At 71.9% G+C, this 57,671-nt stretch carries 41 protein-coding genes and 1 pseudogene (2 of these 42 running past the window's edge); 29 read left to right on the top strand and 13 right to left on the bottom strand.

What is annotated here, in order from left to right:
- On the bottom strand, positions 1–344 hold the start of the coding sequence (locus ACZ7MX_RS32795) for a L,D-transpeptidase (RefSeq protein ID WP_472137427.1). It extends 901 nt beyond the left edge of the window; 344 of the gene's 1,245 nt are visible here — the first part of the coding sequence; the start codon lies at positions 342–344; its stop codon lies off the left edge, out of view.
- A gap of 231 nt (positions 345–575) precedes the next feature.
- Here ACZ7MX_RS32795 and glgX point away from each other — a divergent pair, with 231 nt between their 5' ends.
- The 13 genes from glgX (at position 576) to glgB (ending at position 25,947) form a co-directional block, all read left to right on the top strand.
- A complete protein-coding gene (gene glgX, locus ACZ7MX_RS32800) occupies positions 576–2,828 on the top strand; it encodes a glycogen debranching protein GlgX (protein ID WP_472137429.1) in 2,253 nt (750 codons plus the stop codon).
- 105 nt (positions 2,829–2,933) lie between these two features.
- On the top strand, positions 2,934–4,757 hold the full coding sequence (locus ACZ7MX_RS32805) for an ABC transporter ATP-binding protein (protein WP_472137431.1): 1,824 nt from the start codon (positions 2,934–2,936) through the stop codon (positions 4,755–4,757).
- Entirely contained in the window at positions 4,754–6,655 is a 1,902-nt protein-coding gene (locus tag ACZ7MX_RS32810) for an ABC transporter ATP-binding protein (RefSeq protein ID WP_472137432.1), read from the top strand. The genes ACZ7MX_RS32805 and ACZ7MX_RS32810 overlap by 4 nt, the downstream gene beginning before the upstream one ends.
- A 50-nt stretch (positions 6,656–6,705) precedes the next feature.
- Positions 6,706–8,559: an ABC transporter transmembrane domain-containing protein gene (locus ACZ7MX_RS32815; protein ID WP_472137434.1), complete on the top strand. Its 1,854-nt coding sequence runs from the start codon at positions 6,706–6,708 to the stop codon at positions 8,557–8,559.
- A complete protein-coding gene (locus tag ACZ7MX_RS32820) occupies positions 8,556–10,373 on the top strand; it encodes an ABC transporter ATP-binding protein (RefSeq protein ID WP_472137436.1) in 1,818 nt (605 codons plus the stop codon). The genes ACZ7MX_RS32815 and ACZ7MX_RS32820 overlap by 4 nt, the downstream gene beginning before the upstream one ends.
- A 320-nt stretch (positions 10,374–10,693) precedes the next feature.
- Complete coding sequence (locus ACZ7MX_RS32825; protein ID WP_472137438.1) at positions 10,694–12,973, top strand: M4 family metallopeptidase; 2,280 nt, start codon at positions 10,694–10,696, stop codon at positions 12,971–12,973.
- Positions 12,974–13,260: 287 nt separating this feature from the next.
- On the top strand, positions 13,261–14,895 hold the full coding sequence (locus tag ACZ7MX_RS32830; RefSeq protein ID WP_472137440.1) for a M4 family metallopeptidase: 1,635 nt from the start codon (positions 13,261–13,263) through the stop codon (positions 14,893–14,895).
- A 136-nt stretch (positions 14,896–15,031) separates the two neighbouring features.
- Complete coding sequence (locus ACZ7MX_RS32835) at positions 15,032–15,697, top strand: response regulator transcription factor (RefSeq protein ID WP_472137442.1); 666 nt, start codon at positions 15,032–15,034, stop codon at positions 15,695–15,697.
- Positions 15,694–17,301 (top strand): sensor histidine kinase, encoded by a 1,608-nt coding sequence (locus tag ACZ7MX_RS32840; RefSeq protein ID WP_472137444.1) that lies wholly within the window; start codon positions 15,694–15,696, stop codon positions 17,299–17,301. The genes ACZ7MX_RS32835 and ACZ7MX_RS32840 overlap by 4 nt, the downstream gene beginning before the upstream one ends.
- A 568-nt stretch (positions 17,302–17,869) precedes the next feature.
- Entirely contained in the window at positions 17,870–19,873 is a 2,004-nt protein-coding gene (locus tag ACZ7MX_RS32845; RefSeq protein ID WP_472137446.1) for an alpha-1,4-glucan--maltose-1-phosphate maltosyltransferase, read from the top strand.
- The gene (treS, locus tag ACZ7MX_RS32850; protein WP_472137448.1) at positions 19,870–21,588 is read left to right on the top strand and encodes a maltose alpha-D-glucosyltransferase; all 1,719 of its coding nucleotides are present in this window, start codon (positions 19,870–19,872) and stop codon (positions 21,586–21,588) included. The genes ACZ7MX_RS32845 and treS overlap by 4 nt, the downstream gene beginning before the upstream one ends.
- 333 nt (positions 21,589–21,921) lie before the next feature.
- Positions 21,922–23,403, top strand: a complete 1,482-nt coding sequence (locus ACZ7MX_RS32855; protein ID WP_472137450.1) for a maltokinase N-terminal cap-like domain-containing protein — start codon at positions 21,922–21,924, stop codon at positions 23,401–23,403.
- Positions 23,404–23,496: 93 nt separating this feature from the next.
- Positions 23,497–25,947 (top strand): 1,4-alpha-glucan branching enzyme, encoded by a 2,451-nt coding sequence (gene glgB, locus ACZ7MX_RS32860; protein ID WP_472137452.1) that lies wholly within the window; start codon positions 23,497–23,499, stop codon positions 25,945–25,947.
- A gap of 94 nt (positions 25,948–26,041) precedes the next feature.
- Here the strand turns inward: glgB and ACZ7MX_RS32865 are convergent, their stop codons facing one another.
- Positions 26,042–27,457 (bottom strand): cation:dicarboxylate symporter family transporter, encoded by a 1,416-nt coding sequence (locus ACZ7MX_RS32865; RefSeq protein WP_472137454.1) that lies wholly within the window; start codon positions 27,455–27,457, stop codon positions 26,042–26,044.
- Between the two features lie 146 nt (positions 27,458–27,603).
- Between ACZ7MX_RS32865 and ACZ7MX_RS32870 the strand changes: the two genes are divergently transcribed.
- The 8 genes from ACZ7MX_RS32870 to ACZ7MX_RS32905 all read left to right on the top strand — a co-directional run bounded on the left by ACZ7MX_RS32870 (position 27,604) and on the right by ACZ7MX_RS32905 (position 37,754).
- Positions 27,604–29,262 (top strand): sensor histidine kinase, encoded by a 1,659-nt coding sequence (locus tag ACZ7MX_RS32870; RefSeq protein WP_472137456.1) that lies wholly within the window; start codon positions 27,604–27,606, stop codon positions 29,260–29,262.
- Between the two features lie 46 nt (positions 29,263–29,308).
- Positions 29,309–29,989 (top strand): response regulator, encoded by a 681-nt coding sequence (locus tag ACZ7MX_RS32875; protein ID WP_030811718.1) that lies wholly within the window; start codon positions 29,309–29,311, stop codon positions 29,987–29,989.
- 88 nt (positions 29,990–30,077) lie between these two features.
- Positions 30,078–31,442 carry an extracellular solute-binding protein gene (locus tag ACZ7MX_RS32880; RefSeq protein ID WP_472137458.1) on the top strand — a complete coding sequence of 455 codons (1,365 nt, stop codon included), beginning with the start codon at positions 30,078–30,080 and terminating at the stop codon, positions 31,440–31,442.
- Entirely contained in the window at positions 31,439–32,359 is a 921-nt protein-coding gene (locus ACZ7MX_RS32885) for a carbohydrate ABC transporter permease (protein ID WP_472137460.1), read from the top strand. The genes ACZ7MX_RS32880 and ACZ7MX_RS32885 overlap by 4 nt, the downstream gene beginning before the upstream one ends.
- Before the next feature lie 4 nt (positions 32,360–32,363).
- A complete protein-coding gene (locus ACZ7MX_RS32890) occupies positions 32,364–33,200 on the top strand; it encodes a carbohydrate ABC transporter permease (RefSeq protein ID WP_472137462.1) in 837 nt (278 codons plus the stop codon).
- Between the two features lie 240 nt (positions 33,201–33,440).
- Positions 33,441–34,064, top strand: coding sequence for a helix-turn-helix domain-containing protein (locus tag ACZ7MX_RS32895; protein WP_472137515.1), 624 nt, complete (start codon positions 33,441–33,443; stop codon positions 34,062–34,064).
- A 235-nt stretch (positions 34,065–34,299) separates the two neighbouring features.
- Positions 34,300–35,100 carry an ABC transporter ATP-binding protein gene (locus tag ACZ7MX_RS32900; RefSeq protein WP_472137464.1) on the top strand — a complete coding sequence of 267 codons (801 nt, stop codon included), beginning with the start codon at positions 34,300–34,302 and terminating at the stop codon, positions 35,098–35,100.
- A gap of 101 nt (positions 35,101–35,201) precedes the next feature.
- Entirely contained in the window at positions 35,202–37,754 is a 2,553-nt protein-coding gene (locus ACZ7MX_RS32905; protein WP_472137465.1) for an ABC transporter permease, read from the top strand.
- Between the two features lie 78 nt (positions 37,755–37,832).
- Here ACZ7MX_RS32905 and ACZ7MX_RS32910 read toward each other — a convergent pair whose 3' ends face one another.
- Positions 37,833–38,858, bottom strand: coding sequence for an ATP-dependent 6-phosphofructokinase (locus ACZ7MX_RS32910; protein ID WP_472137467.1), 1,026 nt, complete (start codon positions 38,856–38,858; stop codon positions 37,833–37,835).
- A 231-nt stretch (positions 38,859–39,089) separates the two neighbouring features.
- Between ACZ7MX_RS32910 and pta the strand changes: the two genes are divergently transcribed.
- The 3 genes from pta (at position 39,090) to pyk (ending at position 43,948) form a co-directional block, all read left to right on the top strand.
- A complete protein-coding gene (gene pta, locus ACZ7MX_RS32915) occupies positions 39,090–41,183 on the top strand; it encodes a phosphate acetyltransferase (RefSeq protein ID WP_472137468.1) in 2,094 nt (697 codons plus the stop codon).
- 40 nt (positions 41,184–41,223) lie between these two features.
- Complete coding sequence (locus ACZ7MX_RS32920; protein WP_472137470.1) at positions 41,224–42,459, top strand: acetate kinase; 1,236 nt, start codon at positions 41,224–41,226, stop codon at positions 42,457–42,459.
- Positions 42,460–42,520: 61 nt separating this feature from the next.
- Positions 42,521–43,948 carry a pyruvate kinase gene (gene pyk / locus ACZ7MX_RS32925; protein ID WP_030415645.1) on the top strand — a complete coding sequence of 476 codons (1,428 nt, stop codon included), beginning with the start codon at positions 42,521–42,523 and terminating at the stop codon, positions 43,946–43,948.
- 103 nt (positions 43,949–44,051) lie between these two features.
- On the opposite strand, the gene ACZ7MX_RS32930 is transcribed toward pyk, so the two are convergent.
- The 4 genes from ACZ7MX_RS32930 to ACZ7MX_RS32945 form a co-directional block, all read right to left on the bottom strand.
- Positions 44,052–45,263: a hypothetical protein gene (locus ACZ7MX_RS32930; RefSeq protein ID WP_472137472.1), complete on the bottom strand. Its 1,212-nt coding sequence runs from the start codon at positions 45,261–45,263 to the stop codon at positions 44,052–44,054.
- A gap of 88 nt (positions 45,264–45,351) precedes the next feature.
- A complete protein-coding gene (locus ACZ7MX_RS32935) occupies positions 45,352–45,903 on the bottom strand; it encodes a DUF6114 domain-containing protein (RefSeq protein ID WP_472137474.1) in 552 nt (183 codons plus the stop codon).
- A gap of 137 nt (positions 45,904–46,040) precedes the next feature.
- Positions 46,041–46,658 carry a DUF6230 family protein gene (locus tag ACZ7MX_RS32940; RefSeq protein ID WP_030415642.1) on the bottom strand — a complete coding sequence of 206 codons (618 nt, stop codon included), beginning with the start codon at positions 46,656–46,658 and terminating at the stop codon, positions 46,041–46,043.
- A 629-nt stretch (positions 46,659–47,287) separates the two neighbouring features.
- Positions 47,288–48,253 (bottom strand): tetratricopeptide repeat protein, encoded by a 966-nt coding sequence (locus tag ACZ7MX_RS32945; RefSeq protein ID WP_472137476.1) that lies wholly within the window; start codon positions 48,251–48,253, stop codon positions 47,288–47,290.
- A gap of 340 nt (positions 48,254–48,593) precedes the next feature.
- Between ACZ7MX_RS32945 and ACZ7MX_RS32950 the strand changes: the two genes are divergently transcribed.
- On the top strand, positions 48,594–49,301 hold the full coding sequence (locus tag ACZ7MX_RS32950) for a TetR/AcrR family transcriptional regulator (RefSeq protein ID WP_472137478.1): 708 nt from the start codon (positions 48,594–48,596) through the stop codon (positions 49,299–49,301).
- A 96-nt stretch (positions 49,302–49,397) separates the two neighbouring features.
- Here the strand turns inward: ACZ7MX_RS32950 and ACZ7MX_RS32955 are convergent, their stop codons facing one another.
- Entirely contained in the window at positions 49,398–50,402 is a 1,005-nt protein-coding gene (locus tag ACZ7MX_RS32955) for an SDR family NAD(P)-dependent oxidoreductase (protein ID WP_472137480.1), read from the bottom strand.
- Entirely contained in the window at positions 50,399–51,574 is a 1,176-nt protein-coding gene (locus tag ACZ7MX_RS32960) for a UDP-N-acetylglucosamine--N-acetylmuramyl-(pentapeptide) pyrophosphoryl-undecaprenol N-acetylglucosamine transferase (RefSeq protein ID WP_472137482.1), read from the bottom strand. Before ACZ7MX_RS32960 ends, ACZ7MX_RS32955 begins: the two co-directional genes overlap by 4 nt.
- A gap of 57 nt (positions 51,575–51,631) precedes the next feature.
- Here ACZ7MX_RS32960 and ACZ7MX_RS32965 point away from each other — a divergent pair, with 57 nt between their 5' ends.
- Together ACZ7MX_RS32965 and ACZ7MX_RS32970 are read left to right on the top strand one after the other, a co-directional pair.
- Positions 51,632–52,357 (top strand): response regulator transcription factor, encoded by a 726-nt coding sequence (locus ACZ7MX_RS32965; protein ID WP_472137484.1) that lies wholly within the window; start codon positions 51,632–51,634, stop codon positions 52,355–52,357.
- A gap of 86 nt (positions 52,358–52,443) precedes the next feature.
- A complete protein-coding gene (locus tag ACZ7MX_RS32970; protein ID WP_472137516.1) occupies positions 52,444–53,913 on the top strand; it encodes a sensor histidine kinase in 1,470 nt (489 codons plus the stop codon).
- A gap of 32 nt (positions 53,914–53,945) precedes the next feature.
- Here ACZ7MX_RS32970 and ACZ7MX_RS32975 read toward each other — a convergent pair whose 3' ends face one another.
- The 3 genes from ACZ7MX_RS32975 to ACZ7MX_RS32985 all read right to left on the bottom strand — a co-directional run bounded on the left by ACZ7MX_RS32975 (position 53,946) and on the right by ACZ7MX_RS32985 (position 55,914).
- Positions 53,946–54,308, bottom strand: coding sequence for a hypothetical protein (locus ACZ7MX_RS32975; protein WP_472137486.1), 363 nt, complete (start codon positions 54,306–54,308; stop codon positions 53,946–53,948).
- A 14-nt stretch (positions 54,309–54,322) separates the two neighbouring features.
- Entirely contained in the window at positions 54,323–55,501 is a 1,179-nt protein-coding gene (locus ACZ7MX_RS32980; RefSeq protein ID WP_472137488.1) for a WXG100-like domain-containing protein, read from the bottom strand.
- Between the two features lie 68 nt (positions 55,502–55,569).
- On the bottom strand, positions 55,570–55,914 hold the full coding sequence (locus ACZ7MX_RS32985; protein WP_472137490.1) for a hypothetical protein: 345 nt from the start codon (positions 55,912–55,914) through the stop codon (positions 55,570–55,572).
- Between the two features lie 474 nt (positions 55,915–56,388).
- Here ACZ7MX_RS32985 and ACZ7MX_RS32990 point away from each other — a divergent pair, with 474 nt between their 5' ends.
- The gene (locus ACZ7MX_RS32990; protein ID WP_472137492.1) at positions 56,389–56,700 is read left to right on the top strand and encodes a hypothetical protein; all 312 of its coding nucleotides are present in this window, start codon (positions 56,389–56,391) and stop codon (positions 56,698–56,700) included.
- A 55-nt stretch (positions 56,701–56,755) separates the two neighbouring features.
- On the opposite strand, the pseudogene ACZ7MX_RS32995 reads toward ACZ7MX_RS32990, so the two are convergent.
- Positions 56,756–57,025, bottom strand: a pseudogene (locus tag ACZ7MX_RS32995) (methylmalonyl-CoA mutase family protein); the annotation flags it as partial.
- A 181-nt stretch (positions 57,026–57,206) separates the two neighbouring features.
- On the opposite strand from ACZ7MX_RS32995, the gene ACZ7MX_RS33000 reads away from it, so the two are divergent.
- Positions 57,207–57,671 carry the 5' portion of a hypothetical protein gene (locus ACZ7MX_RS33000; protein WP_472137494.1) on the top strand. It continues 123 nt past the right edge of the window, so only the first 465 of its 588 coding nucleotides appear in the window; it begins with the start codon at positions 57,207–57,209; its stop codon lies off the right edge, out of view.

Genomic DNA, 57,671 nt, shown 5'->3' on the forward strand with positions numbered 1-57,671 from the left:
GTGGCGGGGCGCCAGACCATGCCGTCCGGTGAGATCCGGCCGACCACCGGCTGCCGGCCGGCTCCTGTGGTGCGGGTGACGTGCACCCGCTCCAGCCGCCCCTGGGGCACCTGGACCTCGAACCGCCCGTTGGCCCGGACGCCGCGCGCGCCGTTCTCCGGGACGATCCTGATCGCCTCCTCCGGGGAGCGCGGGGCGCCGCCGATGAGCGCCTCGGTGTCCCCGCAGCCGGCCAGTGCCACCGTCCCGGCGAGCCAGGCCGCGACGGCGCGGGCGACGCGGACGCGGACGTCCCGGTGGTTCTTCGCTCGTCCCCCTGCACGTTCCTGCTGATGGCCGGTCATATACCGAATTGTGCGGGATGGCGGGGAGTGACGGGGGTATGTCGCGTGCGGATCCATCCGTTTGTCCCGTCCCGGAGGGGCTGGGGGACGGCGCGCCGAGCCCCCGCGCGCGGAAACGTGAGGCAACGGCCGGTTGCGGGAAGAACAACGGGGAGGGCGGGACGTACGCGCGGCCGGGACTCCGTGCGGGGGCACCGCCCGACCGAGCCATGAGCCGCAGGAGGCCGGCACGTGTCGAGCGCACCCGAACAAGAGGCGGTGGCGGACGAACCCCTCGCCCCGCCCGCGGACATCCGCCCCGGCGCCCCCACCCCCCTGGGGGCGCGCCACCGCACCGGCCCCGACGGGGTCGCCGGCACCAACTTCGCCCTGTGGGCCGGTGGCGCCGAGGCCGTGGAGCTGTGCCTGTTCGACGAGGCGGAGCAGGAGACCCGCCATCCGCTGACCGAGCTGACCCACGAGATCTGGCACGGCTTCCTGCCCGGTGTGCGCCCCGGCCAGCGGTACGGCTACCGGGTGCACGGCCGCTGGGACCCCTGGTCCGGCGCCCGCTGGAATCCGGCGAAGCTGCTGCTCGACCCGTACGCCAGGGCCGTCGACGGCGATTTCGGCCACCGTACGGAGCCGGCCGGCCCCGGGGGCGCGCTGCCGGCCCAGCTCTACGGGCACGTCCGCGACTGGCCGGACCAGCACCTCGCCGACACGGTCCGCGACAACCGGGACTCCGCCCCGTTCGTCCCCAAGGGCGTCGTGGTCGGCGGGGACGCCGGCGAGGAGGGCGACGACGAGTGGCGGGACGACCGCCGCCCGAAGACCCCCTGGCCGGATTCGGTCCTCTACGAGCTGCACGTCCGCGGTTTCACGATGCGTCATCCCGGCATTCCGGAGCGGCTGCGCGGCACGTACGCGGGGCTGGCGCATCCCGCCGCGCTGGACCACCTGGTCCGGCTCGGTGTCACGGCCGTCGAGCTGCTGCCGGTCCACCAGTTCGCCCACGAGGACCACCTGGTGCGCCGGGGGCTGCGCAACTACTGGGGCTACAACTCCATCGGCTACTTCGCGCCGCACGCGGGCTACGCCGCCACCGGGACCCGCGGGCAGCAGGTCGGCGAGTTCAAGCGGATGGTGCGGGCGCTGCACGACGCGGGCATCGAGGTGATCCTCGACGTGGTCTACAACCACACCGCGGAGGCCGGCGAGCTCGGCCCGACGCTCTCCCTGCGGGGCATCGACAACCGCGGCTACTACCGGCTGGCCGGCGACCCCCGCCGCTACGCCGATTACACCGGCTGCGGCAACACCCTGCACGTCGTCCAGCCGCACGTGCTGCGGCTGATCACGGACTCCCTCCGCTACTGGGTCACCGAGATGGGCGTGGACGGCTTCCGCTTCGACCTCGCCGCCGCGCTGGCCCGTTCGATGCACGACGTCGACATGCTCTCCCCGTTCCTCGCCGTGATCGCCCAGGACCCCGTGCTGCGCCGGGTCAAGCTGATCGCCGAGCCGTGGGACGTCGGCTCCGGTGGCTATCAGGTGGGCGCCTTCCCACCGCTGTGGACGGAGTGGAACGACCGCTACCGCGACACCGTCCGCGACTTCTGGCGCGGCGCCCAGCACGACGTGCGGGACCTGGGCTACCGGCTCTCCGGCTCCAGTGACCTCTACGCCTGGGGCGGCCGCCGCCCCTACGCGTCGGTCAACTTCATCACCGCGCACGACGGCTTCACCCTGCGCGACCTGGTCACCTACGAGCACAAACGGAACGGCGACAACGGCGAGAACAACCGGGACGGCAACAACGACAACCGGTCCTGGAACTGCGGCGCCGAGGGCGAGACCGACGACCCCGAGGTCACCGCGCTGCGCCACCGCCAGCTGCGGAACTTCCTGACCACCCTGCTGCTGTCGACCGGCGTGCCGATGCTGGTGGCCGGCGACGAGATGGGCCGCACCCAGCACGGCAACAACAACGCCTACTGCCAGGACAACCCCACCGGCTGGCTCGACTGGTCGCTCCTGGACGACCCCCGCTGGCGGCCGCTCGCCGACCTCGCCGCCCGGCTGATCGCGCTGCGCCGCGCCCACCCCGTACTGCGCCGCCGGGCGTTCTTCTCCGGGCGGCCGCACGAGCAGGGCGGGCTGCGCGATCTGGCCTGGTTCACCGCGGACGGGACGGAGATGACCGAACAGGACTGGTACACCCCGGGGGCGACGCTCGGCATGTACCTCTCCGGCAACGACATCTCCCAGCGCGACGAACGGGGCGTCCGCGTCGTCGACGACAGCTTCCTCGCCGTCCTGCACGCCGCCGCCCGCCCCCGCCGGATCACCCTCCCCGGCCCGCCCTGGGCCCAGACCTACGAACTCCTCGTCGACACCGCCCGCGAGGAACAACCCACCGCCGGCGAACCGCCCTGCCCGGCGGGCGGCGCGGTCACGGTGGAGGGGCGGTCGGTGCTGCTGTTCCGGGCGGTGCCGGGCTGAGGCCGGGCGGTGCGGGGCCGGCGCGGCGCGAACTGACGGGTGCCGGCCGCGGCCCGCCGAAATCCGGCTGAGCGTTGTCAGTGGTGCGCCTTACGCTCGCGAGTGATGGCCGATACCACGTACGCGACGAACCCGACCGACCCGACGTCCTTATCCCGATCCCACTCCTCCCGACCCTCCGCGGTGCGCTCGCTGTTGCGCCTGTGGCCGTTCGTGCGCCCGGTGCGGGCACGGCTGTTCACGGCCGCGTTCGTGGCGGTGGTCGCCTCCTGCGTCAGCCTCGTCATCCCGCTGGTGCTCAAGTGGCTGGTGGACGGCCCGGTCGCGGCGGGTGACCCGGGCGGGGTGTGGCTGGGCGGCGGATATCTGCTGCTGCTCGGGCTCGCCGAGGCGCTGCTGTTCGGCTTCCGGCGCTGGCTGGTGGCGCGCCCGCTGTCCGGGGTGGAGGCGGCGATGCGCGCGGCGCTGTACCGCCGGCTGCAGCGGCTGCCGGTCGCCTTCCACGACCGCTGGCCGTCGGGCCAGCTGCTGTCGCGGGGCACCACGGATCTGCAGATGCTGCGCATGTTCCTGACCTTCCCCCTGACGTTCCTGCTGGTCAACGGTGTCACCATCCTGGTGGGCGGGGTGCTTCTGGTGGCCCAGCGCTGGTCGCTGGGGCTGGTGCTGCTGTCGCCGCTGCTGCCGCTGTTGGTGCTGTGCTCGGTCTTCGAGGTGAAGTACGGGCGGGCGGCCCGCGTCGTCCAGGACCAGATCGGCGATCTGACCACCGTCGTCGAGGAGTCGGTGCTCGGCATCCGGATCATCAAGGGCTTCGGGCGCCACCGCAGCCAGGCCCGGGCCTTCAAGGAGCTGACCCGCCGGCTGCGCGCCTCCGAGCTGCGCAAGGCGCGGCTGCTGGCCTGGATATGGGGGCTGAACACCACCCTCCCGGAATGTGCGCTCGGCGCCGCCCTGGTGCTCGGCGCGGTCCAGGTGGCCGACGGCGCGCTGTCCGCGGGCACGCTCGTCGCGTTCCTGTCGACGGCGCTGGCGCTGCGCTGGCCGGTGGAGTCGATCGGCTTCCTGCTGGCCATGAGCAACGAGGCGGCCACGGCCACCGACCGGTACTTCGAGGTGATGGACGAGCCGGAGGTGAGCGACGCGCCGGTGGCGGGCGGGCCGGAGGTGGACGACGCACCCCCCGGCGGTCTGGTCTTCTCCGGGGTCGCGTTCCGCTATCCCGATGCCCCGCCGGACGCCCCGCCCACCCTCCGGGACGTCACCCTGCACATCCGGCCCGGCGAGACGATGGCCCTGGTCGGCGCGACCGGCAGCGGGAAGACCACGCTCACGGCGCTGGTGCCGCGGCTGTACGACCCGACCGCCGGCCGGATCACCCTCGACGGCCGCGATCTGGCGACGATCGGCCGCGACGAGGTCCGTTCGCTGGTCGCGGTGGCCTTCGAGGAGCCCACGCTGTTCTCCGCGACCGCGGCGGAGAACGTCCTCATGGGCGCGGCCGACGCCCAACAGGCCGATCTGCGGCGGGCGTTGCGGATCGCTCAGGCCGACGGGTTCGTCGACGCGCTGCCGCAGGGCGGCGCCACCCCGGTCGGCGAGCAGGGCCTGAGCCTGTCCGGCGGGCAGCGGCAGCGGCTGGCGCTGGCCCGCGCGGTGGTCGGCCGGCCCCGCTTCCTGATCCTCGACGATCCGCTCTCCGCCCTCGACGTGCACACCGAGGCCCTGGTGGAGGCGGCGCTGCGCCAGGTCCTGGCGACGACCACGGCCCTGGTCGTCGCCCACCGCCCGTCCACGGTCCTGCTCGCCGACCGGGTGGCGCTGCTCTCCGGCGGCCGGATCACCGCCGTCGGCACCCACCACGAACTCCTCCGGGACCACGCCGAATACGCCGCCCTGATGTCCGGCGAGGAAGAGGCCGCCCGATGACCACCACCACGACCGGCCGTCCGTCCGACGCCCCCGAGCCCGGCCCCGGGACGGACCGGCAGCCCCCCGCCGACGCGGACCGCGCCCCGGAGCGGCCGCCGGAGGCCGACGACGCCTTCGAACGGGACCGGCTGCCCGCCCCCAGGAACGCCGCCCGGGCACTGCTCGCCTCCTTACTGGCGCCGCACCGCCGCCGCGTCGGCCTGGTCGCCGTACTGCTGCTCCTCCAGCAGGCCGCCGTGCAGGCCGGTCCGCTGCTGGTCGCCTACGCACTGGACCGGGCGGTGCCGGCGCTGCGCGCAAGCGACCACGGGCCGCTGGTCGCCGTGGCGGTCGCGGCCGGGCTGTGCGCCGCGGCGTCCGGCGGGCTGCAGTGGGGCTTCATCCGGGTGTCCGCCCTGGTCAGCCAGGACGTGCTGGTGGACCTGCGGGGCCGGATCTTCCGGCACGGCCAGGCGCTCGGCCTGGACTTCCACGAGCGCTATACGTCCGGCCGGCTGATATCCCGGGCCACCACCGACGTCGAGTCGCTGCGCGAACTCCTCGACGAGGGCATCCAGGAACTGATCACCATCGCCCTGTCGTCGGTCTACATCACCGTGACCCTGCTCTTCCTGGACCCGGGCTTCGGCGTGGCCGCGCTGGTCTCCGCCGCCCCGCTGGCGCTCCAGGTGCGCTCGTACCGCCGCCGCTCCCACCGGGTCTACAGCGCCAAGTCGACGGCGATGGCGGGCGTCATCGTGCAGTTCACCGAGACCCTCAACGGCATCCGCCCGGTGCAGGCGTTCCGCCGCGAGCGGTCCAACGACGCGGCCTTCGCCCGGCTCAACCACCGCCACGAGCGGGTCAACGGCGACGCGTTCCTGGAGATGGCCCGCTATGTGGTCCTCTCCCGCCTGGCCGCCAACGTCGCGGTCGCCGCGATCGTCCTGTGGGGCGCGTACCGCGTGGCCACGGGCGGGCTGGCGCTGGGCGTGCTGGCGGCCGCGGTGCTCTATCTGCGCCGGCTCTACGACCCCATCGACCGCCTCGGCATGTTCCTCAACGCCTATGAGAGCGCCGCCGCTTCGCTGCAGAAGATCGCCGGTCTGCTCGCCCAGCGCCCGACGGTCCCGGAACCGTCCGCCCCGGCCGGGCTGCCGGCCGTCGTGTCCGGCCGGCCGGGCCGCGAGGTGGCGTTCCGCGGGGTCCGCTTCGCCTACCGGACCGGCGGCGAGGTGCTGCCCCGCTTCGACCTGACCCTCGCGGCGGGTTCGACCGTCGCCGTGGTGGGCGCCACCGGCGCCGGCAAGTCCACCCTCGCCAAGCTGCTGGCCCGCTTCTACGACCCCACCGAGGGCCGGGTCCTGCTCGACGGCGTCGATCTGCGCGAGCTGTCCGCGGCGGAGCTGCGCCGGGCCGTCGTGATGGTCACCCAGGAGGCGTTCCTGTTCTCCGGCACGGTCGCCGACAACATCGCCCTCGGCCGGCCGGACGCCACCCGCGCGGAGATCGAGAGCGCCGCGAAGGCCATCGGCGCCCATGACTTCATCACCGCCCTGCCGGACGGCTACGACACCGACGTGCGCAAGCGCGGCGGCCGGATATCCGCCGGCCAGCGCCAGCTCGTCGGCTTCGCCCGGGCACTGCTCGCCGACCCGGCCGTGCTCGTCCTCGACGAGGCGACCAGTTCGCTGGACATCCCCGGTGAACGCGCGGTCCAGCGCGCCATGGACACTGTCCTGCAAGGCCGTACGGCCGTGGTCATCGCCCACCGCCTGTCCACCGTCGAGATCGCCGACCGGGTCCTGGTCATGGCCGACGGCCGGATCGTCGAGGACGGCCCACCGGACCGGCTCATCAAGGACCGCGGCCGGTTCGCCGCCCTGCACCAGGCGTGGCGGGACAGCGTGGGGTGAGCGGCACGGCCCGGGCGGCCGCGCGCGGACGGAACGGGGGGACGTACGGGATGAAGCAGCCGGTGGACGCGCCGCGGAGTGCCGGGCGCTATCTGTGGTGGCTGGTGGCGAGCCAGCGTGGGCGGGTGGCGGCGGGCGCGGCGTACGGGAGCCTGTGGAACGCGGGGCTGATGGTGCCGCCGTACGTGCTCTCCCGGGCGATCGACGAGGGGCTGGCGCCGGGACGGACCGCGGCGCTGGCGGGCTGGGCGGCGGTGCTGCTGGCCGTCGGCGGGCTGAACGCCTGGCTGGGCATGATGCGGCACCGCACGATGACCAGGATCCGGATGGACGCCACGTTCCGTACGGTCCGGGCGGTCATGGCGCACACCCTGCGGCTGGGCGCGGCGCTGCCCCGGCAGGTGACGGCCGGTGAGGTCGTCACCATCGGGATCGGCGACGTCGCGGTGATCAGCCAGACCCTGACGATGACCGGGCCGGGCGTCGGCGGGGTGCTGGCGTACGGCGTCGTCGCGGTGCTACTGCTGGACGTCTCGCCGCTGCTCGCCGCGGTGGTGCTGCTGGGCGTGCCGCTGCTGGCGGTGGCGGTCGGGCCACTGCTGGGACGGCTGCAGGGCGCGGAGTCCCACTACCGCGAGCGGCAGAGCGGGCTGGCGGCCCAACTGGGCGATCTGGTCGGCGGGTTGCGGGTGCTCGGCGGGCTGGGCGGCAAGGAGGTGTTCGCCGGCCGCTACCGACGCGCGTCGCAGGAGCTGTGCCGCGAGGGCTACCGGGTCGGTGCGGTGACGAGCTGGATCCAGGCGCTCGGGGTGGGTCTGCCGATCCTGTTCCTGGCCGCCGTCACCTGGCTCGCGGCCCGGATGGCGGCCCAGGGCGACCTCACCACCGGCGAGTTGGTGGCGGTCTACGGCTATACGGCGGCCCTGGTGGTGCCGGTGTCGTTCTTCATCGAGGGCGGCTACGACCTCACCCGCGGCCTGGTCGCCGCCCGCCGGGTCGTGCGGTTCCTGCAACTGCGGCCGGCCGCGGCGGATTCCGGGCACGTCACCGACGCCACCGACACCACCGGTCCCGTGGCGGCGGACGCCGGGACCGTACCGACGCCGCGATCGGCCGGGCCCGAGCGGGTGGCCGTGCTGCGGGATCCGGAGTCGGGCGTCGAGGTGGTGCCCGGGCTGCTGACCGCGCTGGTCGCCGCCCGGCCGGCCGAATCGGCGGCGGTGGTCGACCGCCTGGGCCGGTTCGCGGACTCCGCGGCGGCCTGGGGCGCGGTCCGGCTGGACGAGATCCCGCTGTCCCGGGTCCGCGCACGCATCCTGGTCGCGGACAACGAGGCGGACCTGTTCGCCGGCACCCTGCGCGAGGTGGTGAACGGACGCCGGGACCGTAGCGACGCGGCGATCGGCCGGGCCCTGCACACGGCCCTGGCCGAGGACATCGTCCGGGCGCTGCCGGACGGGCTGGACTCGCCGGTCGCGGCGCAGGGCCGCAACCTCTCCGGCGGGCAGCGGCAGCGGCTGCGCCTGGTACGGGCCCTGCTGGCCGACCCGGAGGTGCTGCTCGCGGTCGAGCCGACCTCGGCCGTGGACGCCCATACCGAGGCGGCGGTCGCGGCCCGGCTGCACACCGCCCGCACGGGCCGTACGACGGTCGTCACCACCACCTCCCCGCTGCTGCTCGACCACGCCGACGTGGTGTGCTTCCTCGTCGACGGCAAGGTCGGCGCGGTCGGCCGGCACCGCCAACTCCTCGACGACGTACCGGCATACCGCCGCCTGGTGGCCCGCGACGAGGACATGGACGAAAACGAGGACGAGGGCGAGGACGAGGACGAGGGAGCGTACGGGGGAGAGGAAGACGGCGGGGACGCGCGCGAGTACCGGAACGGAGGGGCCGCGTCATGACGTCACCGGCGGCACGGACCACCTCACCCGGCTCGCACGGGCTTCCCGTGGCCGGGCCGGCCGCGACCCGGCGGGCCGCGCTGCGGCTGGTGCGCCGGGACGGCCGGGCGTTCGCGCTGATGCTGGTGCTGAACGCGCTGGCGGCCGGTGCCGGGCTGGCCGGTCCGTGGTTGCTGGGCCGGATCGTGGACACGGTCCGGGACGGCGGCGGGGTGGCGGCGGTGGACCGGCTGGCGCTGGTCATCCTGGTGTGCGCGGTGGCCCAGTTGCTGCTGGCACGGCAGGCCCGGTACGTCGCCCACCGCTTCGGGGAGCGCGCCGCGGCGCGGATCCGGGAGGGTTATGTCGACCGGGCGCTGGCGCTGCCGGCCGCGGTCGTGGAGCGGGCCGGGACCGGCGATCTGACGGCCCGCGGCACGACGGACGTCAGCTCGGTCGGGCGGACGCTGCGGGACGCCGCGCCGGAGGTCTCGGTCGCGGCCGTGCAGGCGCTGTTCCTGCTCGGTGCCGTGGTGGTGGTCGCCCCGCTGCTCGGGCTGTGTGCGCTGGGGCTGCTCGGCGGACTGCTGGCGGTCCGCTGGTATCTGCGCCGGGCGCACCGGGCGTATCTCGCGGAGGGCGCGGCGACCTCGGAACTGGCCGAGTTGCTGGCCGCCACCGCCGCGGGCGCCCGGACGGTGGAGGCGCTGGGCCTGCAGGAGCGCCGGTGGGCGGCGAGCGAGCGAGCGGTCGCGGAGTGCCGTCGCACGCGGCTGCGGACGCTGTTCCTGCGCAGTGTGCTGCTGCCCGCCGTGGACGTCGGCCATGTCCTGCCGGTGGCCGGTGTGCTGCTGGCCGGCGGGGTGCTGATGGGGCGGGACGGTGTCGGTCTGGGCGCGGTGGTCGCCGCGGCGCTGTATCTGCGGCAGCTGTCCGAGCCGCTGGACACGGTCCTGCTGTGGATGGAGCAACTGCAGAGCAGCGGCGCGGCGTTCGCCCGCGTCGAGGGGCTGGGGTCGGTCCCGCAGACCCGGGAGGCGGTCGCCGGCACCGGTCCGGTCCCGGCCGGTGACCGGATCGAGGTCCGTGGCGTGCACTACGCCTACCCCACCGGCGGTGACGGGCCGGCCGGGGCGGCGGACGGGGGTGCCGGGGACGTCCTGCACGGCGTCACCCTCACCGTCCGCCCCGGTGAGCGGCTGGCGCTGGTGGGTCCCTCCGGGGCCGGGAAGTCCACGCTGGGGCGGCTGCTGGCCGGCATCGAGGCGCCGCGCCGCGGGTCGGTGACGGTCGGCGGGGTGCCGGTCGCCGGGCTGGATCCGGAGGTGCTGCGGCGGCATGTGGTCCTGGTCACCCAGGAGCATCACGTGTTCCTGGGCAGCGTCCGCGACAACCTCCGCCTGGCCGCGCCCGGTGCCGGGGACGGCGAGCTGCGGGCCGCGTTGGCGGCCGTCGGGGCCGGCTGGGCCGGGGAGCTGCCGGCCGGTCTGGACACCGAGCTGGGCCCGGGCGGCCACCGCCTCGACGGCGCGCAGGCCCAGCAACTCGCGCTGGCCCGGGTGGTGTTGGCCGACCCGCACACGGTGGTCCTGGACGAGGCGACGGCGCTGCTCGATCCGCGTACCGCGCGGCACACCGAGCGGGCGCTGGCCGCCGTGCTCGCGGGCCGTACGGTCATCGCCGTCGCGCACCGGCTGCACACCGCGCACGACGCGGACCGGGTCGCCGTCATGGAGGCCGGCCGGCTGGCCGAACTCGGCACCCACGACGAGCTGGTGGCGGCCGGCGGTGCGTACGCGGCGCTCTGGCGGTCCTGGCACGGGGGGCGGCCGTGACGGCGATCACTCCTCGTCCGGATTCCGGACGTCGATTTCGCGCAACGGACGTTTTCCGGCCAATTACTTGAACGGACCCTGACAACCAGCCAGCCGCGGTGGGACTCTTCCCCGCAGCCGCCGCACGGTCCCCACAGCACCACGCCCTGCGGCAGCGGGCTTCCCCTGCACGATCCGTTCCACCAGTACGTCGCACCTCTTGCGTACGTCTCCCCCCACACGCTCCAAGTGTTCTGCCTCGATCTGCCCGGACGACCGCTGGGTCGCCCGGTCCCCCTCGGCCGCGCCGTCACGTAGCGGCCACCGCAGAAGGAGTCAGTGTGAGACGCACCCCCCATGGACGCGCCGTCGCGACCGGCGCAATGGTCGCCGTCACCGCGATGCTGGCCGTCGGAGTCCAGGCCGGCACCGGCACGGCGGCCGCCCCGCGGCCCGGCACCGCGCACGCCGTACCCGATCCCGGCGCACTGCCGGCCAAGCTGTCCCCGTCCCAGCGTGCGGAGCTGATACGGGCGGCCGGCGCCACCACCGCGCAGACGGCCCGCGAGCTCAAGCTCGGCGCCAAGGAGAAGCTGGTCGTCAAGGACGTCTCGAAGGACGCCAACGGCACGGTCCACACCCGCTACGAGCGGACCTACGCCGGACTGCCGGTGCTCGGCGGCGACCTCGTCGTGCACGAGAGCAAGGGCGGCACGCTCAAGGGCGTCACCAAGGCCGTCCGTTCGCAGCTCAAGGTCGCGAGCACCACCGCCAGGATCACCCCGGCCGCGGCCGCCGCGAAGGCCGTCTCCGCGGCGAAGACCCTCGGGTCGAAGAAGACCGCCCCGGCGAAGGCGCCCCGCAAGGTGATCTGGGTCGCCGACGGCAAGCCGCGGCTGGCCTACGAGACCGTGGTCGGCGGGCTGCAGGACGACGGCACGCCCAACCAGCTGCACGTCGTCACCGACGCCACCACCGGCGCCGAGATCTACCGCTACCAGGGCATCGAGACCGGTGTCGGCAACAGCGAGTACAGCGGCAAGGTCACCATCGGCACCTCGGGTTCGGCGCCGAACTTCTCGATGACCGACGGCACCCGCGGCAACCACAAGACCTACGACCTCAAGCACGGGTCGTCCGGCACGGGTTCGCTGTTCACCGACGCGGACGACACCTGGGGCGACGGTACGCCGCAGAACGCCCAGACCGCGGGCGTGGACGCCGCCTACGGCGCCCAGGAGACCTGGGACTACTACAAGAACGTGCACGGCCGCAGCGGCATCAAGGGCGACGGCGTGGGTGCCTACTCCCGCGTCCACTACGGCAACAGCTACGTCAACGCGTTCTGGGACGACGGCTGCTTCTGCATGACGTACGGCGACGGCAGCGGCAACACGGACCCGCTGACCTCCCTGGACGTGGCAGGCCACGAGATGTCGCACGGTGTCACCGCGAACACCGCGGGCCTCAACTACAGCGGCGAGTCCGGCGGTCTGAACGAGGCCACCTCGGACATCTTCGGCACGGCCGTGGAGTTCTACGCCAACAACCCGTCCGACCCCGGTGACTACCTCATCGGCGAGAAGATCAACATCAACGGCGACGGCACCCCGCTGCGCTACATGGACAAGCCCAGCAAGGACGGCGCCTCCGCGGACTACTGGTCGAGCGGCGTCGGCAACAAGGACGTGCACTACTCGTCCGGTGTCGCCAACCACTTCTTCTACCTGCTGTCCGAGGGCAGCGGCGCGAAGGACATCAACGGCGTCCACTACGACAGCCCGACCTTCGACAACCTGCCGGTGCCGGGCATCGGCCGGGCCAACGCCGAGAAGGTGTGGTTCAAGGCGCTCAGCCAGTACATGACCGCCACCACCAACTACGCCGACGCCCGCACCGCCACGCTGAAGGCGGCGGCGGACCTGTTCGGCCAGGGCAGCGCGTCGTACAACACGGTCGCCAACACCTGGGCGGCGGTCAACGTCGGCTCCCGCGTCCCGGACGGCGGCGGGGTCACCGTCACCAACCCGGGCAACCAGACCAGCACCGTCGGCCAGGCCGCGAGCCTGCAGATCAAGGCCACCAGCGGCACCGCGGGCGCGCTGTCGTACGCGGCGAGCGGGCTGCCCTCCGGGCTGTCCATCAACGCGAGCACCGGTCTGATCTCCGGGACGCCGACCACGGCCGGCACGTCCAACGTGACGGTGACGGTCACCGACTCCGCGAAGAAGACCGGAACCACCTCGTTCACCTGGACGGTCAACGCGACCGGCGGCGGCAGCGTCTTCGAGAACTCCGACGACGTGCCGATCCCGGACGCGGGCGCGGCGGTCACCTCGCCGATCAGCGTCAGCCGCAGCGGCAACGCCTCCAGCACGCTGAAGGTCGGCGTGGACATCGTCCACACCTACCGCGGTGACCTGGTCATCGACCTGATCGCCCCGGACGGCACGGCCTACCGGCTGAAGAACTCCAACCCGTACGACTCCGCGGCGAACGTGAACACCACGTACACCGTCAACGCCTCCTCGAAGGCGGCGAGCGGCACCTGGAAGCTGCGCGTCCAGGACGTCTACTCGCAGGACTCCGGTTACATCAACGGCTGGAAGCTGACGTTCTGATCCGGCGAGGCCACTCAGTCGTCATCTTGCTGTGACATGGCCGGGCCGGTTGCCGGGAAGACGGGCAACTCACCTGGTGAGCAGGGAAATTGGGCGTCGTCCCCGGAACTCCGGGGGCGGCGCCCTCCTCCGTTATGCGGACACCGCTCACCTCAGTACGGACGACTTTCGGCCAACCTGTGAACAGGCCCCTGACATGCACGCGTTCAGCTGGCAGTGTTCCGGAACGCGAGTCACACCCGCATCGCTTTGCACCCCCACCACTTGGCAAAGTTGAAGGAGCACCCGTGGCCCCCCACATATCCCGTAAGACCCGTGTGATCGGTGGCGGCCTGGCGGCCGCCGCCCTGCTGGCAGCGGGCATCACCGCCGGTACGGCCGGCGCCTCGCCGGCCCCGGCCCCCCACAAGGACGCCTCCCCCCTCCAGCTCAGCGCCTCGCACCGCGCGGAACTCCTGCGCGACGCGGACGGCACCAAGGCGATGACCGCGAAGGCCCTCGGCCTCGGCGGTCAGGAGAAGCTGGTCGTCAAGGACGTCATCAAGGACGCCGACGGCACCACGCACACCCGTTACGACCGCACCTTCGCCGGACTTCCGGTGCTGGGCGGCGACCTGGTCGTGCACACCGCCAAGGGCGGCGCGATCAAGTCGACCACCAAGTCGACGCAGAAGAGCATCACGGTGGCCTCCACCACCGCGAAGATCGCCCCCCAGGCCGCCGCGAAGTCGGCCCACGGCACCGCGGTGAAGTCGCTCGCCGCCAAGGGGGCCGCCACCGCGCAGACCCCGAAGAAGGTCGTCTGGGCCGCCTCCGGTACGCCGGTCCTGGCCTACGACACCGTCGTCAAGGGCGTCCAGAAGGACGGCACCCCCAGCCGGCTGCACGTCATCACCGACGCCAACACCGGCAAGAAGCTCTTCCAGTACGACGAGATCCACACCGGCAAGGGCGAGAGCGAGTACAGCGGCAGCGTCGAGCTGAGCACCAAGAAGGACGGCGGCAAGTTCACGCTGACCGACGACGGGCGCGGTGGCCACAAGACCACCGACCTGGGCAACAGCGAGTCCGGTGACGGCAAGCCCTTCTCGGACGACGACGACGCCTGGGGCACCGGCAAGGCCGACGACCCGCAGACCGCGGCCGTCGACGCCCACTACGGCGCGGCCGAGACCTGGGACTACTACAAGACCGTGCACGGCCGCAGCGGCATCAAGGGCGACGGCAAGGGTGCCTCGTCCCGCGTCCACTACGGCAACAGCTACGTCAACGCCTTCTGGGACGACAGCTGCTTCTGCATGACGTACGGCGACGGCGAGGGCAACAAGAAGCCGCTCACCGCCATCGACGTCGCGGCGCACGAGATGTCGCACGGTGTCACCTCCGCCACCGCCAACCTCACCTACAGCGGTGAGTCCGGCGGCCTCAACGAGGGCACCTCGGACATCTTCGGCACCTCGGTCGAGTTCTACGCCAAGAACGCCAAGGACCCGGGCGACTACCTCATCGGCGAGAAGATCGACATCAACGGTGACGGCAAGCCGCTGCGCTACATGGACAAGCCCAGCAAGGACGGCCAGTCGAAGGACTTCTGGGACTCCAGCACCGGTGGCCTCGACCCGCACTACTCCTCGGGCGTCGCCAACCACTTCTTCTACCTGCTGTCCGAGGGCAGCGGCGCGAAGGAGATCGGTGGCGTCAAGTACGACAGCCCGACGGCGGACGGCAAGAAGGTCGAGGGCATCGGCCGGGACAAGGCCGAGAAGATCTGGTTCAAGGCCCTGACCGAGTACATGACCTCGAACACCGACTACAAGGCGGCCCGTGAGGCCACCGTCAAGGCCGCGACCGACCTCTACGGCAAGGACAGCGCCGAGGTCAAGGGCGTCGAGGCGGCCTGGACCGGCGTCGCCGTCAAGTGACGCGAACGGCCGATGCGCACTGATCGGCCCGGGGTAACGTGACCCCCAAGCGGGCGGTGTCCGGAGACCCTCCGGACACCGCCTTCGCGCGTCCCGGGGCGGTGGACGCGCGGGCGGGGCGGAACGGGGGGTCCGGATGGACGAGACGATCAGGGTGCTGCTGGCCGACGACGAGGCCCTGCTGCGGGCCGGGGTGCGCGCGATCCTCGCCACCGCGCCCGGCATCGAGGTGGTCGCGGAGGCCGGGGACGGCCGCGCGGCGGTCGACCTCGCGCTGCGGCACCGCCCCGACGTCTGCCTCCTGGACATCCGCATGCCGCGCCTGGACGGCCTGGCCGCGGCCGCCGAACTCGCCACCGCCCTCCCGGAGACCGCGGTGGTCATGCTGACCACCTTCTCCGAGGACGAGCACATCGCCGGCGCGCTCGGCGCGGGCGCCGCCGGCTTCCTGCTCAAGACCGGCGATCCGCGGGAGCTCATCGCCGGGGTCCGGGCCGTCGCGGAGGGCGGCGCCTGCCTGGCCCCGTCGGTCGCCCGGCGGGTCATCTCCCATATGGCACCGGGGCAGTTGGGCCGGAGCGCGGCCGCCCGGGCCCGGGTCGCCGAGCTGACCCCGCGCGAACGCGAGGTGCTCGGCCTGGTCGGCGCCGGACTGTCCAACGCGGAGATCGCCCGGCGGCTCTTCCTGGTCGAGGGCACCGTCAAGGCGTACGTCAGCGCGGCCCTCGCCCGGCTGGGCGTCAAGAACCGCGTCCAGGCCGCGGTCCTCGCCCACGAGGCCGGCCTGGTCCCCGCCTCGTGAGACGTCTGCCGTCCCGGACCGCACTGTGGTCCTGGACGCGGCGCACGGACGCGGAACGGCTGCGCGCCCGGCTGCCCGGCCTCGCGCTGTGGCTGCTGCTGTGCGTACCGCCGCTGCTCTACGCCCTCGAAGACCCCGCAGGACCCGAGCGCTGGGCGACCCTGGCCGGCTTCCCGCTGCTCGCGCTGGCCGTGCTCGTCCGCCGGCGGGCACCGCTGGTGGCGGTCGCGGTGCCGGTCGTGCCGAGCCTGGTGCTGTCGGTGCAGCTGTTCACCGGTGCGTACGTCCTCGCCCTGGCCGTGCTGGGTTATCTCGCCGGGGTGCGGGTGGCCCGGGCCCGGCCCGCGCTGTGGTTCTTCACCGGCGTCGCGCTGGCCGGCGTACCGGTGTGCGCGCTGGCCGCCCGCACCCTGTGGCCGTGGTTCACCTTCCTGATGACGCTGCTGCTGAACGTGGTGCTGCCCTGGCTGCTGGGCCGCTACCGCCGCCAGTACGCCGAACTCGTCCGCACCGGCTGGCAGTTGGCCGACCGGATGGAGCGCGAGCAGCAGGCGGTGGCCGACCGCACCCGGCTGCGCGAACGGGCCCGGATCGCCGGCGACATGCACGACTCGCTCGGCCACGAGCTGGCGCTGATCGCGCTGCGGGCCGGCGCGCTGGAACTGGATCCGGAGCTGGCCGCGGACCGCCGGGCGGCGGCCGGTGAGCTGCGGGCGGCGGCCGGTGCGGCGACCGAGCGGCTGCGGGAGATCATCGGCGTGCTGCGGACGGACGACGAGGGCGCGCCCCGGCGGCCCGCGGACGAGAGCGTGACGGAGCTGGTGGCGCGCGCCCGGGCGTCGGGGATGACGGTGACGCTGGAGCAGCCGGGCGGGACGGACCAGGCCGGGGCGGCCGGCCTGCCCGGCATGACCGGGCCCGCCGTGCACCGGCTCGTCCAGGAGGCGCTCACCAACGCCGCCAAGCACGCCCCGGGCGCGGCCGTCCGGGTGCGGATCGAGCAGGCACAGGGGCAGCTTCGGGTCACCGTCACCAATGCCGCGCCGCCGCCCGGCCCCGCCCCGGCGGCGGTCTCCGGCGGCAGCGGACTGGTCGGCCTGGACGAACGGGTACGGCTGGCGGGCGGCGCCCTGCACAGCGGCCCGGCCCCCGACGGCGGCTTCACGGTCGCCGCCCGGCTCCCCCTCACCGGCGGCCCGCTCACCGGTTCCGATGCCCAGCGCCAACCGACCGCCGCCGCCCGGGAGTTGGACCGGGCCCGGCGCCAGGTGCGGCGGCGGCTGCGCCAGACGGTGACCGTCCCGCTCGCGGTGACCGCCGCGCTGCTGGTGCTGATGGGCGTCTTCGCCCTGGTCGGCACCGAGTGGACGATCCTGGACCGGGCGGACTACGACCGGCTGCACCCGGGCATGCCGCGCACACAGGTGGACGGCCTGGTGCCGTTCTTCCACCTGGACGTGCCCCCGGAAGGCACCCCCGCGCCGCCCCGCGGCTGGTCCTGCACGTACTACGGCATCGGCCCCGACACCGACGCCGCCTACGAGCTGTGCTTCGCCGAGGGCCGTCTGGTCAGGAAGGCCGTCGCCCACCGCCGGGACCGCTGACGCCCGGCAGCCCGCCACTCCCCCATCCGGGTGGCCCGGGCGGCGACCACGCCTCCGGGAGGCACGCCAACCAGCTCCAGGAGCAAGGAAGTTGGCGGGCATCGCGGGCCACACACACCTCCCTACCCGCGCGTTTCCCGATATGGCCGATTCCACCCCCTCATGCGCCCTTGTACGAGATCCCTCCTGGAGAGAGGCTGCGGTGTGGCGCCGACCGGCCGCGGCGCGACACCGGTACTTCCGCACACCGCAACTCCGCTGTGATCACACCTGAGTTGAGGAGGCGAACGCCGATCGTGTCCGCCCAGCTCCCGAGCCGTCCGCACCGAGCGGGCCGCGTGTCCGCGAGGCCGCACCGGGCCCCTGGCGCACTACCAGTGGTGCACCTTCCACCCGAGTTCATGTCCGCCGGTCGAGGGAAGGCTCATCGAGTACGCCCCGGCCGGCCGTGTTCTCCGCCAGCCGGGTGAAGCGGACAGGAGCCCCACGCCCGCACCCGGTCCCCCTCCCGTGGAGCGGATACAAAGGACAAAACCCCGCAAAGCGTCACAAGCCCCCAGGTGAGCCCATGATCGGTCGCATCCCTGTTCTGGACATCCGCCCGCAGATCGATTGCGGCCGCCGCCCGGCGAAGGCCGTGGTGGGCGAGACCTTCGAGGTCTCGGCCACGGTCTTCCGCGAAGGCCATGACGCGGTCGCGGCCAATGTGGTGCTGCGCAATCCCGCCGGCCGCTGCGGACCCTGGACACCGATGCAGGAACGGGCGCCCGGCACCGACCGCTGGAGCGCCGAGGTCACCCCGGACATCGAGGGCCGCTGGACCTTCACCGTCGAGGCCTGGTCGGACCCACTGGCCACCTGGCGCAAGCACGCCGCGGTCAAGATCCCGGCGGGCATCGACACCGAGCTGGTCCTCGCCGAGGGCGCCGAGCTGCACGAGCGGGCGGCCGCCGACGTCCCCAAGAGCGACGGCCGGGAGGCGGTGCTGGCCGCCGTGGACGCCCTGCGCGATCCGAAGCTGCCCGCCGCCACCCGGCTCGCCGCGGCGCTCGCCCCGCAGGTCATCGAGGCCCTGGGCCGCCACCCGCTGCGCGAACTGCTCACCGTCTCGCGCCCGATGCCACTGGTCGTCGAGCGCCGCCGGGCGCTGTACGGCTCGTGGTACGAACTCTTCCCGCGCTCCGAGGGCGCGGTGGTCACCCCGGACGGCACGGCCGTCAGCGGCACCCTGCGCACCGCCGCCGAACGCCTCCCGGCCGTGGCCGCCATGGGCTTCGACGTCGTCTACCTCCCGCCCGTCCACCCCATCGGCACGTCCTTCCGCAAAGGCCCCAACAATTCCCTGTCGGCCGGCCCGGACGACGTCGGCTCCCCCTGGGCGATCGGCTCGGCGGCCGGCGGGCACGACGCGCTCCACCCCGACCTGGGCACCTTCGAGGACTTCGAGCATTTCGTGCGCACCGCCCGTGACCTGCGGATGGAGGTCGCCCTGGACTTCGCGCTGCAGTGCTCGCCGGACCACCCCTGGGTCACCCTGCACCCGCAGTGGTTCCACCACCGCTCCGACGGCTCGATCGCGTACGCCGAGAACCCGCCGAAGAAGTACCAGGACATCTATCCGCTCGCCTTCGACGCCGACTTCCGCGGGCTGGTCCGCGAGACCGAGCGGCTGCTGCGCTTCTGGATGGGCAAGGGCGTACGGATCTTCCGGGTGGACAATCCGCACACCAAACCGGTGGCCTTCTGGGAGAAGGTCATCGGCGACATCAACCGCACCGACCCGGACGTGCTCTTCCTCGCCGAGGCGTTCACCCGCCCCGCGATGGTGCACACCCTCGCCCAGATCGGCTTCCAGCAGTCGTACACGTACTTCACCTGGCGCAACACCAAGCAGGAGCTGACCGAGTACCTCACCGAGCTGTCCGGCGCATCCGCCGCCTATCTGCGGCCCAACTTCTTCGTCAACACCCCGGACATCCTCCACGCCTACCTCCAGGAGGGCGGCCGCCCCGCCTTCGAGATCCGTGCCGTGCTGGCCGCCACCCTGTCCCCCACCTGGGGCGTCTACGCCGGATACGAGCTCTGCGAGTCGACCGCGGTACGCCCCGGCAGCGAGGAGTACCTCGACTCGGAGAAGTACCAACTCAGGCCGCGCGACTGGGATGCGGCGGCGAAGGAGGGGCGTACCATCGCCCCGCTGATCACCGCCCTGAACCGCATCCGCCGCCGGCACCCTGCCCTGCAGCAGCTCCGCAACCTGCACTTCCATCCCGTGGACAACGACGCCGTGCTCGCGTTCTCCAAGCGCGCGGGGCACGGCGACGGGACCGACACGGTGCTCACGGTGGTCAACCTCGACCCGCACCACACCCACGAGGCGACGGTGTCGTTGGACATGCCGGAACTCGGCCTCGGCCGGCACGAGTCCTTCCCGGTGCGCGACGAGCTCACCGGCGATACCTACCACTGGGGCAGGGACAACTATGTGCGCCTGGAGCCGGGCCGCTCACTCGCGCCCGCCCATGTGCTGTCGCTGCGACCGTCCTCACCGATCGGAGGGTCACCCAATTGATCGTCAATGAGCCTGTCCCCGACACGTTCGAGGACACCCCGGCCAAGGACCGCGATCCCGACTGGTTCAAACGGGCCGTCTTCTACGAAGTCCTGGTGCGCTCGTTCCAGGACAGCAACGGCGACGGCATCGGTGACCTCAAGGGCCTCACCGCGAAGCTCGACTACCTGCAGTGGCTGGGGGTGGACTGCCTCTGGCTGCCCCCGTTCTTCAAATCGCCGCTGCGGGACGGTGGTTACGACGTCGCCGACTACACCGCGGTACTCCCCGAATTCGGCGATCTCGCGGATTTCGTGGAATTCGTGGACGCCGCACACCACCGCGGCATGCGGGTCATCATCGACATGGTGATGAACCACACCAGCGACCAGCACCCGTGGTTCCAGGAATCCCGCAGCGACCCGAACGGCCCCTACGGCGACTATTACGTCTGGGCGGACGACGACAAGCAGTACGCCGACGCCCGGATCATCTTCGTCGACACCGAGGCCTCCAACTGGACCTTCGATCCGGTCCGCAAGCAGTACTACTGGCACCGTTTCTTCTCCCACCAGCCGGACCTCAATTACGAGAACCCGGCGGTCCAGGAGGAGATGATCTCCGCCCTGCGCTTCTGGCTGGACCTGGGCATCGACGGCTTCCGGCTCGACGCGGTGCCCTACCTCTACGCCGAGGAGGGCACCAACTGCGAGAACCTGCCCGCCTCGCACGCCTTCCTCAAGCGGGTCCGGACCGAGATCGACAAGCACTACCCGGACACCGTGCTGCTGGCCGAGGCCAATCAATGGCCGGAGGACGTCGTCGACTACTTCGGTGACTACGGGGTCGGCGGCGACGAATGCCATATGGCATTCCATTTCCCGGTCATGCCGCGCATCTTCATGGCGGTGCGCCGCGAATCGCGCTATCCGGTCTCGGAAATCCTCGCCAAGACCCCGGCGATCCCGTCCGGCTGCCAGTGGGGCATCTTCCTCCGCAACCACGACGAGCTGACCCTCGAAATGGTCACGGACGAAGAGCGGGACTACATGTACGCGGAGTACGCCAAGGACCCGCGGATGCGGGCCAACATCGGCATCCGCCGCCGGCTGGCCCCGCTGCTCGACAACGACCGCAACCAGATCGAGCTGTTCACCGCCCTGCTGCTGTCGCTGCCCGGTTCGCCGATCCTCTACTACGGCGACGAGATCGGCATGGGCGACAACATCTGGCTCGGCGACCGGGACGCGGTGCGCACCCCGATGCAGTGGACCCCGGACCGCAACGCCGGATTCTCCTCCTGCGACCCGGGCCGGCTGTTCCTGCCGACCATCATGGACCCGGTCTACGGCTACCAGGTCACCAACGTCGAGGCCGCGATGAGTTCGCCGTCCTCGCTGCTGCACTGGACCCGCCGGATGATCGAGATCCGCAAGCAGAACCCGGCCTTCGGCCTCGGCAGCTACACCGAGCTGTCCTCCACCAATCCGGCGGTGCTGGCCTTCCTGCGGGCCTCGCCGGGCACCGGCGGCGCGGACGACGACCTGGTGCTGTGCGTCCACAACTTCTCCCGCTTCGCCCAGCCGACCGAGCTGGACCTGCGGGCGTTCAGCGGCCGCCATCCGGTGGAACTCATCGGCGGCGTCCGCTTCCCGGCCATCGGGGAACTGCCGTACCTGCTCACCCTCGCGGGTCACGGCTTCTACTGGTTCCGGCTGCGCAAAAACACCACCTAGTGCCCCGGCCCTGACCGGGCACGGGCACCGAGCATCCCGCCCGTACGCGGCCGCATACCGCGTACGGGCGTTTTTCGACCTTTCGCTCGGGCAGTCTCCTTACTACCGCACGGGCCGGGTGAGCCCTCGGTGGTCCCCGGTTCGAGGGGGACCGCCGCGCAGCGGACACGTGCACCGGAAGACCGCTGCCGTACGGACGATCCCGACACCCCCGCCGGGAGGATCTTCACACCCTCCGTCCGGGGGTACCGCCACCGCGCCACCGCACAGTGAAGGCCGTATTCCGGGACACTTTGCCCTACCTTCGTGTGCCCGGGGAAAGGACGCGACGCCATGTCGGACACCGCCCCGACCCGTGCCACCCGTAACACCCCTGACCACCGTCAGCTCGTCACCGCCCCCGATCTGCTCTCCTCGCTGGCACCGCTGCTCGCCGAATGGGTTCCCCGCCAACGCTGGTTCGCCGGCAAGGGGCGGCTGCTCACCGGCTTCTCCCTGCTGTCCGCGACCGAGCTGCTGCCGTGCACCGGCGACGGGACCTCGCCCGGCCTGCTCCAGCTTCTGGTCCGGGCCCAGCAGAGCTCCCCGCCGAGCCGCACCCCGGCCGGCGGGGACCGCTACCAGCTGCTGCTCGGGGTGCATCCGGCGCCGCCGCCCCAGCTGGCACCGGCGGTGATCGGCCGGCCCGGCGGCGGCCCGCTGCGCGGCCGGGTGGTCTACGACGCCCTGCTGGACAACCGGCTCTGCGGGCTGCTGCTGGAACGGCTGCGGATCCCCGGGCGGCTCGGGGGCCTGCGCTTCTGCCGCGAACCCGGCGCGGACATCCCCTCCGGCCTGCCGGCCCGGCCGATCGCCGTCGAGCAGTCCAACTCCTCGATCGTGTACGGGGATACGTTCATCCTGAAGGTCTTCCGGCGGGTCGAGCCGGGCATCAACCCCGATCTGGAACTGCCCCGGGCACTGGCGGACGCCAAGTGCGCCCGGGTCCCGGCACCGGCCGCGTGGTTCGAGTCGGCGGTCGCCGAGGAGAACGGCGAGGCGACCACGCTGGGCGTGCTCCAGCCGTTCCTGCCCGGCTCGGCGGACGGCTGGCAGCTGGCCCTCAACGCGCTGGCCGTCCGCGCCGACTTCACCGGCTCGGCCCGGGCTCTCGGGCACGCCACCGCTGAGGTACACACCGCGCTGGCCCAGACGCTGCCGACCACCGAGCTGCGCCGCCCGCAGCTGGACCTGATCGCGGCGCAGATGATCGAGCGGCTGGAGGCCACCGCCCGGGCCGTACCCGTGCTCCAGCCCTACCGCGCACGGCTGCGCACCGCCTTCGACGCGCTGGCCGCCGTCGGGCACGACGGCCGCAGCTGGGCCGCCCAGCGCATCCACGGCGATCTGCACCTGGGCCAGACGCTGCGCTCGGCCGACGAGGGCCGCTGGTCGCTGATCGACTTCGAGGGCGAACCGGCCCGTCCGCTGGCCGAGCGGCGCAAGCTGCAGCCCGCGGTGCGGGACGTCGCGGCGATGCTGCGGTCCTTCGACTACGCGGCGCGCAGCGGGCCGGCCGGCGCGGACCCCTGGGCGCTGGAGTGGGCCCGGCGCACCCGGGCCGCGTACTGCCTGGGCTACGCCGAGGCCGGCGGGCTCGATCCGCGCTCCGCGCCCGAGCTGATGCGGGCCTACGAGACCGACAAGGCGGTCTACGAGGTGCTCTACGAGGCCCGGCACCGGCCCGACTGGCTGTCCGTCCCGATGGCCGCCGTCCGGCGGCTGGCGGCGGGCGGCGAACCGGCGGTGGGCGTGGACGGGACCGGCCCGCCCTGACCGACCTCCCTGACCCGACGACGCGCTCCCGCCCCGCCCGCCGACGCACCGACGCACCGCCGACGCCCGCCCCGCCCCGAGGAGGCCCCGCCCGTGACCGCCGCCCCACCGCCGTCCCGCCCCACCCCTCCCGACCCCGCATCCACGCCGGACAGGGCCGCCGAGAGCGCGACCGGGGCCGCCGCCCCCGGCACCGGGACCGCGGCCCCCGGCAGCCCCGGCGCCCCGGCGTCCGGCACCCGTCCGCCCGCGCCCCGGGAGGCGGCCGCCGGGCCCGACCGGGCGGCCGGGACCACGGCCGGTACGGCGCGGCAGCCCGCCGCTGCCCGGCCGGGCAGCGGCAGCCGCGGCGTACGGCCCGCCACCCCGCTGTCGGACGAGGACCGCGGCCGGCTGCTGGCCGGCGCGCACCACGACCCGCACGCGCTGCTCGGCGCCCACCCGGTGCGCGGCGGACTGCTCGTCCGTACGCTGCGGCCCCTCGCGCGCGGCGTCACCGTCCTGGCGGACGGGCTGCGCGCCGAACTGCACTCCGAGGGCGACGGGCTGTTCGCCGGTGTGCTGCCGCTGCGCACCGTCCCGGAGTACCGGCTGCTGGTCGACTACGGCGAGAGCTCCGCGACCGTGCACGACCCGTACCGCTTCCTGCCCGCGCTGGGCGAACTCGACCTGCACCTGTTCGGCGAGGGCCGGCACGAGCAGCTCTGGCAGGCGCTGGGCGCCCACGTCATGGACCACCAGGGCGTGACCGGCACCCGCTTCACCGTGTGGGCGCCCAACGCGCAGGGCGTCCGGGTCGTCGGCAACTTCAACTACTGGGACGGCGCCGGCCACCCGATGCGGTCGCTGGGATCCTCCGGTGTCTGGGAGCTGTTCCTGCCGGGTCTCGGCGAGGGTGAGCTGTACAAGTTCGAGATCACCCGGCCGGACGGCTCGCGGACGGTACGCGCCGACCCGATGGCCCGGCGGACCGAGTGCCCGCCCGCCACCGCCTCGGTCGTGCACACCTCGCACCACCGCTGGCAGGACGACGACTGGATGGCGCACCGCGGCCGACGGCCGGTCCATCAGGCACCGTTCTCGGTCTACGAGGTGCACCTGGCGTCCTGGCGCCCCGGCCTCACCTACCGGCAGCTCGCCGCGCAGCTGCCCGCCTACGTCAAGGACCTGGGCTTCACCCACGTCGAGTTCATGCCGGTCGCCGAGCACCCCTTCGGCGGGTCCTGGGGCTACCAGGTGACCGGCTTCTACGCGCCCACGGCCAGGATGGGCACGCCCGACGACTTCAAGTTCCTGATCGACGCCCTGCACCGGGCAGGCATCGGCGTGCTGATGGACTGGGTGCCGGCGCACTTCCCGCGCGACGACTGGGCGCTGGCGGAGTTCGACGGGCGGCCGCTGTACGAGCCGCAGGACCCGTCCCGGGCCGCGCACCCCGACTGGGGCACCCTGGAATTCGACTACGGCCGCACGGAGGTCCGCAACTTCCTGGTGGCCAACGCGGTGTACTGGTGCGAGGAGTTCCACATCGACGGGCTGCGGGTGGACGCGGTCGCCTCGATGCTCTACCTCGACTACTCCCGCGAGGACGGCGGCTGGACCCCGAACGTCAACGGCGGCCGGGAGAACCTCGACGCGGTCGCCTTCCTCCAGGAGATGAACGCCACGGTCTACCGGCGCTGCCCCGGTGTCGTCACCATCGCCGAGGAGTCCACCGCCTGGGACGGCGTCACCCGGGCCACCCACCACGTCGGGCCCGGCGGCTTCGGCGGTCTGGGCTTCGGCCTGAAGTGGAACATGGGCTGGATGCACGACTCGCTCGGCTACGTCTCCAAGGAGCCGGTGCACCGCAAGTACCACCACGGCGAGATGACCTTCTCGATGATCTACGCCTACTCCGAGAACTACGTGCTGCCGATCTCGCACGACGAGGTGGTGCACGGCAAGCAGGCGCTGGTGTCGAAGATGCCCGGGGACTGGTGGCAGCAGCGCGCCAACCACCGGGCGTACCTGGGCTTCATGTGGGCCCACCCGGGCAAGCAACTCCTCTTCATGGGGCAGGAGTTCGCGCAGGGCGCGGAGTGGGCGGAGAGCCACGGCCCGGACTGGTGGCTGCTCGACCCGTCGTACGAGGCCGAGCCGGACCACCGGGGCGTGCGCGATCTGGTCCGGGACCTGAACCGGCACTACGTCGCGACCCCGGCGCTGTGGGAGCGGGACACCGAACCGGCCGGTTTCCAGTGGATCGACGGGGACGCGCGCGAGGACAACGTCTTCTCGTTCCTCCGTTTCGCCGCCGACGGTGCGCCGCTGGTGTCGGTCAGCAACTTCTCGCCGGTCGTCCGGCACGCGTACCGGACCGGCGTCCCGGACGACGTCCCGGCCTGGCGCGAGGTGCTCAACACCGACGCACCGCGCTACGGCGGCAGCGGTGTGGGCAACCCCGATCCGCTGAAGACGGAAACGGTCCCCTGGAACGGGCGGACCAGTTCCGTCTCGCTGGTGCTGCCGCCGCTGGCCACGATCTGGCTCCGGCCGGCGTAGGCGTTCCGGCCGGCCACCGAAGGGGCGGGCGCCGCGACCGGCGTCCCGCCCCTTCTCCCCTCCTCGCGGCCGGGCGTCTCCCGCGGCCGGGTGCTCAGACCGTGGCGGACTCCTTCGAACCGCCGTCCCGGGGGCCGGCGACCACGGCGGGCGGCGCCGGTTCCGCGGCCGGGCCGTGCGCGTCGACGGACAGCGTCTTCTCGTCGAACGGGATCCGGCCGGCCAGCACCTCGGCCGCCCGGCCCGTGTCGATCTCCTTGGTCCAGGTCCCGATGAGCACGGTGGCGACCGCGTTGCCCGCGAAGTTGGTCAGCGCCCGGGCCTCGCTCATGAAGCGGTCGATGCCGACGATCAGGCCGACGCCGTCGACCAGTTCGGGGCGGTGCGACTGCAGCCCGCCGGCCAGCGTGGCCAGCCCCGCGCCGGTGACGCCGGCGGCCCCCTTGGACGCGATGATCATGAAGACCAGCAGGGAGACCTGCTGTCCGAGCGAGAGCGGCTTGCCCATCGCCTCGGCCACGAACAGCGAGGACATCGTCAGGTAGATCGCGGTGCCGTCGAGGTTGAAGCTGTAGCCGGTCGGGACGGTGATGCCGACCACCGGCTTGCTGACGCCCAGGTGCTCCATCTTCGCGATCAGCCGGGGCAGCGCCGACTCCGAGGAGGACGTCGACAGGATCAGCAGGAACTCCCGGGCGAGGTACTTCAGCAGCAGGAAGATGTTGATCCCGGCGACCAGCCGGAGCAACGCGCCGAGCACCACGATCACGAAGACCAGGCAGGTGAGGTAGAAGCCGGCCATGATGATGGCCAGCGACTTCAGCGCGTCCAGGCCGGTCTCGCCGACCACCGCCGCCATCGCGCCGAAGGCACCCACCGGCGCCGCCCACATGATCATGGCCAGGACCCGGAAGACCAGCTTCTGCAGGTGCCCGACACCGCGCAGCACCGGCTCGCCCGCCGAGCCCAGTGCCTGCAGGGCGAAGCCGACCAGCAGCGCCACCAGCAGGGTCTGCAGCACCTCGCCCTGGGTGAAGGCCGAGACCAGCGTCTTGGGGATCATGCCGAGCAGGAAGTCGGGCAGCGATTCGGCGCTGCCGGAGGTCTGCGCGTGGCCCGCGTGCCGTACGGACTCGGTCAGGTGCAGCCCGGAGCCGGGCTCCAGGACGTTCCCGACGACCAGGCCGATGGCCAGCGCGACGGTGGACATCACCATGAAGTAGCCGAGGGCCAGTCCGCCCACCGCGCCGACCTTGGCGGCCTTACGGACCGAGCCGACGCCCAGCACGATGGTGCAGAAGATGACGGGCGAGATCATCATCTTGATCAGGTTCACGAACCCGGTACCGAGCGGCTTGAGCTCGACGGCGACACCGGGGGCGGCGAAGCCCACGATGATGCCGAGGAGCACCGCCCCGATCACGGCGATGTAGAGGAAGTGGGTCCGGTCCCGCTTCACCGGCGCGGCTTCCTCGGTGGTCACCCCGGACGGTGGGGTCTGTGCAGCCACGGCTGCCTCCTGACGGTCTACGGTCCTGCGCCCGATCTGCGGCTCCGGCGCTCAACGAGTCCCGGTGACTATGCAGGGCCGGTGTGGCGCCCGTCACCCTTACGTGCATTTCGTTCACGCAAAAGTGACCCGGCAGACTGTTCCGTATGCGACTCCCCCGATACCGCGGGCCCCGGTGGCCCGGCCGGCTGCGCGGTCCGCGCAGTCTGGCCGGCCAGCTCTTCGCCATGCAGGTGGTGCTGGTCGCGGTGGTCGTGGTGGGCTGCGCCGTGTTCGCGTACCTCAGTGCCGGGCGGCAGGCGGAGGAGACGGCGCGGCGGCAGGCGACCGCGGCGGCCACCGCCGTGGCCGACTCCCCGGCCGTGGTGGCGGCGGCCCGCACCAAGAACCCCACGGCCACGCTGCAGCCGTACGCCGAGCGGCTGCGGCGGGACGCGGGGGTGGACTTCGTGGTGGTGATGGCTCCGGACGGGACGCGCTGGACGCATCCGCAGCCGTCCGCGATCGGCGGGAAGTACCTGGGGCACATCGGCCCGGCGCTGCACGGCCGGATCTTCCCGGAGACGCACCTGGGCGTGCTCGGCCCGTCCGTGCGGGTGGTCGCCCCGGTCCGCGATCCGCAGGCCGGCGGCCGGATCACCGCGCTGGTCAGCTCGGGGATCACGATCAAGACGATCAGCCGGCAGCTGCGCGAGCAGGTGCTCGCGGTGGTCGGGGTGGCCGCGGCGGCGCTGGTGCTGGGCGGTGCGGGCACGTACGTGATCAACGCCCGGCTGCGCCGGCACACCCACGGCATGAACGCCCAGGAACTCGGCCGGATGCACGACTACCACCAGGCGGCGCTGCACGCCGTGCGCGAGGGGCTGCTGATGCTGGACGGGCGGCGCCGGGTCGCGCTCATCAACGACGGCGGGCGGGAGCTGCTGGGCCTTTCCGGGGACGCGGTGGGCCGGGCGGTGACCGAGCTGGGGCTGCCGGAGCCGCTGACCGAGGCGCTGCTGGCGTCCGGGCCGCGGGTCGACGAGCTGCATCTGACCCGCGACCGGGTGCTGGTGGTCAACTCCGCGCCGGTCTCCGGCGGCGAGCAGCGCGGCAGCGTCGTCACCCTGCGGGACCACACCGAACTGCAGGCGCTCTCCGGCGAGTTGGACTCGGTGCGGGGCTTCGCGGAAGCACTGCGTTCGCAGGCGCACGAGGCCGCCAACCGGCTGCACACCGTGGTCTCGCTGATCGAGCTGGGCCGGGCCGAGGAGGCGGTGACGTTCGCCACCGCCGAGCTGGAACTGGCGCAGGCGCTGACCGACCAGGTCGTCGGGGCGGTCGCCGAGCCGGTGCTGGCCGCACTGCTGCTGGGCAAGGCCGCCCAGGCCAACGAGCGCGGGGTGGAGCTGACGCTGACGCCGGACAGCCGGATCGACGACGGGGTGCTGCCGCCCGGGCTGCCGGCCCGGGACCTGGTGACCGTGCTGGGCAACCTCCTCGACAACGCCATCGACGCCGCGGCCCCGGGCCCGGAGCACGCCCCGGCCGAGCCGCCGCAGGTGCGGGTCAGCGCCCGCGCGGACGGCGGCGAGCTGCTGCTGCGGGTGGCGGACAACGGGCCGGGGGTGGCCGCGGAGGCCGCCGAGGAGATCTTCCGGCGGGGCTGGAGCACCAAGCAGGGGGCGGCCGGCCGCGGGCTGGGGCTGGCCCTGGTGCGGCAGGCGGTGCGGCGCAACGGCGGCACCGTGACCCTGGAGCGGGCGGCGGAGGGCGGCGCGCGGTTCACCGTACGGCTGCCGCTGCGGACCGGGGCGACGGCATGATCCGGGTATGCGGGCCGGCCGGCCCGGCCGAGGGAGGTGGGCGGTGGTGAGACCCTCCGACATCCGGGTGCTGGTCGTCGAGGACGATCCGGTGGCCGCCGACGCGCACGCGCTGTACGTCGGGCGGGTGCCCGGCTTCACCGTGTCCGGCACCGCGCACTCCATGGGCGACGCCCGCCGCCACCTCGACCAGCACCCGGTCGATCTGCTGCTGCTGGACCTGTATCTGCCCGACGGGCACGGGCTGCAGCTGGTGCGGACGCTGCGCGCGGCCGGGCACGGCGCCGACATCATCGCGGTCACCTCGGCCCGCGATCTGACGATGGTCCGGGAGGGCGTCTCGCTGGGGGTGGTGCAGTACGTGCTGAAGCCGTTCACCTTCGCCACGCTGCGGGACCGGCTCACCCGGTACGCCGAGTTCCGCGCCACGAGCGGGGAGGCCAGCGGGCAGGACGAGGTGGACCGGGCGATCGCCGCGCTGCGCGCCCCGCGGCCGGCCGCGCTGCCCAAGGGGCTGACCGCGGCCACCCTGCGGGCGGTGACCGATGTGCTGCGGGCCGCCGAGCGCGGGCTGACCGCGGCCGAGGCCGCCGCCGACGTGGGCATTTCCCGGATCACCGCGCGCCGCTATCTGGAGCATCTGGTGGACGGCGGCCGGGCGGTCCGCGCCCCGCAGTACGGCCAGGTCGGCCGGCCCGAATTGCGCTACCGCTGGTCGGGCCATTGACCCGCTGTGACCGGTGACTTACGTTCAGCGGGCAGCACACCATGGTGAGTTGACCGTGAGTTGACCGTGGTCCCGCAGGAGGTCTGCCGTGCGCCCCACCGCTCCGCTGATTCTGCTCGCCGCCGCCGTCGTCGCCGCCGGGACGCTCACCGGCTGCGGCAGTGGGTCCGGGAGCGACAAGGACACCGTCAAGGTCGCCTTCATCAAGGACACCAACGCCAAGGTCACGGTCCGGGACGACTACGTCCGCCTGGTGGCCCGGCAGTTCGAGAAGGACAACCCGGGCAAGAAGGTCCGGCTGATCCCGATCCAGGCGTCGGAGAACGACTACTACACCAAGATCCAGCAGATGATGCGCTCCCCCAGGACCGCCCCGGACCTGGTCTACGAGGACACCTTCCTGGTCAACTCCGACATCAAGGCGGGGCTGCTGCGGCCGCTGGACGCGCAGGTGAAGGGCTGGGCCGACTGGCGGCAGTTCGAGCCGGCCGCGAAGGCCGCGGCCCGGGGGCAGGACGGGAAGACGTACGGCGTCCCGGACGGTACGGACACCCGCGGGCTGTGGTTCAACAAGAAGATCTTCCGCCGGGCCGGGCTGCCGGCGAACTGGCGGCCGAGGACCTGGGACGAGGTGCTGGCCGCGGCCCGGACGATCAAGAAGAAGGTCCCCGGGGTGATCCCGCTGAACGTCTTCACCGGCAAGGGCGCGGGCGAGGCGGCCGTGATGCAGGGCTTCGAGATGCTGCTGTACGGCACGGGGCAGGACCCGCTGTACGACCCGCGGGCCAAGAAGTGGGTCACCGGCAGCAAGGGCTTCCGGGACAGCCTGTCCTTCATCGACACCGTCTACAAGGAGAAGCTCGGCCCCGACGTCTCCGACGCCCTCAGCCCCAACATCCAGACCAATGTGGCCGCCGAGCTGCTCCCCGAGGAGAAGCTGGCGATCGATCTGGACGGCTCGTGGCTGGGCCAGCAGTGGCAGAAGACCGGCGGCGGCAATCCCTGGCCGCAGTGGTCGACGACGCTGGGCCAGGCGCCGTTCCCCACCCGGCACGGTGACCCGCCGGGCACGGTGAGCCTGGCCGGCGGCTGGACCTGGTCGATACCGCGGCGGGCCCAACAGCCCGATCTTGCCTGGAAGTTGATCCAGACCTTCCAGTCGAGGGCGAACGCCCTGGAGTGGTGCGTACGGGGTGCGCAGATCTCCGTGCGGAAGGACGTCGCGGCCGATCCGCGCTATCTGAGGTCCGTCCCCGGCATCGGCTTCTTCACCTCGCTGGTGAAGGTCAGCCACTTCCGTCCCGCGCTGCCCGAGTACCCGAAGGTCGCGGCGGCGATCGGGGAGGCGATGGAGGCGGTCACCGCCGACGACGCCTCCCCGGCCGAGGCCGCCAAGGACTACGACGAGGGCCTCGGTGCGCTCGTGGACGGCCGGACCGTCGCCCGGCCGTGACCGGCACCGTCGCCGGCGCCCGGACCGCCGCCCCCGCCCGTACGCCGCGGGCCGTCCCGGTCCGCACCCGGCTGCTGCGCTGGTCCCCGCTGCTCCCGGCCACCGTCCTGCTGCTGCTCTTCCTGGCCGGCCCGATCGCCTACTGCGTCTACCTCGCCTTCACCGACACCCAGCTGACCGGCCAGGAGTCGGCGTCCTTCGTGGGCCTGGCCAACTTCCGGCGGGCGTTCGGCGATCCGGGGTTCCGCAACGCGGTGGTGCTGACGCTGGTGTTCACGGTGGTCTCCTCGATCCTCGGGCAGAACACCCTCGGCCTGGCGCTGGCCGGTCTGATGCGGCGCGCCTCACGTCCCGTACGGGTGCTGACCGGCGCCGTGGTGATCACCGCCTGGGTGCTCCCGGAGATCGTCGCCGGCTTCCTGTTGTACACGTTCTTCGAGCGGCGCGGCACCCTGAACGCGGTGCTGTCCTGGCTCCAGCTGCCCACCCAGAACTGGCTGTTCACGCTGCCGATCCTGGCGGTGTCGTTCGCCAACGTCTGGCGCGGTACGGCGTTCTCGATGCTGATCTACTCCGCGGCGCTGTCCGGGATCCCGCCGGAGGTCACCGAGTCCGCCGAGGTGGACGGCGCGGGCGGGCTGCGCCGGCTGTGGCACATCACGCTGCCGATGATCCGCCGCTCCATCGGCACGAACCTGATGCTCAACACCCTGCAGACGCTCTCCGTCTTCGGGCTGATCTGGGCGATGACCCGGGGCGGCCCGGGCAACCGCAGCCAGACGCTGCCGGTGTTCATGTACGACCAGGCGTTCCTGAAGTCGCTGATCGGCTACGGCACCGCGGTGGCGCTGCTGTTGCTGCTGGTGGGCGCGGTGTTCGCGGCCGGCTGGCTGCGCCTGATGCGCGAGGAGGTCTGAGGCCGTGCCGCTGCCCCTGCCCCGGCGGGCCGTCCGCCGGCTGGCCGCCGACGCCGGGCTGCTGGCCGTCGCGGTGGCGTTCGCCGTGCCGCTGCTGTGGCTGGTACTGGCATCGCTGGACGCGCACGCCACGCTGCGGGTGCGGCCGCCCACGCCGCCCACGCTGGGGAACTTCTCGGCGGTGCTGACCGACGAGATCACCTTCACGCCGATGCTCAACAGCCTGCTGATCTGCGGCGGCGCCACCCTGCTCACCGTGGTCTGCGCGGCGCTGGCCGCCTATCCGCTGTCCCGCTTCCGCTCCCGCTTCGCCCGCCCGTACCTGCTGACCATCCTGTTCTCGACGTGTCTGCCGATCACCGCGGTGATGGTGCCGGTGTACGGGCTGTTCGTGCAGATCAATCTGATCGACACCCGCTACGGCACCGCACTGTTCCTGGCCGCGGCCCAACTCCCGTTCGCCGTCTGGCTGATGAAGAACTTCATGGACGGGGTGCCGCGGGCGCTGGAGGAGGCGGCATGGACGGACGGCGCGTCGTGGCGGCAGACCCTGCTGCGGGTGATCCTGCCGCTGATGGGCCCCGGACTCGCGGTGGTCGCCATCTACACCTTCATCATGATGTGGGGCAATTTCTTCGTGCCGTTCATGCTGCTACTCTCCCCGGAGCAACTGCCCGCCTCGGTCAGCATTTTCAATTTCTTCGGCAATTACGGGGCCATCGCGTTCGGCGAACTCGCGGCATTCTCTCTCCTTTACTCGACACCCGTGGTGCTGCTGTACGTCCTCATTTCCCGCCGACTCGGCGGGGGTTTCGCACTGGGCGGCGCCGTGAAGGGGTAGTGAAGGAGCGGTGGGCCGGGTCGGCGCTGGTGAGCGACCGATCGGCCGGAAATCTTCACGCCCCTGCCGGGAAAAACCGACCGGCTAGGAGGTTCCTACGACTTTCATCCTTGGATTTCCACACGATAGGTGCGAAGTCACCTCGTCACTTACCGTGTACCGGTGAACACGCACGCCGGGGAGCCGCGCAGGCCCCCTTTCGACGCCACCGCCGCACGCCGGCTCCGCGAGGCCCTCGGCATGACCCCTGCCCATGTCGCCTACGGAATTCGCGCCGCTTATGGAATTCCGGTGTCCCCGGCCACGGTGGCGTCCTGGGAATTGGGGGAAAGCGCCCCTACGGAATCCGAACTGACCGCACTCGCCGGCGCCCTGTGGTGTGCGCCGGGCGAACTGCTGGGCGCCCCCGGCACCTTGCGCGAGTACCGCCTCGCCGCCGGCCTGGCACCGGACGCGCTCGCCCTGCGGATCGGCATGGACCCGGCCGCGTACGCACGCCTGGAGGCGGGCGGGAAGTGGGGCGGCACCGAGCGGCAGGCCGCCGCGCTGGCCGAGGCGCTGGACCTGCCGCTGCCCGCGCTGCTCCGCTTCACCGGCCAGGACGCCAGGCTCGCCGGGCTGCTGACCAGCGCCGCCACCACCCGCTGGCAGGCGTACGTCCGGCCGGTCGGCAAGCTCGTCCCGCTGCCCAAGCAGCGGATCCAGGAGGTCCTGCAAGCGCTGCACACCGACTACCAGGCATCGATGGCGGCCACGCTCAACTGGGGCGGCGGCGACGGGACCGGGGAGTCGGGCAGGGCGGGGCGCGCCTTCCTCGACGAGATCCTGGCCGAGTTCTGGGCCCGGGTCGGCGATCTGCCCTGACCTCGCACGGCCGAGGGGGAGGTGAGGCGCACGGCCGCGGCACGGCGGCGGCCGGGCAACCCCGAGGGATCCCGTCGGTCCCAGGTCGTAGGGCCGTCCCCCCAGAGGAGGACGCCGGACCCCGCCGTCACTCTTCCGATCGGCCCGGCTTTCGGTCCCTGGGGCCGACGACCGCGCTGACCTGCGCCGTCGAGGATGGGGAGGTCGAATTTTCCATCCTCTCCCAGGAGTCCCCGTGTCCCACCCGGCCGCCGTCCCGGGCCTTCCCGGCTCGTTCGCACCCACCCGCACCACCGGCGCCGTCGCCGCCCGCGCCACCGACCTGAGCAAGGTCTACGGCCAGGGGGAGACCCGGGTGGTGGCGCTGGACTCCGTCTCCGTGGAGTTCGGCAAGGCCCGGTTCACCGCGATCATGGGCCCGTCCGGCTCCGGCAAGTCCACGCTGATGCACTGCATGGCCGGCCTGGACAAGATCTCCGACGGTTCGGCCCGGATCGGGGACGTCGAGCTGGGCTCGCTCAACGACAAGCAGCTGACCCGGCTGCGCCGCGACAAGATCGGCTTCATCTTCCAGGCGTTCAACCTGCTGCCCACCCTCACCGCGCTGGAGAACATCACCCTCCCCATGGACATCGCGGGCCGCAAGCCCGACCAGGAGTGGGTCAGCGCGGTCATCGAGACCGTCGGGCTGGGCGGGCGGCTGGCGCACCGGCCGGCCCAGCTCTCCGGCGGCCAGCAGCAGCGGGTCGCGGTGGCCCGGGCGCTGGCCGCCCGGCCGGAGATCATCTTCGCCGACGAGCCGACCGGCAACCTCGACTCCCGCTCCGGCGCCGAGGTGCTGGGCTTCCTGCGCGAGTCGGTGCGGGCGATGGAACAGACCGTGGTGATGGTCACCCACGACCCGGTCGCGGCCGGCTATGCGGACCGGGTGGTCTTCCTGGCCGACGGCCGGGTCGTCGAGGAGCTGCACGAACCGACCGCGGACTCGGTGCTCGACCGGATGCGGCTGTTCGACGCCAAGGGCCGGACGAGCTGACCGAGGGCCGGACGAGCCGACGCGGGCCCGTCCCGCCCCTGCCGCGCCTCCGGGCGCAGCCCTTCCTCCCCCGCCACCGGACCAGGACTGACACCACCACCATGCTGCGTACCGCCCTGCGCAACCTCCTTGCGCACAAAGCCCGATTGATGATGACCGCGCTCGCGGTGCTGCTCGGCGTCGCCTTCGTCGCCGGCACCCTCATCTTCAGCGACACCGTCGGCGAGGCCATCAAGAAGGCCTCCGCCAGAAACCTCGACGGGGTGGCCGTCTCCGTCCAGGACGTCCCCGACCCCAAGGCGCCGGTCACCGGCAAGGACGGCAAACGGACCACCCTCCTCGACGACAAGCTGGCGGACCGCATCCGCGCCCTGCCCGGCGTGACGTCCGTGCGGCGCAACGTCACCGGCACGGCCACCGTCGCCGGCCCGGACGGCGCACCGATCGGCGACAGCTGGCAGAACCTCGCCGCCAACTTCCAGCCGGACAAGGACGGCCACGACCCCCGCTACCCGCTGAAGCAGGGCCGCGGACCGGCCGCCGCGAACGAGATCGCGCTGGACGAGGCCACCGCGAAGGCGTCCGGCCACAAGCTCGGCGACTCCGTGAAGTTCGCCATCGACGGCCCGGCGCTGACCAAGAAGCTGGTCGGCATCGTGACCACCGACGATCCGCAGGTGACCGCGGGCGGCAGCCTCGCCCTCTTCGACACCGCCACCGCGCAGAAGCTGTATCTGCACCCCGGTCAGTTCGGCGAGCTGGTGGTGGGCGCCGCGCCCGGCGCCGATCAGCAGGCACTGACCGCGAAGGTCCGCGAGATCCTGCCCAAGGACCGCGCCGAGGCGACCAGCGGTGCCACGCTCGCCAGCGAGCAGTCCACGATGATCGCCGAGAAGAACAATTCCCTGTCCCAGACGCTGCTGGCCTTCGCCGGGATCGCGCTGTTCATCGGCGTCTTCATCATCGCCAACACCTTCACCATGCTGATCTCCCAGCGCAGCCGGGAGATCGCCCTGCTGCGCGCGGTCGGCGCCTCCCGCCGGCAGGTGGTCCGTTCGGTCCTCGCCGAGGCGGCCCTGCTGGGGCTGATCTCCTCGGCCATCGGTCTCGCGCTGGGCCTGGGGCTCGCGGTGAGCCTGCGGGCGGTGCTCAACGCCAACGGCGCGGGCTTCCCGAACGGACCGGTCGTCATCAGCCCGACCGCGGTGCTCTCCGCACTCGGCGTGGGCGTCGTGGTGACCGTACTGGCCGCCTGGCTGCCGTCCCGCAAGGCCGCGAAGATCGCCCCGGTGGAGGCGCTCAACACCGTCGAGGCGCCGCCGGCACCGCGCAGCCTGGTGATCCGCAACTCCCTCGGCGCGGTCATCACCGGCGTCGGTGTCGCGATCATGTTCTACGTCCGCACCCTGACGTCCGTCGACGACCTGACGACCGCGATGGCGGGCTCGCTGGTGACGCTGACCGGCGTCATCATCCTCGCGCCGCTGCTGTCGCGGCCCCTGGTCTCGCTGGCGGGCGTCGTCACCACCCGGCTCTTCGGCGTCAGCGGCAAGCTGGCCAAGGAGAACGCGCTGCGCAACCCCCGCCGCACGGCGGCGACCGCCTCGGCGCTGATGATCGGCCTCACCCTGATGACCGGCATGACGGTCGTCGGGATCTCCACGCAGCAGGCCATGGACGAGATGGCGGCCAAGGGGCTGACCGCCGACCTCAAGATCACCACCTCGACGTACACCGGCCTGGACACCGCGCGGTCGCAGAAGGTGGCGGACATCCCCGGCGTCGAGGCGATGGCCCCGCTGCGCCGCACGGGCATCCGGTCGGCCACCTACTCCATGAGTCTGATCGGCACCGACCTCACCACGATCGGCAAGGTCGCCCAACTGGACTTCGTCGGCGGCTCGTTGCCGCACGCCGGAACCGACGGCATCGCGGTCTCCCAGGACATGGCCAAGAAGAAGGGCTGGCACCCCGGCGACACCCTCGATGCCACGTTCCCCGACGACAAGAGGACCAAGCTGCGGATCACCGGAATCTACGCGGACAACGAGGTGCTCGGCGACTCGATCGGCGCCACCTCGGTGGTCGATCCGCACCTGGACCGGCCGCTGAACGACGAGCTGCTGGTCAAGGCCGAGGACGGCCGCACGGACGGGCTTTCGGCGCCGATCCGGCACGCGCTCGGCGACAGCCCGCTGCTGAAGGTCCAGGACCGCGCCGACCTGCGCAAGGAGAGCGCCGGGAACGTCAACACGGTGCTCTACATCTCCTACGGGCTGCTGGGCATGTCCGTCGTCATCGCGGTGGTGGGTGTCGTCAACACCCTCGCCATGTCGGTCTTCGAGCGGACCCGTGAGATCGGGATGCTGCGGGCGATCGGACTGGCCCGCAGCGGCATCAAGCAGATGGTCCGGCTGGAGTCGGTGGTCATCGCGCTGTTCGGCGCGGGCCTGGGAATCGGCCTGGGGGTCTTCCTCTCCTGGGCCGCCGGCACCATGCTCGGCCACGGTCTCCCCACCTACCAGCTGCTGCTGCCCTGGGGCAGGCTCGGGCTGTTCCTGCTGATCGCGCTGGTCGTGGGCGTGCTGGCGGCGGTGTGGCCGGCCCGCCGGGCCGCCCGGCTGAACATGCTGGAGGCGATCGGCGCGGAGTGACCGCGCGGACGAACGGCGGCGCGCCTTCCCTCGACCGAGGGGAGGCGCGCCGCCGTCGTACGCGGTACGGCTCGGGGATCAGAAGACCGACTCGGCCTCGTCCATCCGCCAGCCCGGCACGGTCTTGAGCTCGGTGATCGCGTCGGCCAGCGGCACCATCGTGATGTCCGTGCCGCGCAGTGCGGTCATCCTGCCGAAGTCACCGCGGTGCGCGGCCTCGACGGCGTGCCAGCCGAAGCGGGTGGCGAGCACCCGGTCGTAGGCGGTCGGGGTGCCGCCGCGCTGGACGTGACCGAGGATGACCGGCCGGGCCTCCTTGCCGAGGCGGTGCTCCAGCTCGCGGGCGAGGGCGGTGCCGATGCCCTGGAAGCGCTCGTGGCCGAACTGGTCGATGGCGCCCTTGCCGTAGTCCATGGTTCCCGGCGCCGGGTGTGCGCCCTCGGCGACGCAGATGACCGCGAACTTCTTGCCGCGGGCGAACCGCTCCTCGACCATCGCGCACAGGTCGGCCGGGTCGAAGGGGCGCTCGGGCAGGCAGATGGCGTGCGCGCCGCCGGCCATCCCGGACTCCAGCGCGATCCAGCCGGCGTGCCGGCCCATCACCTCGACGACCATGACCCGCTGGTGGGACTCCGCGGTGGTCTTGAGGCGGTCGATGGCCTCGGTGGCCACGCCGACGGCGGTGTCGAAGCCGAAGGTGCGGTCGGTGGAGGAGATGTCGTTGTCGATGGTCTTGGGGACGCCGACGACGGGCAGTCCGGCGTCCGACAGCATCCGGGCCGCGGTGAGGGTGCCCTCGCCGCCGATCGGGATCAGGACGTCGATGCCGTAGTCCTTGGAGTGGTCCTTGGCGTCCTCGCAGGCCTCTTGCAGCCGGGCGCGCTCCAGCCGGGAAGAGCCGAGGATGGTGCCGCCGCGGGCGAGGATGCCGCTGACCGCCTCCAGGTCCAGCTTGCGGAAGCGGCCGTCGAGCAGGCCGGCGAAGCCGTCCTCGAAACCTATGACCTCGTCGCCGTGGCCGGTGAGGGCGCGGTGGACGACGGACCGGATCACAGCGTTCAGGCCGGGGCAGTCGCCGCCTGCGGTGAGGACTCCGATACGCATCGTGCTGTGTCTCCTGTGCTCGCTGTGGGTTCCTGAGCCGGTCCGATTGTTTCACGGGCCCGACGGGTCCCGGCCGCACACATCGACCCCACCCCTACTGTCCCCGCCCGGCCCCCTCAAGGGAAACTGGAGGGGCGACCTAGCCACACGCGCAGGTATTGTCAAGAGGGGCAAGCCCACCATAACGGCCAATTTTGACCTTGCGCCCCACGGAATGGACGGAGAGCACGCGTGACGCGCAGCGTATACGTGACCGGTATCGACCGCGGCGACGGCCGCCAGGTCGTCGAGCTGGGAGTCATGGAACTCCTGACCCGCCATGTCGACCGGGTGGGGGTCTTCCGCCCGCTGGTCCACGACGGACCGGACCGCCTCTTCGACCTGCTGCGGGCCCGCTACCGGCTCGCCCAGTCCCCCGAGACCGTATACGGCATGGGCTACGACGAGGCCGCCGCGCTCCAGGCCGAGCGCGGCACCGACGAGCTGGTCTCCCACCTCGTCGACCGCTTCCACGCGGTGGCCCGCGACTACGAGTACGTCCTGGTCCTCGGCTCCGACTACGCCGACACCAGCCTGCCCGACGAGCTGAGCCTGAACGCCCGGCTGGCCAACGAATTCGGCGCCTCGCTGATCGCCGTCGTCGGCGGCCAGGGCCAGGAGGCCGAGTCGGTCCGCGCCGAGGCCCGCAACGCCTACCGCGCCTTCCAGTCACTGGGCTGCGACGTGGTCTCCGTGATCGTCAACCGGGTGGCCCCCGAACTGCGCGAGGCGGTCGTCGAGCGGCTCGCCGCCCGGCTGCCGGTGCCCTGCTACGCGCTCCCCGAGGACGGCTCGCTCTCCGCGCCGACCGTCGGCCAGATCGTGCACACCCTCGGTGCCGAGATACTCCTGGGCGACGACTCCGGCCTGGCCCGGGACGCCCGCGACTTCGTCTTCGGCGGCGCCATGCTGCCGACCTTCCTGCCGGCCCTCACCCCCGGCTGCCTCGTGGTGACCCCCGGGGACCGGGCCGACCTGGTCATCGGCTCGCTCGCCGCGCACAGCGCCGGGGCCCCGCCGATCGCCGGCGTGCTGCTCACCCTCGACGAACGGCCCGGCCCCGACATCATGGCGCTGGCCGGCCGGCTCGCCCCCGGCACCCCGGTGGTCTCCGTACCGGGCGGCTCCTTCCCGACCGCCGCCGAGCTGTTCGCCATCGAGGGCAAGCTCAACGCCGCCTCGCCGCGCAAGGCGGAGACCGCGCTGGGCCTCTTCGAGCGGCACGTGGACACCGTCGAGCTGACCGACCGGATCTCGGTGGCCCGCTCCGGCCGGGTCACCCCGATGATGTTCGAGCACGAGCTGATCGAGCGCTCCCGGTCCGCCCGCCGCCGGGTCGTCCTCCCCGAGGGCACCGAGGAGCGGGTGCTGCGCGCCGCCGACGTGCTGCTGCGCCGCGACGTGTGCGACCTGACGCTGCTGGGCGAGGAGGAGGCGATCCGCAAGCGCGCCGCCGACCTGGCCATCGACCTGGCGGACGCCCAGATCATCGACCCGCAGACCTCCGAGCTGCGCGAGCGGTTCGCCGAGCTGTACGCGAAGGCGCGCGCCCACAAGGGCGTCAGTTATGAGCTGGCCTACGACGTGGTCGCCGACGTCTCCTACTTCGGCACGCTGATGGTCCAGGAGGGCCTGGCCGACGGTATGGTCTCCGGTGCGGTGCACTCCACCGCGGCGACCATCCGCCCGGCCTTCGAGATCATCAAGACCAAGCCGAACGCGCAGATCGTCTCGTCGGTGTTCTTCATGTGCCTGGCCGACCGGGTGCTGGTCTACGGCGACTGCGCGGTCAACCCGGACCCGAACGCCGAGCAGCTGGCCGACATCGCCATCCAGTCGGCCACCACCGCGGCCCAGTTCGGCGTCGAGCCGCGGATCGCGATGCTGTCGTACTCCACCGGCACCTCCGGCTCCGGCGCGGACGTCGACAAGGTCCGCAAGGCCACCGAGCTGGTCCGGGAGCTCCGTCCCGACCTCAAGGTCGAGGGCCCGATCCAGTACGACGCGGCGGTGGACGCGGCGGTCGCGCGGACCAAGCTGCCGGAATCCGACGTGGCCGGCAAGGCGACCGTGCTGATCTTCCCGGACCTCAACACCGGCAACAACACCTACAAGGCCGTGCAGCGCTCGGCCGGTGCGGTCGCCGTCGGCCCGGTCCTGCAGGGCCTGCGCAAGCCGGTCAACGACCTCTCGCGCGGTGCGCTGGTCCAGGACATCGTCAACACCGTCGCGATCACCGCCATCCAGGCGCAGGGTGCCCGGCCCGGCGCCGGACCCACCGCCTGAACCCGCCGAACCCTTCCCGCAACCCACCGGAAAGCACCAGATGTCTGCCACTGCCACCCGCGTCCTCGTCCTCAACTCCGGCTCCTCGTCGGTGAAGTACCAGCTGCTCGACATGGCCGCGGAGCCGGACAGCGGCTCCGCCGCGGGCACCCGGCTCGCCGTCGGGCTCGTCGAGCGGATCGGTGAAGAGAGCTCGCGCCTGGTGCACACCCCGCTGGCGGCCGGCGGCGAGAAGCGGGAGACCGAGGGCGCGATAGCCGACCACGACGCCGCGCTGAAGGCCGTCGCCGCGGAGCTGGCCGCCGACGGCCTCGGCCTGGACTCCCCCGAACTGGCCGCGATCGGGCACCGGGTGGTGCACGGCGGGCTGAAGTTCACCGCGCCGACCGTGATCGACGACGCGGTGCTGGCGGAGATCGAACGGCTGGTGCCGGTCGCCCCGCTGCACAACCCGGCGAACATCACCGGCATCCGGACCGCCCGGGCGCTCCGCCCCGACCTGCCGCAGGTCGCCGTCTTCGACACCGCCTTCCACACCACGATGCCGGAGCACGCGGCCCGTTACGCCATCGACGTGGCGACCGCCGACGCCCACCGCATCCGCCGGTACGGCTTCCACGGCACCTCGCACGCGTACGTCTCCCGCAAGACCGCCGAGCTGCTGGGCAAGGACCCCTCCGAGGTCAACGTCATCGTGCTGCACCTGGGCAACGGCGCCTCCGCCTCGGCGGTGGCCGGCGGCCGCTGCGTGGACACCTCGATGGGCCTGACGCCGCTGGAGGGGCTGGTCATGGGCACCCGGTCCGGCGACATCGACCCGGCGGTGACCTTCCACCTCAAGCGGGTGGCGGGGATGTCGACGGACGAGATCGACGCGCTGCTCAACAAGAAGAGCGGGCTGGTCGGGCTCTGCGGCGACAACGACATGCGGGAGATCCGCCGCCGGATCGACGAGGGCGACGAGCGGGCCCGGCTCGCCTTCGACATCTACATCCACCGGCTGAAGAAGTACATCGGCGCCTACAGCGCGGTGCTCGGCAAGGTCGACGCGGTGGCCTTCACCGCGGGCGTCGGCGAGAACGCCGCCCCGGTGCGCGAGGCCGCCGTCGCCGGCCTGGAAGAGATGGGGCTGGCCGTGGACGCCTCGCTGAACGCCGTACGCTCCGGCGAGCCGCGGCTGATCTCGCCCGAGTACGCCCGGGTCGCGGTCGCCGTGGTGCCCACCGACGAGGAACTGGAGATCGCCCAGCAGACATACGCCCTGGTCAACGCCTAGACGTTGGTGTTTTCGCCTACCGGAATATTCCGCTCTGAAACAAACCGATAGGATCCAAGCCATGCGCCGTTCCAAAATCGTCTGCACCCTGGGCCCCGCCGTCGACTCCTTCGAGCAGCTGAAGACGCTGATCGAGGCCGGTATGAATGTGGCCCGTTTCAACATGAGCCACGGGACCCACTCGGAGCACGAGGAGCGGTACCACCGACTCCGCAAGGCCCAGGAGGAGACCGGCCGCGCCATCGGCGTGCTGGCCGACCTCCAGGGCCCCAAGATCCGTCTGGAGACCTTCGCCGACGGCCCGGTGGAGCTGGTGCGCGGCGACGAGTTCGTCATCACCACCGAGGACGTCCCCGGCGACAAGACCATCTGCGGCACGACCTACAAGGGCCTGCCCGGTGACGTCTCCAAGGGCGACCCGGTCCTGATCAACGACGGCAACGTCGCGCTCCAGGTCGTCGAGGTCGACGGCCCGCAGGTGCGCACCATCGTCATCGAGGGCGGGGTCATCTCCGACCACAAGGGCATCAACCTGCCCGGCGCCGCGGTGAACGTCCCCGCGCTGTCCGAGAAGGACATCGAGGACCTGAAGTTCGCCCTGAAGATGGGCTGCGACATGGTCGCGCTGTCCTTCGTCCGGGACGCCAAGGACGTGCAGGACGTGCACCGCGTCATGGACCAGGTGGGCCGCCGGGTGCCGGTCATCGCCAAGGTGGAGAAGCCGCAGGCGGTGGCCAACATGGAGGAGGTCGTGATGGCCTTCGACGCCGTCATGGTCGCCCGTGGCGACCTGGCGGTGGAGTACCCGCTGGAGAAGGTCCCGATGGTGCAGAAGCGCCTGGTGGAGCTGTGCCGCCGGAACGCCAAGCCGGTGATCGTCGCGACCCAGATGATGGAGTCGATGATCACCAACTCCCGGCCGACCCGCGCCGAGGCGTCCGACGTCGCCAACGCCATCCTTGACGGCGCCGACGCGGTCATGCTCTCCGCGGAGTCCTCGGTCGGCCAGTACCCGATCGAGACCGTCAAGACGATGTCGAAGATCGTCGAGGCGGCCGAGGAGGAGCTGCTCTCCAAGGGCCTGCAGCCGCTGGTGCCCGGCAAGAAGCCGCGTACGCAGGGTGGTTCGGTGGCCCGTGCGGCCGCCGAGATGGCCGACTTCCTCAACGGCAAGGCGCTGGTGGCCTTCACCAAGTCCGGTGACACCGCCCGCCGGCTGTCCCGCTACCGCGCGGTCCAGCCGATCCTGGCCTTCACCACCGACGTCTCCACCCGCAACCAGCTCACGCTCAGCTGGGGCGTGGACAGCTTCGTGGTGGAGCACGTCGACAACACCGATGCCATGGTCGACCTGGTGGACGCCGAGCTGCTCAAGCTCCAGCGCTACAGCGAGGGCGACACCATGATCATCACCGCCGGTTCGCCCCCCGGCGTCCCCGGCACCACCAACATGGTCCGGGTGCACCACCTCGGCGGCGGACGCGGCTGACGCTCCCGTACGACGAAACGGCGGTGGGCCGCCCCTCTTGGGAGGGGCGGCCCACCGCCGTTTCCGCGGCTCCCGGAACGTTCCGGCCGGGTGGTGTTCCCGGTCAGTCCTCGATGGACACGTTCATGCCCGGGACGGTGAGGTTGCCGCCGAACTGGCCCGCCTGGTCGAGCTTCACCTTGGTGAAGTACGCGTAGGAGATGTTGAGCGGCGGCGGGTGCTCCGGATCGAAGACGATCGGGATCAGCCCGAAGAGGTTGGCCTGCAGCCGCTCGGTGTACATGGTCACCTTGCCGCCGGTGATCGTGGACTTGGAGTGGGGCGTCGACCGGACGTGGTAGTGCTTGCCGGACGCCTTGTCGTCCACGATCTGGTGCAGGTCGCCGATGTCCACGCTGTCCGCGGTGAACTTCAGGGCCTGCTTGGTGTGGCCGCTCTGCGTGGTGACGTTGACGACGCCCTCGTAGTTGAGACCGCGCAGGGTCAGACCGCTGGACTCCAGGTGCCAGGGGTCGTCGGGCAGTGTGACGGGCGTCTGCTCGTCCTTGCCCTTCTGCTTGTTCTCGACGACGCAGGGGTACGACTTCTTGCCGTCGGCGTCCTTGCCGTCCAGACCGCCGCCGGGCAGGGCGTTGTCGGCCGTGCCCACCGCGCCGTGCACGGTGTCGTTGACCGTCTTCGACCCGTTCTTGAGGTCACCGGCCCGCTTGGCGCCGTCCGTGAGGCCGTCGACGGTCTCCTTGACCGGGTCGGTGGCCTTGTTGTCGCCGGACGCGGTGTCCTTGGCCGCGTCGCCGGACGTGGACTCCTTCGACGCCGAGGCCGAGGGGGACGGAGTCGTGCTCGGCGAGGCGGACGCCTTGTCGTCGTCCGACGAGCCCCCGCCGAGGAGACCGCCGAGCGCGTCGCCGATCCCGCCCAGCAGACCCCCGTCGTCCTTCTTCTCCTCGGAGGCCGACGGCGACGGGGTCGCGGAGCCCGAGGGCTCGCCGGTCTTCGAGGCGGAGCCGGACGGCGTGGCCTCGGGTGTCGTGTCCGCCTGCTTGCCGGCCGAGGGCGACGGCGAGGCGGAGGGCTTGGCGGACGGCGTGCTGTCGTCCTTCGCCGGTCCGTCGGCCTTCTTGTCCTTCGCGCCGCCCTTGGCCTTCTTGCCGTCCTGCCCGTCCACCTTGTCCGGAGCAGTGACGCACGGCCCGTCCTTGAAGGGGCTCTTGGGCGGCGCCGGCTTGGCGATCGCCATCTGGGGCGTCAGCCCCATGCCCATGAGGACGGCGGACGGCATGGCGGCGATCGCGATCGCCTTGCCCGCGGGCACGTGGAGCCGAGTCAGCAGCGGCTTTTTCGGCGCCGCGTGCCTCGGCCCGGTTCTCGCCCCGGCGGCTGCGTTCTCCTCATGCAGCTCGTCACCCGGCACGGTGCCTCCCGTTCATTCCGTTGATCGGGCTCGTTCCTGACAGGTCGTCCAGTCCGTTGCCCGACCCGCGGGCGGGGTCCGTCGCGACCACCGGCCCGGCGACGTTGCGGACCGGCTCACCCGCGTCGTCCCCGTTCTTCTCCGGCGTGCCCGGTGCCCAGGCGACGCCCAGGCCACCGCCGATCAGCCCCATCAGGAAGCCGACCACGAGACCGCCGAAGTTCGAGACGACGATGGAGACCAGGGCCAGCAGGATCGCCGCCACACCGGCGAAGACCCGCGAGGCCGGCTGGAACCACATGGTCAGCCCGAGCACGACCAGCAGAACGCCGATGATCAGCGAGCCGGCGCCGGCGGTGGTGGACATGCGGACGGTCAGGGAACCGAGCGTGAGGTTCGCGTAGGGGAGGTACATGATCGGGAGGCCGGCCAGCAGAGTCAGCAACCCGCCCCAGAACGGGCGGTGTCCGCGCCACTCCCGGAACGAAATCCGCTTCCGGCCGACGGACTCGATCAGCCTTGGTCGCGTTTCGGCGCTCATGTCGTACAGCTCCTCGGGACTGGCAAATCGGTGGTTCTGAGCTGAGATGTCTACCAAGCGCTACCCGGCGTACGGGCACGGGGAACGGCGTGGGCCACCGCACTGGCGTGAGGCCCCGCGCCCGTACGCTCAGTGCGTCAGTAGCACTCGTTCTTGCCCTTGGCGACACTCATCTTCAGGCCGCTGAGCTTGAAGGTGCCGGCCGTCGTGGCCCACGCCGTCTGCTTGACGTGGGTGAGTACGGCCGAGTCGGCCTCCTGGGCGAACGAGCCCGGGTCGGTCTTGTCGCCCTTCTGAATGCCGGGGCCCTTGGACGTCGATCCCGCAGCAACACCGATGTTGATGTTGTTGAAGGTCGCGTCCGCGTCCAGCTGATCGAGGTCGATGTAGAGGTTCTTCGCCTCCACCGGCGTGCTGCCGCCACCGGCCGACAGCTTCAGCGACACATCGCCGAAGACCGGGACCGGAACGACCACCGACTGGCACAGGTTCTTGATCTTGGCGTTGGAGAACGCCGAGACCGCCACCGGGACAGCCTTGCCGCCCTTCTGGGCGTCAATGGCTCCGTACTGGACGAAGCCGGTGCCGTCCAGCCGGTCCGTAGTGACCTTGAACTGCTGGCCGGACACACTGAACGACGCCGCAAGGGCACCCTGCGACAGGGCGACACCGATCGCGGCGGTCGCCGCCACGCTCGGCACCATGACAACGGCGAACCGCTTCCATCTGGTCCCGCCACGAGCCAGGGACTCCATGACTTTCCTCCTTCTCGGACGTACATCTCCGGTGCCTGCCGCCCGAGTTGGGACGGCGGTACCTGGGATGGGAGAAGTGCTACGTCCTCGGGAAGGAGAGCGCCCGTCTCGGAGGCACATCGTGTTCCGAATACCGGCGATCACCCCCGAGCGACAACCACTGGCCACGCTCTCGCGCAACCTCCTTGGACAGGCTCTACCGAAGGGGCAGAGACCCCCCTGTCCACGGCCGGCGCCACTGCCGCCGACCACTCGGTGGGGACCCAAGTGCCCCGTCGCGCCGACCGGATGCCGGGCTGGGGGAATGGACCGAGCGTGGCCGATCGTGGTCCATTCACGGCCCGTACACAAGGGGCTCGTTACTTGCGGGTAACGGGCTGATAACCACGTGACGACCGACCGGCATCAGCTCGCCACGGACGGTCGCCACTCACCGCGAAGAGACATCGCGCAATTGCGGACACACTGCCGCAAGGGGGTCGCTTTGACTTACTCCAAGTAACAGCGGCCACGTTTACCAAGTTTAGGTAAAACGTGGCCGCTGCTTCGTTTGTTTGGTCAACTCGCGTAGGGCGTACAGGTCAGAAGCGGACGCCTGGTCAGAAGCGGACGCCTCGTAGGACAGCGGGTCAGAACAGCACCCGGGCGAGCGCGGTACGCGCCGCCGTCACCCGCGGATCCTCCGCACCGATGACCTCGAACAGCTCCAACAGCCGGAGCCGCGCGGCCTCCCGGTCGTCCCCGGCGGTCCGCCGCACCGTCTCGACCAGCCGGCCGAAGGCGTCCTCGACATGCCCGCCGACCAGGTCCAGGTCCGCGGCGCGGATCTGCGCCGGCACGTCGGCCGGGTTTTCCGCGGCCTCCTTGCGCACCGCCTGCGGATCCAGGTCCTGCACCCGCTGCAGGAGTTCGGCCTGCGCGAGGCCGAGCTTGGCCTCCGGGTTGGCCGGGTCGTCGGAGAGGACGTTCTTGTACGCCTGGACGGCGCCGCCCAGATCACCGGCGTCCAGCGCCTGGCTGGCGGCCTCCAGCAGCGCGTCGTACGGACCCGGCGCGGGCGCGGGGGCCGGCTGTTCGGCCGCGGCCTGCGCGTCGACCGGACCGCCGACGATGCCGAACTGCTGCTCGGCGGCCTGCACCAGCTGGTCCAGCACCTGCCGGATCTGCGCCTCCGGGGCCGCGCCCTGGAACAGCGGGATCGGCTGCCCGGCGACCACCGCGAAGACCGCCGGGATGCCCTGCACCCCGAACTGCTGGAACAGCATCTGGTTGGCGTCGACGTCGATCTTCGCCAGGACGAACGCACCGGCGTACTCGTTCGCGAGGCGCTCCAGCAGCGGACCCAGCTGCTTGCACGGCTCGCACCACTCGGCCCAGAAGTCGATGACCACCGGGACCTCGGTGGAGCGCTGCAGGACGTCCTGCTGGAACCCGGCCTCGTCGACGTCGTACACCAGGCGGGCCCCGCCGGCCGGCGCCCGGCCCGTACGGGCGGCCTCGGCGCGCGCCTGCTCGGCCTTCTGCTTCGCTTCCCCGGCCGCCTTCACCGCTGCGAGGTCGACGACTCCACTCATGGACATGTTGCGTGGCTGCATGGGTCCATCCTCCCCCCTGGGCGGCCCGTTCCGGAAAGCGATCCGGAAAGCGGTGCGGTCGGTCGACGTGGTCAGCGTTTCCGGCTGCCGGACAGCCGGGGTGGTACTCGGTGGTGCGGTCGGCCTCAAGGGCCGTACACATGGCCTCGGGTCCCCACCCAGGCCGGTGGTTGTCGCCCATGACGGATCCGCACCCGAAGGAGGGATACCAGTCTTACGCTACGGGTCGTAGCGTAACTCGCCGTCGCCCCTGCGCGACAACCGGTTCCGGCCCCGCGCTCCGTGATCTCCCTCACGAGCCGCCCCGCCCCGGCCCGTACTGGCCGGTATGGTCGCCCGCATGCACCACTCCGCCAGCCCGAGGAAGGGCCGCACGGGCCGCCCGCGCAGCGCCGAGACCGGCCACGCGATCCTCAGCGCCACCCGTGCCGCACTCGTCGACCTCGGCTGGGGAGGACTGACCATGAGCGCGGTGGCGGCCCGCGCCGGAGTCGCCAAGACGACGCTCTACCGCCGCTGGGCCAACAAGAACGAGCTCGTCGTGGACGCCGTGGCGGTCCTCTTCGACGAGCTCGAACTCCCCGACCGGGGCTCCCTGCGGGCCGACATCGAGGGCGTGGTGCTGCAGTTCGGCGCGCTGCTGGCCCGGCCCGAGACCAAGACGGCCCTGATGGCCGTGGTCGCCGAGTCCACCACCGACGAGGCGCTGCACGAACGGATCCGCTCGGCCATCGTCGACCGCCAGAAGCGCCTGGTCCTGCTGGGCCGGGCGCGGGCCCAGGAACGCGGCGAACTGCCGGCCGACACCCCCGGCGAGGACGGCGCGCGGACCGCCGCCCGCACCATGGACCTGATCTTCGACGTGATCGCCGGCGCGATCGTGCACCGCACCCTGGTCAGCGGCGAACCGGTGGACGCCGACTGGGGACGGGACTTCACCGCCCTCTTCCTCGGCGGACTGGCCGGCCTGGACGGTCAGACCGGCCGGACCGCCGCGACCGCGGAACAGCGGGACGCGGAGAACGCGGAGCGGCAGCGGGACCCGTAGCAGGCGGACGTGCAACGAAGGGACGCGGAGCCGGGAGACGCGAAGCCGGAGACGCGGGGTCGGAGACGGAGACGCGGAGGAGCAGAGGGGCGCGGATCAGACCTGGTAACGGTCGGCCGCGAAGAGGTGCAGATGCTCGGCGACCCATGCCGAGGTCCGCTTCAGCCCCTCCTCCAGGGAGACCTCCGGCTGCCACCCGGACCACTCGCGCGCCCGGGAGTTGTCCGACAGCAGCCGCTCCACCTCGCTGCCGGAGGGCCGCAGCCGCGCCGGATCGACCACCACCTCCGCGTCCCGCCCCGACGCGGCGATCAGCGCCTCGGCGAGCGCGCCGATCGCGATCTCCTGCCCGGTGCCGAGGTTGACCACCTGCCCCAGCGCCCGGTCGCAGTCGGCCAGCGCCAGGAACCCGGCCGCGGTGTCCGTGACGTAGGTGAAGTCCCGGGTCGGGGTGAGCGAACCGAGCTTGATCTCCCGGGCGCCGGCGTGCAGTTGGGCCAGGATCGTGGGGATCACGGCCCGCGCGGACTGCCGGGGCCCGTAGGTGTTGAACGGCCGCACCACCGTCACCGGCAGCTCGAAGGCGTGCCAGTGCGACAGCGCCATCATGTCCGCCCCGATCTTCGAGGCGGAGTACGGCGACTGCGGCTGCAGCGGGTGGTCCTCGGCGATCGGCGCGGTCCGCGCGGTCCCGTAGACCTCGCTCGTGGAGGTGTGCACCAGCCGCCGTACCGCGTGCCGACGGCAGGCCTCCGCCACGTTCTCCGTGCCCACCACATTGGTCTGCACGTACGCGCCCGGCGAGTCGTAGCTGTACGGGATCCCGATCAGCGCGGCCAGATGGAAGACCGTGTCGCAGCCGGCGACCGCGTCCGCCACCCGGCCCGCGTCCCGTACGTCCCCCGCGACCATCTCCACCCGCCCGCCCGGCGTCAGATGGTGCGCCAGATTGCCCTTCTCCGCGTACGGCTTGTAATGGACGAACGCCCTTACCTCGGCGCCGGCGTCGACGAGCAGATCGACCAGGGCGGAACCGATGAACCCCTCGGCCCCGGTGACCAGGACCCGGCGGCCGGCCCAGTTCTGCGTGCTGTTGGTCATGCTGACTCCTTCAGGTGGGTGTTCAGGTGGGTGCTCAGGTGGTGGGGGTGGTGGCCGGCCAGCGCCAGGGCCTTGGCGGCCAGCAGGTCCGCGGCGCGCGCATGGGTGCCGGGGTCGGCGGCCGCACCCATCGCGGCCAGTCGGGCGGGGTCCGTCAGCAGCGGGGTGACCAGCGCGTCCAGCCGCTCCGCGGTGGTCTCGGCGTCGGGCAGCAGCACCGCGGCGCCGTCGTCGGAGAGCACCCGCGCGTTGTGCGTCTGGTGGTCGCCGGGCGCATGCGGATACGGCACGAGCACCGCCGGCATGCCGATCGTGGCCAGCTCGGCGACGGTCGCCGAACCGGCCCGGCACACCACGAGGTCCGCCGCGGCGTACGCGAGGTCCATCCGGTCCAGGTAGGGCACGGCCTCGGCGACCGCCGCCCCGCCGTTGGCCGCCAGCAGGGCCCGGGTCTCCTCCAGGGCCGCGGGGCCGGTCTTGATCAGCATCCGCAGATCGGTGTGCGCCCGGTACCGGGCGGCGAGCCCCACCGCCGCATCGGTCAGCCGGGCCGCGCCCAGGCTGCCGCCGTTGACGAGCAACAGCCGGGCCCCGTCCGGGACACCCAGCGCCCGCCGGGCGGCCGGCCGCAGCGCCGTACGGTCCAGCCCGGCGAGCGGGCCCACCAGTGGCATCCCGACCGTCTCGGCGCGCTCCCCGCCCGCCAGATGCGGCCGGCTGCGGTCGAAGGCGAGGGCGAGGTGCGGGGTCAGGCGGGCCGCGAACCGGTTCGCCCGGCCGGGCACCGCGTTGGATTCGTGGATCAGGCTGGGCAGTCCGGCCAGCCGCGCCCCGACGATCACCGGGGCGCTCGGATAGCCGCCCATCCCGACCGCCACCTGGGCGCCCTGCTCCTTGAGGATCGTCCGGACCTGGGCGCCCGAGCGCAGCAGCGCGGCCGGCAGCAGATAACGTCGGGCGCCGAGCGAGCGGTCGAAGGGGATCATGTCGACGGTGTGCAGCCGGTACCCGGCCTGCGGGATCAGCCGGGTTTCCAGCCCGCGTTCGGTCCCGACGAACGAGATCACGGCATCGGGCACGGCCCTGCGGAGCGCGTCGGCGAGGGCGAGGCCGGGGTAGATGTGACCGCCGGTGCCACCCGCCCCGATCACGACAGAGAGTGGTGTGCGCATGGCCGCCACGCTCGCCATGTGCCCTAAGAAGCTTCTAAGAGAGGTGTTTGGCAGCCTATGTCCATGCCGCCGTCCACTCCCGGGTACGCCCCGGCCCCCAAGATCCTGGTCGTCGACGACGAACCGGAGGTGCGTGCCGCCGTGGAGGACGGCCTGTCCGTGGAGGGCTACGCGGTCCGCGGCGCCGCCGACGGCCTGGCCGCGCTCTCGGAGGTCGCCGCCTGGCAGCCGGACGCCATCGTCCTGGACGTGATGATGCCGGTGCTGGACGGGCTCGCGGTCTGCCGCCGGCTGCGCGCACTGGACGACCGCACGCCCATCCTCGTACTGACCGCACTGGACTCGGTCAGCGAACGCGTCGACGGACTGGACGCCGGCGCCGACGACTACCTGGTCAAGCCCTTCGCCCTGGACGAACTGCTGGCCCGGCTACGGGCCCTGCTGCGCCGGGCCGCGGCCCCCGCCACGGAGGACACCCGGCTCTCCTTCGACGACCTGGTCGTCGATCCGGTCACCCGCACCGGCCACCGCGCCGGCCGCCCCCTGGAGTTCAGCCGTACCGAATGGGCGCTGCTGGAGCTGCTCCTGCTGCACCCGGGCCAGGTACTGCCCCGCGAGATGATCCTGGAGCGCGTCTGGGGCCGCGACTTCGGGCCGGACTCCAACTCCCTGGCGGTGTACGTCGGTTACCTCCGCCGCAAACTGGAGGCCGGCGGCGAGCCCCGCCTGGTCCACACCGTGCACGGCATCGGCTACCGCCTGGGCCTCGCGGAGAACCGATGAGCGGATCGATGGGCGGACCGACGGGCGGATCGATGGGCGGGGAGCACGGGGCGCGGGCGAACGGTGCGCGGACGCACGGTGCGGGGATGCACGGTGCCGGGAGGAGCGGAACAGGGGCGCAGGGGCCGGGGGATGCCGACGGCACCCAGGGGGCGGGTGCTCCGGAGACGGCCCCCTGGCGGCGCCATCACCACCCCCTCCGCACCCGGCTCGCCCTGGCCGCCTCGGCCGCGGTCGCCCTGGTGGCGGTCGGTGTCTGCGCCGCCGCCTTCGTGATCATCAGCTACCAGATGACCCGCCAGCTCGAACTCAACCTCGCCCAGACGGCCACCCAGAAGATCCACGAGACCCGCGGCTGGGGCCCGACCGTGAGCGACGCCTCCTGCCGCTACCAGGCCGTGCCCTGCTTCCAGATCGTCCCCGCCGACCCGGCGAAGGACCCACGCGGCGGCTACCGCGTGCTGCCGGTCTCGGACGCCACCCGCCAGGTCGCGGCCGGCCGGCACGCGCCGTACTACCGCGACCTGACGGTCGACGGGCAGCCCGTCCGGATGTACACCGCGCCGCGCCCCGGCGGCCATGAGGCGATCCAGGTGGCGCTCCGCTCGGACACCGTCGAACGCGGCGTACGGCACGCCGCCTGGGCGCTGTCCGCGGTCGGCGGCGCCGGCATCCTGCTCGCCGCCGCGCTCGGCTACGCGGTCTCCCGGGCGGGCCTGGCGCCGGTCGCCCGCCTCACCGCGACCGCGGAACGCATCGCCGCCACCCGCGACCCCCGCCACCGCATCGCGCTGCCGGCCGGCCCGACCGCCCACGAGGACGAACTCACCCGCCTCGCCGCCACCTTCAACACCATGCTCGCGGCTCTGGAGCAGTCCGTCACCGCCCAGCGCCGCCTGGTCGCCGACGCCTCCCACGAACTACGGACGCCACTGACCGCACTCCGTACCAACGCCGAACTGCTCGCCCGCGCCGACCGCCTGACCGACGCCCAGCGCGACCGCGCCTCGGCGGCCCTGAACCGGCAGCTGCGCGAGGTCACCACCCTCGTCAACGACCTCATCGAACTCGCCCGGGACGAGGAGCCCCGGCCCCTGGTCGAACAGGTCCGCCCGGCCGCCCTCCTGGAACACGCGGTGGCCACCGCCCGCGAACACTGGCCGGAGACCACCTTCACCCTCCGCATCACCCCCGAAGCGGCCCCGGTCACCACCCCCGGCGTCCCCTCCCGCCTGACCCGCCTGCTCTCCAACCTCCTCGACAACGCGGCCAAGTTCTCCCCACCGGGCGGACCGGTGGAGGCCGAACTCGACTGCGCTGCCGGTGAGTTGAACCTGACGGTCCGCGACCACGGCCCGGGCATCGCCCCCGAAGACCTCCCCCACGTCTTCGACCGCTTCTACCGCGCCCACGCCGCCCGCGCCCTCCCCGGCTCGGGCCTGGGCCTCGCCATGGCCCGCCAGATCGCCCACGCCCACTCCGCCGACCTCACGGCGGAACAGGCCCCGGGCGGCGGCGCACTGTTCCGGCTGCGGATGCCGGTGCCGTCCCCCTGAGGGCGGTCACCGAGGCCGATTACCGAGAGCGGTTACCGAGGCTGGTATCCGGCGCCGACCCCATCGGCCTCCGCCTCCACGGCCTTCTCCTCGACCCGTGCCCGCACCGCCTGCCGGTCCTCCGGCGCCATCGACCGCCAGCTCTCCCGCATCCCGGCGAGCCCATCGGTCAGCGCCCGGTAGCCGGACGGGTCGTCGAGCACGTCCTTGAGCTCAAGGCGTCCGCCGAGCAGCTTGCGTGCGAGGTCCTGGGCCTCGGGCGGAGCCGACGCGTTGTCCCGTACGGCCCGCAGGGACCGGGTGAGGTGCTCGTTCTGCTCCTCGGCGAGATCCCGGTCCTCGATGGGGTCGTCCCGCTCGCCGGGGGCGCTGAAGCGGACGTGGTTGCTGCTCATGGATCTGGTTCCTCTCACCCGAAGGCGTCGCGGGCACGGTCGGCCTCGGCTCGGCCGCTCTCGGTGGTGGGGGCGGGGGGAGGGGTGGGGGCGGCGGTGGCGGTACGGGTCGACGCGGCGCCGTCACCCTCGGAGGAGGCCGTGGAGCTACCCGTCCCGGAGGAGGCCGTGGAGCTACCCGCCCCGGAGGAGGCGGTGGAGCTGCCGGACCCGGAAGACCCGGCCCCTTCGCCGGACGAGGAGCCGGAACCGCCCTCGGACGCACCACCCTCGGTCGAGCTCTCGCCCTCGGCCGCCGGTTCCTTGTCCTTGTAGCGGACACCGTGGAGTTCCCGGACCCCCTTGGCCGTCTCCTCGCGTCCGTCCCAGATCTGCTTACCGCCCTCGGCGAAGTCGCCCTGCGCGACTTCGCCGACGCCCTGACCCATGTGGTACAGGCCCGTACCGGCCTGACTGAGGTCCTTGACCTTGTCCCCGGCGAGACCGAGCCCCTTGCCGTCGAGGTTCACCAGGGGCTTCAGCCCCGCCTTGCCGGCTTCCGCCCAGTCGAACCCGTCCTGCGCCCCGAAATGGCTCTTGATGCCCTGGGTCGCGATGTTCCCCCCGAGCCCCTTGGCCGCGTCCTTGACGAAGTCCATGGCGAGCTCCTTCAGCATCTCGCCGACCTTCTTCTCCACCTTCTGGGCGAGCGCGTCCTTGACGGCTTGGACGATCTTCTGCTTCGCCTCGGTGATGATCCGGCGGAGGAGGACCCGGGTCGTCACCGTGGCCGCGGCCGCGCCGGCCTCGGAGGCGCCGAGGGTGACCGGAGCCGCCGCCTGGGCGACGGCGAACTCGATGGCCAGGGCGATGAGTTGGGCAATCACCGCGAGCTTCATCACCAGGACGATCGTGGCGACCACCTGCAACACGATGGCGAGGGCGTCCGCCGCGTCGGCGGCCTCTTCCAGGAAGCCGCCGTCGCCGCCGTACTTCTTCCAGGTCTTGTCGAACGCCTCGACCGCCTCACCGGAGTTGGCGCCGTGCACGGCGTTGGAGGCGGTGACACCCTGCGACTGGTACTGGCGGGCTGCGGCAGCGAAGTTGCTCCAGCCCTCCGCGGCGTCCCGCATCTTGTCCTCGTCGACATTGGGCCATTGGAAACCCAGCAGATCGAGGATCCAGTCGAGCTCGGTAGGCAGCGTAACGGCCACGTGAGGTTTCCCCCGGAAAACGGTCTTGTTGATGCGGACGAGCGAGAAAGAGGCGTATCGAAAGGGCGTCAGCCGGCGAAGTGCGGTCGCTGGGCCGCGTATGTGGCCATGTGGTCGTGCTGGTCCTGCTCGGTGGAGTCGTAGTGCGCGCCCATCGCTTCCAGCTTTTCGCCGATCTTGGTGATCTCCTCACCGAGGTGCGGCATGGAGTCGCAGAGCCCCTCGGCCACCGGCGCGTAGAAATTGTTGAACATGTCGAGGAAGTCGTCCTTCCCCCACGCCTCCGCAGGATCGCCGCCGCACGCGGCTTTCAGCTTCTTGGCGGCCTCACCGAATCCGGAGCCAATTTCTCGGAAGACGCCACCCTGCGTCTTCAGAACTCCCGGATCGACGTCATAACCGGCACCTGCCATGTCTCCCCCTCGAAATGGCCTCGACGTACGAATGGCGAATGCAAAGAACGCGCCAACCGTAACGTACGGTATCCGGGGCCCGCGGCCACCCATGTGAGGGAACGGTGGAGATCCCTTTCACGTCCGGTGCAACCGCCGCCGCCCATCGAAGAGTTACAGCAGCCGCCGCAACTCCGGCGACGACCATGAAAGGGAATATCCGTAATGTTCCGATTTCAGGCCCCACCTGCCGTAAAGCACTTTCTATGGCAGTGCGTTCCCGTGCTCGCGGCCCTTGCCTTCCTGGCCATCGGTTTTTCGTCCGGCCGGTCGGCCTTGGCTTCCGCCGGCGCCACCGGAACGTCCGGGCATTTCCGCGTCGCGAATTGCCAGTCGGTCTATCACCACTCCCGTCACGGCCATTCCTACACCGACTACACCTGCACCGGGACCTTTCGCCCGGACGCCGGAAAAGCGAACGACCCCCGAGCGGAAATGACCGCCCTGGACGATTCCGTACCTGCGGGTGCCGAACTCCCAGCCCAACTGACCGGCGGCCACCACGTCGAACTGGTCAATACCGCCCTGGCTCTGCGGTCGTTCGTCGGAGCGTTCGCCTGCCTGCTCCCCGTGGCCGCCTCCCTGTTCGCGCTGTTCACCAACCTCATCAACAGCGGCCGCGGACTCCGGGAGACCTGGCGCGCCACCAAGGGCACCGCGACCCGTGCGGTCGTCCTCGGCGTCGTGGCGCTGTCGGCCGTCGGCATCGCGGTCAGCCCGCTCCTGGCCCTCCTGCTTCCGCGCTGAACCATTCCCTCACCTGCACACCGCTCTGCCCCCGAAGGGCCACGCTCGTCATGTCGACCTTCTTGTCACCCTTTTCCAGCGCTTGCTGGTAACGGAAGGCGGATTCGGCGATTTCGCCGGTGAACCAGCCGTCCTCGATACCGCACAGAATTCCTGAGGTCATCGGGACGATGGGGTGCTGCCCGTCGGGGTGAACCCGCAGACCCCGTTCCTTGATCTGGTCGAAGATCTTCTCCGCGTCCGCCTCGATGCGGTCCGTCAGCTGCTCGATGAACCACGAACCACCCAGCGGATCCGTCACATTGGCGACGCCGGTCTCCTCGACGGCCGGGATGCCCTGCACCCCGAACTGTTGGAACAGCCTCTGACCGAAGCGCTTAAGTACCGCGCAAATCCTGTGTCGTACGGTATCCGACGACATACGGCGACAGAGCGAGTGGGCAGTGAAGATCAACTTCACACACCGGTGCCGTCCCTCGTATGTGACCAGAGAAGAGAATGTCCCCATGCCCCAGACATTTCACCTAAAAGACCTCAAGCGTATTTGGTGGCGCTGCGTCCATCTGTTCGCCATTCTGGGCGTCCTGGTGGCCAGTGTCGTTGTCGCCTGGATGGGGCTGATCCAGGCGGGAATCGCGGGGACGCATGGGAAGCTCACGGTCGACTACTGCTATATGGAGCATCCCGTCAGCGGGAAACGGCACACGAGCCGATCCCCCGACACCTTCACCTGCAACGGCATGTTCCGGGCGGACGACGGGAAAGTCGTGGCCGACAACGCCCACGTGAGCGGCCTCGCGGCCGAGTACCCCAAGGGACATACGCTGTCGACCCAGCGCAGCGGCAACGAGGTCTTGCCGGATGACCCCCACGGTGCGCTGAAGATGTTCCTGATCGCTTCCGGGCTGCTGCTCATCGAGGCGTTCGCCGTCTTCTGGTTCGTCACGAAGCTCGACAAGAACGGCATGAGC

Source organism: Streptomyces sp. NPDC107765, assembly GCF_055657085.1.

Excerpts from the sequence above, each read along its gene's own strand:
- ACZ7MX_RS32805 (WP_472137431.1), top strand. The coding sequence starts at position 2,934 with ATGGCCGATACCACGTACGCGACGAACCCGACCGACCCGACGTCCTTA.
- ACZ7MX_RS32810 (WP_472137432.1), top strand. The coding sequence starts at position 4,754 with ATGACCACCACCACGACCGGCCGTCCGTCCGACGCCCCCGAGCCCGGC.
- ACZ7MX_RS32815 (WP_472137434.1), top strand. The coding sequence starts at position 6,706 with ATGAAGCAGCCGGTGGACGCGCCGCGGAGTGCCGGGCGCTATCTGTGG.
- ACZ7MX_RS32820 (WP_472137436.1), top strand. The coding sequence starts at position 8,556 with ATGACGTCACCGGCGGCACGGACCACCTCACCCGGCTCGCACGGGCTT.
- ACZ7MX_RS32835 (WP_472137442.1), top strand. The coding sequence starts at position 15,032 with ATGGACGAGACGATCAGGGTGCTGCTGGCCGACGACGAGGCCCTGCTG.
- ACZ7MX_RS32845 (WP_472137446.1), top strand. The coding sequence starts at position 17,870 with ATGATCGGTCGCATCCCTGTTCTGGACATCCGCCCGCAGATCGATTGC.
- ACZ7MX_RS32855 (WP_472137450.1), top strand. The coding sequence starts at position 21,922 with ATGTCGGACACCGCCCCGACCCGTGCCACCCGTAACACCCCTGACCAC.
- ACZ7MX_RS32870 (WP_472137456.1), top strand. The coding sequence starts at position 27,604 with ATGCGACTCCCCCGATACCGCGGGCCCCGGTGGCCCGGCCGGCTGCGC.
- ACZ7MX_RS32895 (WP_472137515.1), top strand. The coding sequence starts at position 33,441 with ATGACCCCTGCCCATGTCGCCTACGGAATTCGCGCCGCTTATGGAATT.
- ACZ7MX_RS32905 (WP_472137465.1), top strand. The coding sequence starts at position 35,202 with ATGCTGCGTACCGCCCTGCGCAACCTCCTTGCGCACAAAGCCCGATTG.
- ACZ7MX_RS32910 (WP_472137467.1), bottom strand. The coding sequence starts at position 38,858 with ATGCGTATCGGAGTCCTCACCGCAGGCGGCGACTGCCCCGGCCTGAAC.
- ACZ7MX_RS32920 (WP_472137470.1), top strand. The coding sequence starts at position 41,224 with ATGTCTGCCACTGCCACCCGCGTCCTCGTCCTCAACTCCGGCTCCTCG.
- pyk (WP_030415645.1), top strand. The coding sequence starts at position 42,521 with ATGCGCCGTTCCAAAATCGTCTGCACCCTGGGCCCCGCCGTCGACTCC.
- ACZ7MX_RS32935 (WP_472137474.1), bottom strand. The coding sequence starts at position 45,903 with ATGAGCGCCGAAACGCGACCAAGGCTGATCGAGTCCGTCGGCCGGAAG.
- ACZ7MX_RS32940 (WP_030415642.1), bottom strand. The coding sequence starts at position 46,658 with ATGGAGTCCCTGGCTCGTGGCGGGACCAGATGGAAGCGGTTCGCCGTT.
- ACZ7MX_RS32945 (WP_472137476.1), bottom strand. The coding sequence starts at position 48,253 with ATGCAGCCACGCAACATGTCCATGAGTGGAGTCGTCGACCTCGCAGCG.
- ACZ7MX_RS32950 (WP_472137478.1), top strand. The coding sequence starts at position 48,594 with ATGCACCACTCCGCCAGCCCGAGGAAGGGCCGCACGGGCCGCCCGCGC.
- ACZ7MX_RS32955 (WP_472137480.1), bottom strand. The coding sequence starts at position 50,402 with ATGACCAACAGCACGCAGAACTGGGCCGGCCGCCGGGTCCTGGTCACC.
- ACZ7MX_RS32960 (WP_472137482.1), bottom strand. The coding sequence starts at position 51,574 with ATGCGCACACCACTCTCTGTCGTGATCGGGGCGGGTGGCACCGGCGGT.
- ACZ7MX_RS32965 (WP_472137484.1), top strand. The coding sequence starts at position 51,632 with ATGTCCATGCCGCCGTCCACTCCCGGGTACGCCCCGGCCCCCAAGATC.
- ACZ7MX_RS32970 (WP_472137516.1), top strand. The coding sequence starts at position 52,444 with ATGCACGGTGCCGGGAGGAGCGGAACAGGGGCGCAGGGGCCGGGGGAT.
- ACZ7MX_RS32975 (WP_472137486.1), bottom strand. The coding sequence starts at position 54,308 with ATGAGCAGCAACCACGTCCGCTTCAGCGCCCCCGGCGAGCGGGACGAC.
- ACZ7MX_RS32985 (WP_472137490.1), bottom strand. The coding sequence starts at position 55,914 with ATGGCAGGTGCCGGTTATGACGTCGATCCGGGAGTTCTGAAGACGCAG.
- ACZ7MX_RS32990 (WP_472137492.1), top strand. The coding sequence starts at position 56,389 with ATGACCGCCCTGGACGATTCCGTACCTGCGGGTGCCGAACTCCCAGCC.